General features: G+C 44.5%; 48 protein-coding genes and 1 tRNA gene (2 of these 49 only partly in view). 24 read left to right on the top strand and 25 right to left on the bottom strand.

What is annotated here, in order from left to right:
* The 6 genes from IE103_RS16195 to IE103_RS16170 all read right to left on the bottom strand — a co-directional run.
* On the bottom strand, window positions 1–2,248 hold the 5' portion of the coding sequence (locus IE103_RS16195) for a S9 family peptidase (protein ID WP_189347178.1). 923 nt of this gene lie to the left of the window's left edge; 2,248 of the gene's 3,171 nt are visible here — the first part of the coding sequence; it begins with the start codon at window positions 2,246–2,248; the stop codon falls past the left edge of the window.
* Between the two features lie 183 nt (window positions 2,249–2,431).
* The gene (locus IE103_RS16190; protein WP_229827324.1) at window positions 2,432–3,202 is read right to left on the bottom strand and encodes a hypothetical protein; all 771 of its coding nucleotides are present in this window, start codon (window positions 3,200–3,202) and stop codon (window positions 2,432–2,434) included.
* A gap of 86 nt (window positions 3,203–3,288) precedes the next feature.
* On the bottom strand, window positions 3,289–3,906 hold the full coding sequence (locus tag IE103_RS16185) for a 3'-5' exonuclease (RefSeq protein ID WP_189347177.1): 618 nt from the start codon (window positions 3,904–3,906) through the stop codon (window positions 3,289–3,291).
* A gap of 310 nt (window positions 3,907–4,216) precedes the next feature.
* Entirely contained in the window at window positions 4,217–4,987 is a 771-nt protein-coding gene (locus IE103_RS16180) for a head GIN domain-containing protein (RefSeq protein WP_189347176.1), read from the bottom strand.
* Window positions 4,988–5,097: 110 nt separating this feature from the next.
* On the bottom strand, window positions 5,098–5,451 hold the full coding sequence (locus IE103_RS16175; protein ID WP_189347175.1) for a hypothetical protein: 354 nt from the start codon (window positions 5,449–5,451) through the stop codon (window positions 5,098–5,100).
* Between the two features lie 205 nt (window positions 5,452–5,656).
* Window positions 5,657–6,511, bottom strand: a complete 855-nt coding sequence (locus IE103_RS16170; protein ID WP_189347174.1) for a c-type cytochrome — start codon at window positions 6,509–6,511, stop codon at window positions 5,657–5,659.
* Between the two features lie 276 nt (window positions 6,512–6,787).
* Between IE103_RS16170 and glyQ the strand changes: the two genes are divergently transcribed.
* The 8 genes from glyQ (at window position 6,788) to gloA (ending at window position 14,584) form a co-directional block, all read left to right on the top strand.
* Complete coding sequence (glyQ, locus tag IE103_RS16165) at window positions 6,788–7,777, top strand: glycine--tRNA ligase subunit alpha (protein WP_229827323.1); 990 nt, start codon at window positions 6,788–6,790, stop codon at window positions 7,775–7,777.
* A 43-nt stretch (window positions 7,778–7,820) separates the two neighbouring features.
* The gene (gene glyS / locus IE103_RS16160; protein WP_189347173.1) at window positions 7,821–9,905 is read left to right on the top strand and encodes a glycine--tRNA ligase subunit beta; all 2,085 of its coding nucleotides are present in this window, start codon (window positions 7,821–7,823) and stop codon (window positions 9,903–9,905) included.
* A 224-nt stretch (window positions 9,906–10,129) separates the two neighbouring features.
* Window positions 10,130–10,690, top strand: coding sequence for a D-glycero-beta-D-manno-heptose 1,7-bisphosphate 7-phosphatase (gene gmhB / locus IE103_RS16155; RefSeq protein WP_189347172.1), 561 nt, complete (start codon window positions 10,130–10,132; stop codon window positions 10,688–10,690).
* 35 nt (window positions 10,691–10,725) lie between these two features.
* Window positions 10,726–11,460: a lysophospholipid acyltransferase family protein gene (locus tag IE103_RS16150; RefSeq protein ID WP_189347171.1), complete on the top strand. Its 735-nt coding sequence runs from the start codon at window positions 10,726–10,728 to the stop codon at window positions 11,458–11,460.
* A 129-nt stretch (window positions 11,461–11,589) separates the two neighbouring features.
* Window positions 11,590–12,480 (top strand): M48 family metallopeptidase, encoded by an 891-nt coding sequence (locus IE103_RS16145; RefSeq protein WP_189347170.1) that lies wholly within the window; start codon window positions 11,590–11,592, stop codon window positions 12,478–12,480.
* 11 nt (window positions 12,481–12,491) lie between these two features.
* Window positions 12,492–13,280, top strand: coding sequence for an AraC family transcriptional regulator (locus tag IE103_RS16140; RefSeq protein WP_189347169.1), 789 nt, complete (start codon window positions 12,492–12,494; stop codon window positions 13,278–13,280).
* Between the two features lie 81 nt (window positions 13,281–13,361).
* The gene (locus IE103_RS16135; protein ID WP_189347168.1) at window positions 13,362–14,090 is read left to right on the top strand and encodes a transglutaminase-like domain-containing protein; all 729 of its coding nucleotides are present in this window, start codon (window positions 13,362–13,364) and stop codon (window positions 14,088–14,090) included.
* Between the two features lie 89 nt (window positions 14,091–14,179).
* On the top strand, window positions 14,180–14,584 hold the full coding sequence (gene gloA, locus IE103_RS16130; protein ID WP_189347167.1) for a lactoylglutathione lyase: 405 nt from the start codon (window positions 14,180–14,182) through the stop codon (window positions 14,582–14,584).
* Window positions 14,585–14,687: 103 nt separating this feature from the next.
* Here the strand turns inward: gloA and pgi are convergent, their stop codons facing one another.
* The 5 genes from pgi to IE103_RS16105 all read right to left on the bottom strand — a co-directional run bounded on the left by pgi (window position 14,688) and on the right by IE103_RS16105 (window position 22,089).
* Window positions 14,688–16,334, bottom strand: coding sequence for a glucose-6-phosphate isomerase (gene pgi / locus IE103_RS16125; RefSeq protein WP_189347166.1), 1,647 nt, complete (start codon window positions 16,332–16,334; stop codon window positions 14,688–14,690).
* Between the two features lie 60 nt (window positions 16,335–16,394).
* Window positions 16,395–17,174 (bottom strand): 16S rRNA (adenine(1518)-N(6)/adenine(1519)-N(6))-dimethyltransferase RsmA, encoded by a 780-nt coding sequence (gene rsmA / locus IE103_RS16120; protein ID WP_189347165.1) that lies wholly within the window; start codon window positions 17,172–17,174, stop codon window positions 16,395–16,397.
* A gap of 55 nt (window positions 17,175–17,229) precedes the next feature.
* A complete protein-coding gene (gene pdxA, locus IE103_RS16115; protein WP_189347164.1) occupies window positions 17,230–18,294 on the bottom strand; it encodes a 4-hydroxythreonine-4-phosphate dehydrogenase PdxA in 1,065 nt (354 codons plus the stop codon).
* Between the two features lie 19 nt (window positions 18,295–18,313).
* Window positions 18,314–19,744, bottom strand: a complete 1,431-nt coding sequence (locus IE103_RS16110) for a peptidylprolyl isomerase (RefSeq protein ID WP_189347163.1) — start codon at window positions 19,742–19,744, stop codon at window positions 18,314–18,316.
* Between the two features lie 107 nt (window positions 19,745–19,851).
* Window positions 19,852–22,089: an LPS-assembly protein LptD gene (locus IE103_RS16105; RefSeq protein ID WP_189347162.1), complete on the bottom strand. Its 2,238-nt coding sequence runs from the start codon at window positions 22,087–22,089 to the stop codon at window positions 19,852–19,854.
* A 482-nt stretch (window positions 22,090–22,571) separates the two neighbouring features.
* Between IE103_RS16105 and IE103_RS16100 the strand changes: the two genes are divergently transcribed.
* The 3 genes from IE103_RS16100 to IE103_RS16090 are packed head-to-tail and all read left to right on the top strand — an operon-like array spanning window position 22,572 to window position 25,558.
* Window positions 22,572–23,633: an aminoglycoside phosphotransferase family protein gene (locus tag IE103_RS16100; RefSeq protein ID WP_189347161.1), complete on the top strand. Its 1,062-nt coding sequence runs from the start codon at window positions 22,572–22,574 to the stop codon at window positions 23,631–23,633.
* Window positions 23,634–23,645: 12 nt separating this feature from the next.
* Window positions 23,646–24,392: an N-acetylmuramate alpha-1-phosphate uridylyltransferase MurU gene (murU, locus tag IE103_RS16095; protein ID WP_189347160.1), complete on the top strand. Its 747-nt coding sequence runs from the start codon at window positions 23,646–23,648 to the stop codon at window positions 24,390–24,392.
* 11 nt (window positions 24,393–24,403) lie between these two features.
* Window positions 24,404–25,558 (top strand): FAD-dependent monooxygenase, encoded by a 1,155-nt coding sequence (locus IE103_RS16090; protein ID WP_189347159.1) that lies wholly within the window; start codon window positions 24,404–24,406, stop codon window positions 25,556–25,558.
* A gap of 193 nt (window positions 25,559–25,751) precedes the next feature.
* Here the strand turns inward: IE103_RS16090 and IE103_RS16085 are convergent, their stop codons facing one another.
* From IE103_RS16085 to IE103_RS16065, 5 genes are all read right to left on the bottom strand, one after another.
* Window positions 25,752–27,572: a M61 family metallopeptidase gene (locus tag IE103_RS16085; protein WP_189347158.1), complete on the bottom strand. Its 1,821-nt coding sequence runs from the start codon at window positions 27,570–27,572 to the stop codon at window positions 25,752–25,754.
* Between the two features lie 14 nt (window positions 27,573–27,586).
* Window positions 27,587–28,042: a DUF3429 domain-containing protein gene (locus tag IE103_RS16080; RefSeq protein WP_189347157.1), complete on the bottom strand. Its 456-nt coding sequence runs from the start codon at window positions 28,040–28,042 to the stop codon at window positions 27,587–27,589.
* Window positions 28,043–28,145: 103 nt separating this feature from the next.
* Entirely contained in the window at window positions 28,146–28,757 is a 612-nt protein-coding gene (locus IE103_RS16075) for a nucleotidyltransferase family protein (protein ID WP_189347156.1), read from the bottom strand.
* A gap of 3 nt (window positions 28,758–28,760) precedes the next feature.
* Entirely contained in the window at window positions 28,761–29,510 is a 750-nt protein-coding gene (locus IE103_RS16070; RefSeq protein WP_189347155.1) for a DsbC family protein, read from the bottom strand.
* Window positions 29,511–29,667: 157 nt separating this feature from the next.
* The gene (locus IE103_RS16065) at window positions 29,668–30,867 is read right to left on the bottom strand and encodes an FAD-dependent monooxygenase (protein WP_189347154.1); all 1,200 of its coding nucleotides are present in this window, start codon (window positions 30,865–30,867) and stop codon (window positions 29,668–29,670) included.
* A 160-nt stretch (window positions 30,868–31,027) separates the two neighbouring features.
* Here IE103_RS16065 and IE103_RS16060 point away from each other — a divergent pair.
* Both IE103_RS16060 and IE103_RS16055 read left to right on the top strand, forming a co-directional pair.
* A tRNA-Phe gene (locus tag IE103_RS16060) sits at window positions 31,028–31,103 on the top strand.
* A 326-nt stretch (window positions 31,104–31,429) separates the two neighbouring features.
* On the top strand, window positions 31,430–32,758 hold the full coding sequence (locus IE103_RS16055) for a site-specific integrase (RefSeq protein WP_189347153.1): 1,329 nt from the start codon (window positions 31,430–31,432) through the stop codon (window positions 32,756–32,758).
* A gap of 100 nt (window positions 32,759–32,858) precedes the next feature.
* Here IE103_RS16055 and IE103_RS16050 read toward each other — a convergent pair whose 3' ends face one another.
* The 3 genes from IE103_RS16050 to IE103_RS16040 are packed head-to-tail and all read right to left on the bottom strand — an operon-like array spanning window position 32,859 to window position 34,648.
* Window positions 32,859–33,656 carry an ImmA/IrrE family metallo-endopeptidase gene (locus tag IE103_RS16050; RefSeq protein ID WP_189347152.1) on the bottom strand — a complete coding sequence of 266 codons (798 nt, stop codon included), beginning with the start codon at window positions 33,654–33,656 and terminating at the stop codon, window positions 32,859–32,861.
* Window positions 33,657–33,668: 12 nt separating this feature from the next.
* The gene (locus IE103_RS16045; RefSeq protein ID WP_189347151.1) at window positions 33,669–34,061 is read right to left on the bottom strand and encodes a hypothetical protein; all 393 of its coding nucleotides are present in this window, start codon (window positions 34,059–34,061) and stop codon (window positions 33,669–33,671) included.
* A complete protein-coding gene (locus tag IE103_RS16040) occupies window positions 34,058–34,648 on the bottom strand; it encodes a hypothetical protein (protein ID WP_189347150.1) in 591 nt (196 codons plus the stop codon). The genes IE103_RS16045 and IE103_RS16040 overlap by 4 nt, the downstream gene beginning before the upstream one ends.
* 142 nt (window positions 34,649–34,790) lie before the next feature.
* Between IE103_RS16040 and IE103_RS16035 the strand changes: the two genes are divergently transcribed.
* The 4 genes from IE103_RS16035 (at window position 34,791) to IE103_RS16020 (ending at window position 43,570) form a co-directional block, all read left to right on the top strand.
* The gene (locus IE103_RS16035; protein ID WP_189347149.1) at window positions 34,791–35,729 is read left to right on the top strand and encodes a hypothetical protein; all 939 of its coding nucleotides are present in this window, start codon (window positions 34,791–34,793) and stop codon (window positions 35,727–35,729) included.
* 298 nt (window positions 35,730–36,027) lie between these two features.
* A complete protein-coding gene (locus tag IE103_RS16030) occupies window positions 36,028–36,381 on the top strand; it encodes a hypothetical protein (RefSeq protein ID WP_189347148.1) in 354 nt (117 codons plus the stop codon).
* Window positions 36,382–36,443: 62 nt separating this feature from the next.
* The gene (locus tag IE103_RS16025; protein ID WP_189347147.1) at window positions 36,444–42,287 is read left to right on the top strand and encodes an ATP-binding protein; all 5,844 of its coding nucleotides are present in this window, start codon (window positions 36,444–36,446) and stop codon (window positions 42,285–42,287) included.
* A gap of 248 nt (window positions 42,288–42,535) precedes the next feature.
* On the top strand, window positions 42,536–43,570 hold the full coding sequence (locus IE103_RS16020) for a hypothetical protein (RefSeq protein ID WP_189347146.1): 1,035 nt from the start codon (window positions 42,536–42,538) through the stop codon (window positions 43,568–43,570).
* A 181-nt stretch (window positions 43,571–43,751) separates the two neighbouring features.
* On the opposite strand, the gene IE103_RS16015 is transcribed toward IE103_RS16020, so the two are convergent.
* The 3 genes from IE103_RS16015 to IE103_RS16005 all read right to left on the bottom strand — a co-directional run bounded on the left by IE103_RS16015 (window position 43,752) and on the right by IE103_RS16005 (window position 46,803).
* A complete protein-coding gene (locus IE103_RS16015) occupies window positions 43,752–45,443 on the bottom strand; it encodes a hypothetical protein (RefSeq protein WP_189347145.1) in 1,692 nt (563 codons plus the stop codon).
* 348 nt (window positions 45,444–45,791) lie between these two features.
* A complete protein-coding gene (locus IE103_RS16010) occupies window positions 45,792–46,211 on the bottom strand; it encodes a hypothetical protein (RefSeq protein WP_189347144.1) in 420 nt (139 codons plus the stop codon).
* A gap of 196 nt (window positions 46,212–46,407) precedes the next feature.
* Window positions 46,408–46,803 (bottom strand): hypothetical protein, encoded by a 396-nt coding sequence (locus tag IE103_RS16005; protein ID WP_189347143.1) that lies wholly within the window; start codon window positions 46,801–46,803, stop codon window positions 46,408–46,410.
* 431 nt (window positions 46,804–47,234) lie between these two features.
* Between IE103_RS16005 and IE103_RS16000 the strand changes: the two genes are divergently transcribed.
* Window positions 47,235–47,504 carry a hypothetical protein gene (locus IE103_RS16000; RefSeq protein ID WP_189347142.1) on the top strand — a complete coding sequence of 90 codons (270 nt, stop codon included), beginning with the start codon at window positions 47,235–47,237 and terminating at the stop codon, window positions 47,502–47,504.
* Between the two features lie 132 nt (window positions 47,505–47,636).
* Here the strand turns inward: IE103_RS16000 and IE103_RS15995 are convergent, their stop codons facing one another.
* Window positions 47,637–48,410 carry a tetratricopeptide repeat protein gene (locus IE103_RS15995; protein WP_189347141.1) on the bottom strand — a complete coding sequence of 258 codons (774 nt, stop codon included), beginning with the start codon at window positions 48,408–48,410 and terminating at the stop codon, window positions 47,637–47,639.
* A 354-nt stretch (window positions 48,411–48,764) separates the two neighbouring features.
* Between IE103_RS15995 and IE103_RS15990 the strand changes: the two genes are divergently transcribed.
* From IE103_RS15990 to IE103_RS15965, 6 genes are all read left to right on the top strand, one after another.
* On the top strand, window positions 48,765–49,046 hold the full coding sequence (locus tag IE103_RS15990) for a hypothetical protein (RefSeq protein ID WP_189347140.1): 282 nt from the start codon (window positions 48,765–48,767) through the stop codon (window positions 49,044–49,046).
* A gap of 1,093 nt (window positions 49,047–50,139) precedes the next feature.
* The gene (locus tag IE103_RS15985) at window positions 50,140–50,565 is read left to right on the top strand and encodes a hypothetical protein (RefSeq protein WP_189347139.1); all 426 of its coding nucleotides are present in this window, start codon (window positions 50,140–50,142) and stop codon (window positions 50,563–50,565) included.
* A gap of 421 nt (window positions 50,566–50,986) precedes the next feature.
* Window positions 50,987–51,853 carry a helicase RepA family protein gene (locus IE103_RS15980; RefSeq protein ID WP_189347138.1) on the top strand — a complete coding sequence of 289 codons (867 nt, stop codon included), beginning with the start codon at window positions 50,987–50,989 and terminating at the stop codon, window positions 51,851–51,853.
* Window positions 51,846–52,685 (top strand): replication protein C, IncQ-type, encoded by an 840-nt coding sequence (gene repC / locus IE103_RS15975; RefSeq protein WP_189347137.1) that lies wholly within the window; start codon window positions 51,846–51,848, stop codon window positions 52,683–52,685. The genes IE103_RS15980 and repC overlap by 8 nt, the downstream gene beginning before the upstream one ends.
* Window positions 52,686–54,024: 1,339 nt before the next feature.
* Window positions 54,025–54,801, top strand: a complete 777-nt coding sequence (locus IE103_RS15970; RefSeq protein WP_189347136.1) for a hypothetical protein — start codon at window positions 54,025–54,027, stop codon at window positions 54,799–54,801.
* Window positions 54,802–54,873: 72 nt separating this feature from the next.
* Window positions 54,874–55,890: a hypothetical protein gene (locus IE103_RS15965; protein WP_189347135.1), complete on the top strand. Its 1,017-nt coding sequence runs from the start codon at window positions 54,874–54,876 to the stop codon at window positions 55,888–55,890.
* 137 nt (window positions 55,891–56,027) lie between these two features.
* On the opposite strand, the gene IE103_RS15960 is transcribed toward IE103_RS15965, so the two are convergent.
* Together IE103_RS15960 and IE103_RS15955 are read right to left on the bottom strand one after the other, a co-directional pair.
* A complete protein-coding gene (locus tag IE103_RS15960; RefSeq protein ID WP_189347134.1) occupies window positions 56,028–57,608 on the bottom strand; it encodes a hypothetical protein in 1,581 nt (526 codons plus the stop codon).
* 49 nt (window positions 57,609–57,657) lie between these two features.
* Window positions 57,658–57,671: the final stretch of a hypothetical protein gene (locus IE103_RS15955; RefSeq protein ID WP_189347133.1), read on the bottom strand. Its footprint extends 136 nt past the window's final position; only the last 14 of its 150 coding nucleotides appear in the window; the start codon falls outside the window, past its right edge; it ends in the stop codon at window positions 57,658–57,660.

Genomic DNA, 57,671 nt, shown 5'->3' with positions numbered 1-57,671 from the left:
TAATTTTCTGCGGTTTGGCAAAACTTAAATCCGCACTCCACAAATCAGGAAATTCTGTGAACGTTTGCTGCGTAAATAAAATCGTGTCGCTATCTTTTGCTTTCATTAAACCAGAATACAACTTATCTCCATGAATCAGACGCTTAGGTTCAAGCGGCTGATTCGGGGTAGGCTGAATGGTGTAGTAACCAGTCGACTGATTCACGTCATGCGTCGCCGACAAAATCCACGGTTTGTCCGCAGGTAAAGCTTTGGTTTGCGGACTTTGACGTACATCACCCAAATGTACATAGCGCAGCTCTAATTGATTTTTTCGACCGAAACCAGCAGTCAAATTACGTGCTGCTTTAGACTGCAAATTCACTTCCCATAAATCAAATTGATCATAGAGTACTACGCTGGCATCATCGTTGGTCCAACCTGCTACACCAAAAGCATTTTTGGGTTCTGGCGTGTCACGTTGTTGGTCTTCAAAACGTGTCTTGATATGTCCTGTCAAATTTGTTTTCTTGCCGTCAGTCGTTGCATGAGACCACCACACATTTTTATCGGCATCGAAGTAGACAACATATTTACCAGCTGGGGAAAACTGCGGCATAAAGCGCGATTTTTCTACCAGCATTTTCGCTTGTCCATTTTGCAGATCAACCGCATAAGCGTCGTAATACAAACTGTCCCATGACATCAAATGACGATAGGGCAGCGTGCTAATTCCCATCGCAAATTGGGCATTGTCATTCAACATAATCTGGGGAATCAGCTTATTAGCCAATTGCACAAACTTACCTTCAGCTAAATGTACAACCGCACGATAAGAGCGTTGTTTGTCGCGCTCAGCGTTAGCTTTTTGCATCGACTGTAACTCGGGATCTTTCCAATGCCAAAGATCAACCTTCACTGGTTCAACAGCATTCTTTGGTGGCGTGACGGGCAATTCAGCGGTACTCAAAAACAAGCGTTGACCATCTTTGCTAAAACTGAGATCAGCGTACTCACTTGGCGCCCAACCTTTGGTCATTCCATTCGATTCTGCATTGACGAGCAACTTCGCTTGCGGCGCATCAGCGCGCCAATAAAACAACGAATACACTTGCGTATCCTTTGCTTTCTTAGCCAACTCATCGCGATTACTTAACACCGCAAATTGTTGGCCAGCATCGTCAAATCGTAAGTATTTGTAGCTACCGGCGCCAGTAAGTATTGGCTTAGCTAGCTTGGTATCAGCGGACCACAGATAGACACCTTCTGCTTGAGAAACGGCTTTCACTTTATCTTGTGCCGCGTTGTTGTCAGACTTTGCCGCTTCTACCGATTGATCTTTAGTTGCATCCTTACTTACTTCCTTGCTTGCTTCCTTCGCAGCGTCTTTTGCAGCGTCCTTAGCGACATCTTTCAATGAAACCGAATAGGCCAACAAAGTGCCCGCTTTATTCCAAGTTACATCAGCGACATCTGAGATAGAAGTTTTCTGTTTTTGTACTAAATCCCAAATGATTAATTCTGTACCCGGTTCTTTCTTTTTTGCTGCTGCTCCAGCCGCAGCGATCATTGCTTGCTGATCATATTGCTCTTGTGAATTCCCACTTGCATCTTGCATCGCATTAGCGTCATCACCACTTAAACTGTCTGCTTTTACAGTCTCTTCTTTTTTCAGTTCTTTCTTCAGCTCTTTCGCAGGCTCTAACAAGACTGCCAACAAGCTTGTTCCTTCTTCTGGAAAGCTGAAGCGTTTTACACGTTCAACGTATTCGACTACGCCGGTTGATAAGTCCATAACACCGACACTCGCTTTCGGCGCATCTTCTGGTTTTACTTTCGCTTTCTTTGCTTTTTCAAGGTCAGCACGCGTTGGCAACACTGAGAACGCAACGAATTTGCCGTCGTAACTAAATACTGGATTATTACCGCGCGGTGCACGCCACTCTTTAGCGTCACGTACGTTTTTGATGACGATTTCGCCATCGGATTCTTGCCCAACTAATGCATACGCTGCCCACTGACCATCACGGCTCAAAACCGCATTTTGAATGCTGCGCCAATTGGCGTAAACATCGTGCGTAATGAGTTTTTTTCCTGCCTGCGTCTGATTCGTAGCATTCGCCTCCACATTTGTTGTAGAGGATTGCGCAATCGCCGTTTGTGGAACACTGATCGCTTGCAAACCCAGAACCAAAACGAGGGCACTAACTGGGCGCACGAACGTGTTAAAGATATCATTCGATCGTTTTATTGGATTTTTATGTTGCATCTTCTTTCCTTTATGTTGGCTTAATTATCGAACCAATGATTCATGATTTATTGCTTACTTGTTTCTCGAAATGTTGTACTTGTTTTTTTTGATTATTTGATGATTTTGGCGACGATGTAAGAACTGATTGAATAAGAAATGATTAAGTAGAAATTGAACGAATCAAGAACTTTTTCCTACGATTTACAAAGCTTGTATTTGCAGGGTTTTAATCACTTTTCCTTCCCCTTTTTCCCCCATACCCGCACCACTATTTTTACTCTCTTTTTTTAGAGCAACTAGACGATCTCCAACTGTGCCGTAAAGCCATTCTTCTTCATTTTTCATTTCGAAACTAATCACGACATAAGCGCGGCCAGATACTGCCTGCGTTAGTCGACTCGCCAAGGGCGTACCGTCGGCAGCGATCCAAACGTCAATCTGTCCATCAAACTTTTTCATGTACTTACGATCGCGTTCGTTTAGCTTATCGATCGACATTTCAAAATTTAACAAGCGTGCAGGTTTGCCATTAAAGCTATCCATTTTCTCGCTCTTAAAGTTTGCCTTTTCTAAGCTTCGACTTAAACTACTCGCGGCCGAAATCATTGGGCGCAATGCCGAAGAGTTGACCTCACTCAAAGCAGATAAAGTCGGTGTTTTCGCTTTTTTATCTTTTTCTCGTTGACGTTCTTCAGACTCTAGTTTTAACAACATCTCCTTGCTATACAAAACTTGTAGCCCGCGTGAACTTTCTTCAATGCTGACACTCGCCAAACCCTGTGTTTCTTCTTGATCTTTACCTTCGCCTTGCCGATTCCAAGTTTTCGCTTCGACGAAGGCTTTCACCGGCGTCTGCCCTTGCAATCGCACTAAAGCTGCTTTCAAATCAGATAGACCATCTGCGCTCGCATGGGTGCTTACACCAATTCCAGCAACAAAAATATATGGTAAAAATTTGTAAAAATTAGGCATGAATAAGTCCCAAAACGATGTTGCTAGGTGAGTATGACTAAGAAAAGACCAATGAGTTCAGTCGCGCGAATCCAAATTCAACTGTGCTAGGCTTTAGATGCGGATTGTGCGCTAGCGAGTAAATAGACTAGCAATGCAGACTGCGCATCATCTGCCGCATATTTTAGTTGCTTATCCGTCAATCGCTCGGCCGCCCAATTCGAAGTCGATACGCGTTTTGATTTTTGCAAAACCTGTCCAAAGTATTTTTCGACAGCGCGCTTTGCACCCATTTGCTTTTTACGGCTGTCACTTAAGCTACGGGATAAATCAAGCACATTTGCAATACGAATTCCAAGCTTGCGCGATAACATTTGATTATCATCGGATAAACCAAATCCGACTTTTTTAATCTGATCCGATTCCAATACTTCCCGCAATAATCCACGGCTAAAGTTGATCTGCTCTGACGATACTAAAGGAAAAAGAAAGGCTAGCTTTTCGGTCGCTAGTTGAATCAAATGCGGCCCATCAGATTCTTTTCCGGCAGTGAATACCGGCTTTGATTCCGTGTCATAGCCTAAACATGAATGCGAGAGTAAGTTGGCACGCGCTAAATCTAATTGCGTTTGATTTTGCACCAAAATAATTTGGTTTATGGCTATGCCTGGATAATCTGGCAGAGTGGGAACTGGTTCTGTAGGAAGGGAAACGAATTGATTCATTAATACATTTTCATTTAATTAAGGAAAAATAAAATTAACTCAGATTTACTTTAAAAATTGACAGCAAAATAAAGCAATCGAATCGTGGCGACTCATGATGCCATAAAGATTCACACGACAACTACTTTTTGCTATTAAGCGAACAATCGCAGCAATGCAGGCTAGGAATCGTGTTCCATACAAAATCCTTACTCATGTTGCCTATGTTCGCTCAAATTGGTTTTCTGAATAAATCATAAGTACATAAAAACAAAAAGGCGACCAGTGGTCGCCTTATGTTTTACTTCGATTGAATAAGTTCGATTAATTTTTATGGTTGCGCACCCTTACGATTGACGCTGCCAGAACCACCAATCGATTTACTGACTTGCGGATCACCATAATAATTTACCGTGCCAGAGCCACCAATACGCACATTTAAATTATCACTGACCCAAGTCTGTACTGAGCCAGAACCGCCAATACTAATTCTGACATCTTTGGCAGCCAGCTTAGCCATATTCAGTTCACCTGAGCCGCCTATAGTTCCTGCGATTTGTGGCACAACACCGCGAGCGCTAAAGTTACCACTGCCGCCGATACTGACTTTTAAAGTCTCTGCCTTTAACTCATTCACATCCATCTCGCCAGAACCGCCAATCCGCAGTTTTAAATCGGTGCCGATGATTTTATCGCTCTTCACACTACCAGAACTCTCTAAGGCAAAATCATCCAAATTCTTAAAATGCACGACGATCGACAGGTTACGTGTTTTTGGGTATTGATTCTTCTCTTTTGAGCGTATCTTTAAGGTATTGCCTTCAACGACGACTTCTAGCATGGCTTGAATATTGTCATCGGTTTCAATCGATACCGCCTCATGATTGCCCTGTTTGAGTTCAACCTTGCCAGGTACAGAAATCTGTATTGCACGAAAATCCTGCACATTCCGCTCTTGCTTTACAACTTTACCAGAACCCTCAACCGATTTTCCCCACCAGTTACCCCAACTAGCGGAGGCTGGGGTTGCGGCAAATGCGGTGGCAATAAATGCTGTTGCCAATAAGCGGCGACGCATTGTGAAAGTTTTTAGTGTCGACATGATTTACCTCTTTTACTTCTATGTGGTTAAAACTGAACTCGGTTTTACACTTAATTTTGGTGACCGCTTCTTTAAACAAGATCACTTCTATCGGTGCATATCAAGAAAGCTTAGGCTGCCTTTTTGCGTGAACTACGAGAAATCAGTACAAATAAGCCATACAAAATTAAGAACGGAATCATCAGTGGAAGCAATGCAATCGCGAATGAACCGAGTACGGCACCCAAGCCTACCACCAAGACTAAGGCCACCATCGCCAGCACCAAACCTGTAATACTTAAAGCGAAGAACAAAGCGCCAAAACCAACCACGCAGGCAATTAAGAATCCAGTAAAGCCGCCAATATCGCCGATCTCTTCGCCATCAATAACAATATGTGATGTGCCAATCGATAAATAGGTCAAGAACAGCAAGCCCACAATAATGGCGATAGCGATAAGAATGTTGCGGTGATTCGTTTTCATTTTTATTCCCCTTATGTATTTAAGCAAAAACTGCTTAGTTCTCTCAATCGGTCATCAATGACTAACGCTCTGTGGCTAACTCGTAATTGCTGATCCGATGACTGCATTGTAGGGATCGCCGCTCGGCGCTTCTAGTGAATTGCGACAGAATGCAAAAACCGAGGAACAAAGTGTCATTTGACTCGAATTCATTTCACAAACACGCTCATTTCATGCGACGGAGTGCAGCCATGTGCTTGAAATAGACTAACAAGGCATCTAAATCGGATTCGGATATCGACTGGTGATCAAATCCTGGCATCAGTGCTTGTTTCCAATTACGCACAGCTGCTGGGTTGCGAATCAACTTACGCAAAAACGCTTGGTGAAAATACTCGGTAGGACTAAATGGCTGGTTTAAATCAGGACCTATCGCGGCATCTCCTCCACCATTCATACTATGGCAAACCGCACAATTTTTGATATAAATTTGCATACCCTGCATAGCTTGCTGATAATTTTTCGACAATTTTGGTGAAGGAATTATTTGCTGAAATCTTTGCTGCAAAGGCAGTTCGACACGAATCTTTACCACTTGATAAGGCCATTGCTCATTACTAATCTTGCCTGCTTCTGGATTCAGCCAGACCAAATAAAACGGTCCTGCGCTCGCAGTTTTTGCTGGATTATTTGGGTCGATCGCTGGCCATGGCTGTTGATCTGTCTCAATCGCTAAATATGGCTGTCCTTTGCCAACTAAATCGGCAGCTGCGATATTGGCAACAAATCCATCCAAAGCAACAAACTGCACTGAAGTATTTGCAGCCGTTTTTGTCATCAACATCGGCATCAACTTCGCGAAAGCCACCGCGCGGTAAGTCATGCTGCGCTTATAGGCAGAATCTTTGTCGATTTGAATGGGAACCGATTCCGCCAATAAAGCGCTACGACTCCATTGTTTTGATGAAACACCATCACTCACTTCCAATTGCGGTTCTTGGCCCCAAACAGAAAAACTAATGGCAGCCAATAACACGAGGTAAGCGAACCGCAAACTACGGGGAACAGCGTAAGCGCGCATAACAAACTCCAAGACAAGGGCAAAACTGAGGGAATAAACAATTCACGAAATAGCAAAAGTATAGGCGAATGCAGAAATTTTTCGGCATCCTTAACCTTGATGCGATCTCGATCCACTAAAAGCATGCTTTTAGAGCGAAAAGCTCAGTGATAGCTGACGAATAAGGGCGAAAAAAGGTTAAAATCAAAGGTTTATAAATTCCTTGCTCATGTCGTTCAGCTTGCTTTTCAAGGCACATGATATAGAGCAACAATCCAGCACAAAGGCAGAAGAGCTATGCTCACATTTCAACAAATTATTTTGACCTTACAAGATTATTGGGACAAACAAGGCTGCGCACTGCTGCAACCTATCGATATGGAAGTCGGCGCGGGTACATCGCATACCGGAACCTTCTTACGTGCGATTGGCCCTGAGCCTTGGCGCGCTGCCTATGTGCAACCATCACGCCGTCCAAAAGATGGTCGCTACGGTGAAAACCCAAACCGCCTGCAACATTACTATCAATATCAAGTAGTGTTAAAACCAGCACCAGAAAATATTTTGGACTTGTATTTAGGCTCTTTGAAAGCCCTGGGTCTCGACCTGCAACAGAACGATATTCGTTTCGTCGAAGATGACTGGGAAAACCCAACCTTAGGCGCATGGGGCTTAGGCTGGGAAGTGTGGTTGAACGGTATGGAAGTGACGCAATTTACCTACTTCCAACAAGTGGGCGGCTTAGATTGCAAACCGATTCTCGGTGAAATCACCTACGGTATCGAACGTTTGGCGATGTATTTGCAAGGCGTAGAAAATGTCTATGACTTGGTTTGGACTGAACGCGAAGAGAACGGCAAAACCGTGCGTTTGTCTTACGGTGACGTTTTCCACCAAAACGAAGTAGAGCAATCGACTTTCAATTTTGAATATTCGAACACCGATTTCTTATTCTCTCTGTTCAGCAATTACGAAGCAGAAGCGAAACGTTTGCTCGAAGTCACCGAGAAATCTTTGGCCTTGCCTGCTTACGAAATGATTTTGAAAGCAGCGCACACCTTCAACTTGTTGGACGCACGCGGCGCAATCTCAGTCACCGAACGTGCTGCTTATATTGGCCGTATTCGTAACTTATCACGTGCTGTTGCGGCAGCATATTTGTCTGCACGCTATCAATTGGGCTTCCCTATGTGCGCAGAAGACGACCAACATAAACGTGAGGTTGTAGCCGCGATCGAAGCACAACTCGCGAAAGCTACAGCACAAGCAGCAGCGACAGCAGCTTAAGCACTTCGCTCAGCCATAGACAAGTACAGAATTGAGATTGAACATGAACCAAACACTTTTAGTTGAATTGTTTACCGAAGAATTGCCACCAAAAGCCCTCGCCAAATTAGGCGAAGCATTTGCTGCAGGCATCGTCAATGGTTTGAAATCGCGTGATTTCTTAGAAGCAGATTCCGTTGTTACTAGCTTTGCTTCACCACGCCGTTTGGCTGTGAGTATCAGCAAAGTACGCGGCACTTCTCCAGATAAACAAATGCGTGAAAAAGTATTGCCTGTGTCCGTGGCAATCGATGCGAATGGCTATGCCACAGCGCCCTTAACAAAAAAACTCGCCGCCTTGGGTTTCCCAAATTTGCAAGTATCCGACTTAGAACGCGCTATCGACGGCAAAGCAGAAAGCTTCTTCTACAGTTACACAGCACCAGGTAGCGCATTGGCAGGCAGCTTGCAATTGGCACTAGAGGAATCCATCAGCAAGTTGCCGATTCCTAAGGTCATGAGCTATCAACGTCCTGATGGCGCGACTGTGCATTTCGTGCGCCCAGTGCATAGCATCATCGCCTTGCATGGAAAAGACATCGTCCCACTCAGCGCCCTTGGCTTAACGGCTGGGCGTGTCACTCAAGGTCACCGTTTCTTGTCCGCCGGCCAAGTGAATATCGCTGATGCGGAAGACTACAACCGCGCCTTGAAAGAAGAAGGCAAAGTCACTGCCAACGTCACTGAACGCAAAGAACAAATTCGCCAAGCTTTGCTGGCGAAAGCCAATGGTGATCAGGTCTTAATGCCAGAATCTTTGCTCGACGAAGTCGCAGCTTTAGTTGAATGGCCTGTCGTGTATGAATGCCATTTCGAAGAAGAGTTCTTGGCCGTGCCGCAAGAATGCTTAATTCTGACCATGCAAACCAATCAGAAATATTTCGCTGTGACGGATGCTGCTGGCAAATTGCGTTCACGTTTCTTGATCGTTTCTAACTTAGCGACCGACACACCAGAACACATCATTCAAGGCAATGAACGTGTTGTGCGTCCGCGTTTATCTGATGCGAAATTCTTCTTTGAACAAGATAAGAAAAAATCTTTAGCCGACCGTTTGCCGCAATTAGCCAATGTCGTGTATCACAATAAACTCGGTAGCCAAGCAGAACGTACGCAACGGGTTCAGTCTCTGGCTGGCACGATTGCAAAATTAATCGGTGCAGATGTGGTGCTCGCTGAGCGCGGTGCCTTATTGGCGAAGGCTGACTTGTTGACCGACATGGTCGGTGAATTCCCTGAGTTGCAAGGCATTATGGGCACCTACTATGCCAAGCATGATGGCGAGCACGATGAAGTCGCGGCGGCAGCTTCCGAACACTATCAACCACGTTTCGCGGGTGATGCTTTGCCTGCAACAGCTACGGGTACTGCCGTCGCGCTTGCCGACAAGCTCGAAACTCTGGTCGGTATCTGGGGTATCGGTTTGCAACCAACGGGCGACAAAGATCCATTCGCCTTACGTCGTCACGCGCTCGGCATCTTGCGTATGTTGGTCGAAAAACGTTTGGCGATTTCTCTGCAATCCTTGATCGCTGCTGCCACCACATTATTTGCTGGCAATGCGAATTTCAAAGATCCAAGCGCTGACGTACTGACCTTCTTGTATGACCGCTTACGTGGTCAATTGCGTGAACGCGGTTTCTCACAAAGCGAAGTAGAAGCAGTGGTTGCACAAAACCCAGATAGCTTGGACAACATTGTGGAACGCTTACAAGCCGTACAAAGCTTCGCGGCATTGCCAGAATCTGCTTCATTAGCGGCAGCGAACAAACGTATCACCAACATCTTGAAAAAAGCGGAAGCTACGCCAGGTGAAATTAATGCTAGCCTGTTGCAAGAAGCAGCAGAACAGGCATTGTACAAAGCCATGGTCGATGTCAAACCTAGCGTTGACGCCGCGTATGCAGCGGGCGACTTTACAGGTGCGTTGAAAACTTTAGCAGCCTTGCGTGAAGGTGTCGATGCATTCTTTAATGATGTGATGGTCAATGCGGAAGATTTAGCATTGCGCAATAACCGTTTGGCATTACTCGCATCTCTGCATGGCATGTTGAACCAAGTCGCGGATATTTCGAAGTTGGCGGCGTAAGCAATTCACATAAGTAATTCAAACTCCCCTCTCCCGCCAGCGGGAGAGGGCTAGGGTGAGGGTAATTCAGAAACCGCAAAAGCATTCAAAAGTAAAACCGCGACGCGTTGTGATCAAAAAATGCGAACTTGAAATAGTTTATTGGAATCCGAACCACCCTCATCCCAACCCTTCTGCCGCTTGCGGGACAAGGGCGCTAAAGCAAAGAATGTTAGGGAACAACAATGACACCACCAAAACTCATCATCCTCGACCGCGATGGCGTCATTAATCATGACTCCGACGCTTTCATCAAATCACCTGATGAATGGCAAGTCATACCCGGTTCAGCACAAGCGATTGCGCGTTTGAATCAAGCGGGCTATACCGTGGTGGTGGCGACTAACCAGTCTGGTGTGGCACGTAAGCTGTTTCCAATGACTACACTCAATGCGATTCATCAAAAAATGCATGCAACTGTCGAGCAAGTGGGTGGCTTAATCGACGCGGTGTTTTTTTGCCCGCACAGCGCGGATGATAATTGCGACTGCCGCAAACCCAAACCCGGCATGCTGCAAGAGATCGCAAACCGCTACAATGTCTCGCTCAAAGGTGTGCATTGTGTCGGCGACTCTTTACGTGATTTGCAATCGGGTTTTGTGATGGGCTGCATTCCGAATTTAGTATTGACTGGCAAAGGTCAGGGAACGATGAACAAAGGTGGTTTACCACCAGGAACACAAATCCATTCCGACCTTGCGGCGATGGTGGAAGCACTGCTCCATGCAGAAGCCGCAGCCGACTAATTTTTAATCTTATTTCTTTCGCTTCAGGATTATTCATGTATTCAGCATTATGTTTTATCCGCTCTTTGCTTTTCACGATTGTGATGGTCGTCGCCACCGTGATTTGGGCACCTATTTGTTTTTTGTTCGCGCCGCTTCCTTACAATCAACGCTATTGGGCAACCGCACGCTGGAATGTTTTCATCATCTGGGCAGCGAAAGTAATTTGTGGGATTCGTTATCAAACCCGTGGATATGAGAATTTTCCTGACGGTCCAGTGATCGTTTTATCAAAACATCAATCTGCTTGGGAAACCATTTTCTTATTAATGTCGACCCCGCGTCCATTGGTGTTTGTGTTTAAGAAATCGATTACCTATATTCCCTTTTTTGGTTGGGCAATTTCTTTAATGAAAATGATCCCGATTGATCGTAGTAAAGGCAAAGACGCCTTCGCACAAGTTGTAACGATAGGGCGTAAGCGTTTGGCCGATGGCCAATGGGTCATTATGTTCCCAGAAGGTACTCGTATCCCGGTTGGACAAAAAGGTAACTACAAAGGTGGCGGCACGCGACTGGCGATTGAAACCAATACACCAGTCATTCCGATTGCCTTAAATTCTGGCGAATGCTGGCCTAAAAATTCTTTCATCAAACGTCCCGGCTTGATCACCGTCTCAGTAGGAAAACCGATCGCACCAGGCGACATGAATGCGACAGAATTGATGACCAAAGTTGAAGATTGGATAGAAGCAGAAATGCGCGTCATCTCTCCGCAAGCCTACAAGTAAGCCTACAAGTTAGCTACAAATAAGCCGCTCAATCAAAGCCGTGCTAAACTCGTTAGCGTCAGCTGCTCGCTTGGTTTTAAAAAGCTTATCCAAGCAAGCGCTGCGCTACAGATTAGATTGAGAGAAGTCATGTCCGCTGAGAATTCTAAAAATACTGCACGTTCAGCACAAGCAAGCTTGATCCAAGGATTGCAACGTGCCTTGCAATTAGATTTTTTCAACGATTTATTTGGGGGTAGTGAGCAAGTAATAACACCTCACCGTCCGCCAAACACAATCGACCCCGCCAATGGCGTGCGCAAACGCCAAATTCTGATCCAAGACCAAGTTCTCGACTATGAATTGCGTCGATCAAAGCGCCGTAGCATAGGCTTTTTGATTGGCGCTGAAGGCCTACGTATCACTGCACCTCGTTGGGTAACTGTTGCCGATATCGAACAAGCGATACGCGAAAAGCAGCAATGGATCATTGCGAAACTAAGTGAAAAACGAGAACAGAATCACAGGCGCAAAGAAGCCACAATGCGTTGGGAAGATGGTGCACGTTTGCCCTATCTCGGCAAGCATCTGACGCTGCATATCCGCGAACAAAGCCGAGCATCCATTTACCACGATGCTGAGCAAGATATTCTAACTATTTCCATACCGCCCGATAGTCACGAGCAACAAATAAAAGATCGTGTCAAAGCTTGGTTGCAACAAGAAGCAAAACACTTATTCAATCAACGCATGCCTTTGTTTGCACAACGATTGGGTGTAAGTTATCACTCCATGAGCTTATCATCAGCAAGGACTCGGTGGGGATCTTGTACATCTCAAGGGAAAATACGGCTGAACTGGCGACTCATACACTTTTCAATCGACATAATTGATTATGTGATCGCACATGAACTTTCGCATTTACGTGAAATGAATCACAGCGCAAAATTTTGGGCGACTGTCGAATCAATCTACCCCGAATATGAACACGCAAAACGCAAACTGCGTCAACATGCGAATGCAGAGTTGCCCACTTTTTGAATTTCATTTGCATGCGCAAACAGACTCGTTCCATTTCTAATTTGAACTCACAAGGTTTGAACTCACAAATTTGGGCGGGAGAAGTAGGCATTGAGATAGGCTTCGCGTTTTTTATTGGACAATCTGGAGAGAACCGATCACACGCACATTGGGCGCATCAATGCATCGTGCGGCTAGATCAGCCTTTTACGATCATCAGCGGTGAAACACAGCTCCAAGCAAATGCGATCTTTGTACCAGCAGGTATCGAACATCGTTTAATCGCAACTCGTCACCTCTCTCTATTTTTTGATCCTACCAGTACGCTAGCAAATGCTTTATGCGAACATCTAAAAGATGCACAATCCATACAAGCCCTACCACCAAGAATTGCCGACTTTTTTCAAACGCTGCTTCACTCAGAAAGTTCCATTCAAAACTTGTATCAAAATTGCTTAGGATTTTTTAAGCATCATCGCGTGATCAAGAAACGCGATCCACGACTTCCACTTATTTTGCAAACGATTCGACAAGAAGTGGGCACAAGCTATAGCAAACGTAAGGAACTTGCACAGCAAATTGCCTTGTCAGATTCGCGCTTCTCGCACTGGTTTAGAGAGCAAACAGGTATGCCCTTACGAAGTTATCGTAAGTGGTTACGCCTTATCGTCGCACTTGAAATGATATTGAATGGTAGTAGCGCAATCAATGCGGCGCATGCAGCAGGTTTTTCTGATCAAGCACATTTCTCTCGCAGCTTTCTAGCGATGTTTGGTGTCTCACCACAAAGTTTATTACCACATCTACAGCGTCGAACTTAAATTCAGCAGTTTCGTTCAAGACACCACGTTTCGAGATTGCCATACTAAGGCATCGATCATTCAAACAAAAGGTGAAACTAAATGGAACAATTTCTACGTCCAACAAATTTGCTAGATTTCAATCACGACAAGATCAAGCAACTGATTGCCAGCAGGGCTTGGCGAAGCTTGCCACACACTGAACGTATCGCAAGCATTTACGATTTCGTTCAAAACCAAATCACATTTGGCTACAACGAAGCAGATGACTTACCCGCATCGCGGGTCCTGGCTGACGGCATTGGGCAATGCAATACCAAAACGACTTTACTGATGGCGCTCCTACGCAGTTGTGAAATTCCATGTCGCTTTCATGGATTCACTATCGATAAAGCATTACAAAAAGGCGCGATCAGTGGGCTTGCTTATGCACTTGCACCACGTAGCATCATTCATAGCTGGGTTGAAGTCTGGCATCAAGATCGTTGGATCAATCTAGAAGGTTTTATTTTAGATAAACCCTATTTAAGTAGTGTGCAGAAACAGTTCACAGAAATTAAGGGCGCTTTTTGCGGCTATGGCATCTCGACTAAATCACTATTACAACCTGATATCGAATGGCGCGGTACCGATACCTACATACAAAAAGAAGGGATCAATCATGACTTTGGTGTTTTTGATGCTCCGGATGATTTCTATCTGAAACATGGAAGCAATCTATCGGGTATCAAACGTTTCCTGTTCTTACACTGGATCAGGAAAAGTTTGAACCATCGCGTACAAAATATTCGTCAAGGAAATTGGTCTTCAATCAAATTACCGCACAAATGAATCCACAAATGCCCCCCAAATGGACGCACAAAAGCGCATTGCCAGACTCAGCGTTACAATATGGTTTTCAATAAAACGACAAACTGATTATGCGATTACTTCACACTATGCTGCGCGTAGGCAATTTGCAGCGCTCGATTGATTTCTACACCGAAGTATTAGGTATGAAATTACTCCGCACTTCTGACAATCCAGAATACCAATACACACTCGCCTTCTTAGGTTTTGGCAGCAATCCTGACCACGCCGAATTAGAACTCACCTACAACTATGGCGTTGAGTCTTATGAAATGGGAACAGCCTATGGTCATATTGCCATCTCGGTTCCTGATGCGGCAGCTGCTTGTGCCGCTGTCAAAGCGCGAGGTGGTAACGTAACGCGTGAAGCAGGACCGGTCAAAGGTGGTAAAACCGTGATCGCGTTTGTACAAGATCCTGATGGCTACAAAGTGGAATTGATAGAACGTGAATTCGATACGCCAGTGACCTTGTAATATCAGTGCAACCTGCGCCATGTAAGTGTTGAATGACTTGTGGGCGGCGCGGGTTGCACCCGCCCTACAAAGACTACAAATAAACAATTCCGACAGTCACACTTCAATTATTCCCATAGCGACGGAAATAAGAAATCAAACCGCGCGTAGAATCATCTAGCTGCGCATCGTAGGCTTTATCACCATTTAAGGCAGGTAATAAGCTATTCGCTAATTGTTTGCCCAATTCTACGCCCCACTGGTCGAAGGAATTCAGCCCCCACACTACACCTTGTACGAACACTTTATGTTCATACAGCGCGAGTAACATGCCGAGTTGGAATGGGTCTAAACTCGTCATCAATATCGTGGTGGATGGTTGATTCCCAGCGAACACTTTATGCGGCAATAACTTAGCGATCTCGGCTTCTTGCAAGCCAGCTGCGGCTAACTCTATGCGTGCTTGTTGTTCGGTTTTACCAAATGCCAATGCCGAACTTTGTGCCAAACAATTCGCCAACAAAGGTGCTTGATGACCGGGCAAAGGATAGTCGCTGCTCGCTGCTACTACAAAATCGCAAGGGATCAACCAACCGCCTTGATGCAATAATTGGAAGAACGCGTGTTGACCATTCACGCCAATCTCGCCCCATACGATAGGGTTGGCGCGACAATTTAAGGGCTCGCCATCTCGCCCTACTGTCTTACCATTGGACTCCATTTCCAACTGCTGCAAGAAGCCAGGCAAGTGACGCATCGATTCGTTATAAGGCAACACTGCCGTGGTCTCTGCTCCCAAGAAGTTGGTGTTCCAAATCGACATCAAGGCCAATAGCACCGGCAGATTTTTATCTAATGGGGCGCTACGAAAATGGCTATCCATGGTTTCAGCGCCTTCAAGCAAACGCTCAAATCCACGCATACCAATCGCCAAAGCTACTGACAACCCTACTGCCGACCACAAGGAATAACGCCCGCCGACCCAATCCCAAATTTGTAAAATATTCGCCTCGGGAATACCAAATTCTTGCGCCTTACTTGGGTTCGAAGTGACCGCAATAAAGTGCTTGGCAATCGCCCATTCTTCCATCGCCGCAGCCATCAACCATGTACGTGCGGTGTGCGCATTAATGCTGGTTTCTTGCGTCGTAAAAGTTTTGGATGCGACGATGAACAAGGTTGTGTGTGGATCGAGCTTTTCTAAAAGTGGTGCCAAATGCGCGCTATCTAAATTAGATACGTAATAGAAGTTCAATCCAGGATGCTGTAAGGCAGACAAAGCGCGCGTGGCAAGCTTAGGACCAAGATCCGAGCCACCTATCCCGATGTTGACGATATTCTGGATTGCGTCACCTTTAAATCCACGCCATAGACCACTACGCACACGCTCGACAATATCGCGCATTTGTTTGCGTACTGCGTAGACTTCGGGCATCACATCATTTTCTGCGCTGGGGAATGGCGTAAAGTCGGTATGACGTAAAGCCGTATGTAAGACCGCGCGATTTTCACTGAAATTAATTTTCTCACCAGCGAACATGCGATCACGCCAGCTTTCAACTTCAGAATGTCGCGCTAATTGAATCAAATCATTGAGTGCTGCTGCATCAATTCTTTGTTTCGAATAATCGACCAATAAGCCATCTAACTCCAAAGAAAAATGCTGAAAACGCTGCGGATCATCCGCAAACAAATCGCGTAAATGCTGAGTTTGCAAACGCGCTTTATGTCCCAACAAAGCTTGCCATTCTGGAGTGTTGATGAGATTCATAGCTTTAGCTCGTATTTTGTATTAATGGACTTCAGGATCAACTTCAGATCAATTTAAATGCTATGGATGCTGGTCTAACAAATTCGCCAACGCCACATAGTGTTCTAGGGGAATTGCTTCGGCTCGTAATTGCGGATCGATACCGACATCAATTAATTGCTGCTCGGTGAACAATCCCGCTACACAATTACGGATGGTTTTACGACGTTGTGAAAACGCTTTAGTGACCACTTGTTCCAACAGCGGCAATTTACAAGGCAATTTTTCTTTTTTCGGAATCATGCGCACAATCGCAGAATCGACGCGCGGTGGTGGATCGAACGCAGTAGGTGGAACAATAAATAGCAATTCCATGTGATAACGCCATTGCAGCATCACTGACAAACGCCCATATTCTTTGCCGCCAGGCTCAGCCACCATGCGCTCAACCACTTCTTTTTGCAGCATGAAATGTTGGTCTTCAACTTGCTCTGCGTATTCGGCAAGATGAAATAGTAAGGGACTAGAAATATTGTAAGGAAGATTGCCAACGATGCGCAGTTTCTTACCTTGATTCACTGGGATCGTTGCGAAATCAAATTGCAGCGCATCACCTTCGTGGATAATCAATTTACTTTGATCAAAACTTTTCTTCAAACGCGCGACCAAATCACGATCAAGCTCAACCACATGTAATTGATCCAAGCCTTCTAGCAGCAAACGTGTCATCGCTGCTAATCCAGGTCCGATCTCAACCATGCTCTCGCCCAGCTTAGGATTAATCACCTGAATGATGTCACTCAAGACTTGTTGGTCTGTGAGGAAATTTTGGCCAAAACGTTTTCGCGCTATGTGTTTCATATTATTTGTATTTTTACGTTATAGCGTAGCGAATCATTTCGTACGCGGTGATAACTTAATGATGGCGAGTTGCCGAGTTCGTGGCAGCATGTTGGCGTGCTACCATTTCTGCGGCAATCCGAATCGCCACTTTCATACTTCCCGCATCTGCTAAGCCCGGACCTAATTTTGCCAAATCCAAAGCAGTACCGTGATCGACTGAAGTTCGAATTAGCGGCAAGCCTAGAGTGATGTTCACGCCCAAACCAAAACTCGCATGCTTTAATACCGACAAACCTTGATCGTGATACATCGCCAGCACACAATCGGCGTCTTTCAAATATTTTTGTTGGAACAAAGTGTCAGCTGGAAAAGCACCATGTACATCCATCCCCAAACTACGCGCATGCAAAATTACGGGTTTGATGACATCAATTTCTTCCTGCCCAAGGTAGCCATTTTCCCCTGCATGCGGATTTAAGCCCGCCACATAAATCTTTGGTTTGGCGATACCAAATTTGACTTGCAAATCATCATGGATAATCTGCAAGCTAGTCAGCAAATGATCAAATTGAATTGCGTCTGGAACCGCACGTAGAGGCAAGTGTGTCGTTGCTAAGGCCACCCGCAATGCTTGCGGCAAATGCGCCGATGCTTCACATGCCAGCATCATCACCACTTGTGGTGTCTTCGTTTGTTGCGCTAAATATTCCGTGTGTCCGGTGAAGGCAACGCCTGCATCATTGATCGTACTTTTTTGCAGCGGTGCAGTGACCATCGCGTCACACCAGCCTTGTTGTATGCACTCTATCGCTAAATCTAGGGTGGCTAATACCGCGCGACCATTACGTGGATCGAGCTGCCCTGCCACCACATGCGCAGCAAGCGGACAATCGATCACGGTGATTTGATCTTTACCACAACCGGGCAAGCCATTATTTCTTAGCGCTTGCTGCGAGATTCCCATGAGTCGAATGTTTCTATCCAAATCATGGGCGAGCATGGCTAAATAAGCGGCGTCACCAAGCAACACAGGACGCACTTGTGTTCGCAATTCCCAAGCCGCCAGCAAAGATATCTCTGGACCTATGCCGGCTGGCTCACCAACAGTAATTGCAATGACAGGTAAAGGTGATCCCATTATGTGTGGTGCTTAGTGATTATTTCTGCTCGTTACGGAATTCAACATAAGCCCGGTCGCGCAATTGGCGCAGCCAGTCTTGCAAGGCTTCTTCAGATTTGCGCGCGCGTACTGATTGACGCGCAGCGACACGCTTACGCTCTTTAGAGTCATCACTAACTTTACGCTCTACCACTTGCAAAATGTGGAAGCCCATTTGCGTTTCGATAGGATCACTGACTTCATTGATCGCCAATTTATTCATAGCAGCTTCAAACTCTGGGAAAGTATCGCCAGGATTGACCCAGCCCAGATCACCACCTTTAGAGGCTGAAGTATCAACCGAATTCGCTTTAGCTAATTCTTCAAATGTCGCTGTTTTATTAACGATTTTTTGTTTGAGTTCTGCCAAAGTGCTCTTCACTTGCGCCGCTGTTAATAACTGCGTAGGACGCATCAAAATATGGCGCACGTTTGTTTCTTGCACGGTGTTGCTTGCCGCCACCGGTGCCACATCACGTTTGCCTAACAACTTGAAAATGTGGAAGCCATTTGGACTACGCACGATTTCAGAAAAACCACCGACAAAACTAATTTTATTGACCGCTTCGACAAAAATCGTTGGGATTTTGTCTTGATCACGCCAACCGACTTCGCCACCTTTGAGTGCTTCACTAGAATCAGAGTAGGTCGCCGCCAATTTCGCGAAATCATCACCGATACGCAATTTTTTGTACGCCTCTTGCGCACGTGCGCTACGTTGAGCGATCACTTCTGGTGTTGCGTTCTCTGGAATACGCACCATGATGTGACCTAGATTGATTTCTTGATTTTTACTTGGCGCCGCTTCTTGTGCCGCGATGAAGTTATCAACTTCTAATTCAGACACTTGTAATTTGCTTTCAACTTCACGTTCACGCACACGCTGCATCATGATGTCGTCACGAATCTCTTCGCGGAACGCAGAGAAAGAAGTACCGTCACGTTCAATTTGATTGCGCAGTTCTTGCAACGTGGTTTTATTTTGCTCTGCCATTCTTTGCAAGGCACGGTCGAGCATAATGTCATCGACACGCATACCTTGTTCTTTGGCCAGTTGAACTTGCAAACGATCAATGATCATGCGTTCCAAAATTTGTTTTTCGAGATCAGCACGCGCTGGCAGTGGCGTTCCCTGTGCTTTCAAACTACGCTCGATGGAATTGATACGCTCTTGCACTTCCATGTTGGTAATCACTTCATCATTTACCACCACGGCGATACCGTTAATAATTTGCGCCTTAGAAACCTTTTTGACTGGCGCTTTAGTCGCACTAGCTAACGGGTCTTCAATTGGGGCGACTGGTGAAGCCGATTGTGCTTTACTTGCTGGTGCGGCTTGTGACCACGCATTCGCGGAAATAGAGAGTCCAAATAAAGCGGTCAGGCATACAGATAAACAGATTGCTGCAGGGCGTTTCAATTGATTCATGTGCAAATTGTGTCGCATAGTGATCCAAATTCATAATAAAAATGAGGTGCTAGCTAATCTACCTCGACTTTTATCGCCATTTTCTGGCGAAAGCTGCAATATACACGCTAATTCGTAGCCTGATAACCGGAAATATTCTTTTTCAAAGTTTCGACTGGATTCGAGCCAAATCCTATGCGGGCTAGGCCGTTTAACTCTAGCTGAATCGAAAAACCCGAGTTGTTCGATAAATTGGTGGTCGCAAAACGATGCGCCACAAAGCGTAAAGCCCAGCAATCCGCGCGATACTCAAATCCTGCTAAACCTTCCACCATTTTACTATTTTGCAAAGAATAGTTGCTCTTACCGACGACATACCAGCGTTGTGCGACTGGCCATTGTCCTGACAACTCTAACTGTTTCAACACTTCGCGCTGGAATTGGTATTGCAAGTTCAATATTTTCTTCGGTGCAGGCTGCCAACGCACTGCATAATTCGATCGAACGGATTGTCGATCACTTTGACTCACTTGCAAAGCAGCTTCAACGTTTAAAGTATCAGAAACCTGCCCAGTTCCAGCCAATAGCAAGTCCGAGCGGCTAGGGCTTGAAATACCATCCAAACTAACTTTTTGCGTGTTGAAATAAAAACGCTGACCAAGCGCAAACTTAAATCGCTCGACACCATTGTCTTCAATAAAGCGAGAAACCACTGCTGCCGTCACTTGATTCGAATCGCCAATACGGTCGTGTCCTGTGAAGCGATTTTCACTAAAAATCTGTGCGAAATTAAAATCTGCTAAGGCAGTATCAAAGAGAGGATAATTTTTTTGATCGCGGAACGGGGTGTTCACATAAAACAAACGCGGTTCTAGCGTTTGCGTCATTTTATTTCCCAGTAACTTGGCACTTCGCTCAAAGATCAAGCCACTGTCCACCGAAAAACTCGGCACAGTTCTCTGTAATCGATCCGGCTGCCCAGCCATAGGATTATCGATCTGGTAGCTAGTGGCATGGAACGACACTTTCGGCACTACAAAATACGCAGGCTGAATAAATGGCAATGACAGTTGTGGATTGATCACAGCGCGCTGACCACGCGTTAATGTTGGGTGCCAGAAGCGTGTCATCGATGCATCCACTGACCAATCCAATCCAAACACATCACTCTGCCCAGCGCGGAAACTCAATTGCGGTAATCGTTCATAAGGCAAAGTAATCGGTGCCGTCACGTCTTGTAATACTTGATAGCTAGTCGAACGCAAAGAAGCATTCCAGAACGAACCGTAGTAATCTAATCCAATATCGCGCACCAATAAACGCTGCGCAGTCTTAGTCGTGGAGTTAGAAAAATCGGCTGGATAATCATTATCCGATGCCTTATTCATATTCCAAGAAAAGACCAAAGCCGGCGTCAAATTCTGTTTATGTACAGAAGCGCCCGCATAACGTGTGGTCTCGGTTAATTTGTCGCGTATCACTTCCACCGCGGTTTCGCCTGCATAGGTTTCACCGAGGTAACGCCCTTCCATGCCTAACTGCAAACCACGTCGAGCGATCAATTTAGGATGTAAAGTGAAATCCCGATTCGGTGCAATATTGAAGTAATAAGGCATACCAAATTCGACGCCACCTTTATTCGAATGCCCAACGGTAGGTGGTAATAAGCCCGAATGGCGTGCGCCAGACAATGGGAAACTAAAGTTTAACCAAGATGGTGTACCCATAATTGGCACGCCTTTAAAATACAGGACAGATTTACCCGCGATGCCTGTATCCAATCCAGTATCCAAGCTCATGGTATCTGCTCGCAAGTACCAATCGGGATCTAAACCTTCACACGTGCTGTAAGTGCCGTTGGTAATTTTGGCCTTTTCTTCACTCTCAAATTCAATTTTATCAGCGCGCCCTTGCCCATTATTCTTCGCGAAAAAATAGCTAGGATTTTGCACATAGCCAGCACCAGTTTCTAATATGAAGCGCATCAAATCGCCGCTGTAACAGTCGCCATTGCGCTGCAATTTGACCTTACCTGTTGCATCTAATTGGTCTTCAACTTGCAGGTATGTCGCTTTATCGGCACTGAAATTTAAGTTGCCGCGTGTGACTTCAACTTGATGATCCAAATTAATCACGCGATCTGGTTGACCACTGACATGCTCCGCCTTAATGACGGTTGTGTTGATTGGCTGAGAAGATGAATTTTTTACCTCGAGCTTTGGCTCTACTTTTAACGCCAATTTGTCTACGGTCTTGTCACTTACCACTTCTTGTGACGCAGCTTCTTGCGCCTGAGCTGAAGAAAATGCAGACAACAAGCAAACTGCGATAACTGTCTTCGCAAATGCTGGGCTTGCAGGAAACATAGCTGTGGATTGCGATGAATGCGATAATAACGCTTTTGTAGAATGACTTTTCCGAGGCATGGAATAATTATTGAATGACATTAAGTTAAATGTTTCTCTAGCGCTAAAGATTGCTTCACACATTGCTTGCGTAAAATAACGGAACGCTGATGTGCTGACGCAGACAAGAGCAGGCGATGAAAAATGCAAGGAAGCTCATTGCAAAATTCTAAGCCAATAAAAGCGCTCTATTATAGGCGCAAACGCTAGGCTAAATTGCTTCCCTGCATAGAGTTACATTATTTGGGAGTCTTATTTAATATCTCATTTGAATTCTTAAGTAGTTGAAATCAAGTCTGTCTTATGTTGAATGCTCGTTTCACTGCATTAATCCACATAACTGAGCTAAATAACTGAGTCAAATAATTTATCTTAAAGTCTTAATTAATTATTCACTACGCAAACGCCATTCTTAACGATCACTTTTGTTACACGAGCCAACCATGTCCGCTAATTCGCCTAACTCTTCAGCCAGTCAATCCGCGCAAGACGCACAGCGCCTGCAAGATTTACATCTTTGGCTAAGCAAATTAACAAATCCAAAATTAGATTTAAGCAGCATACGACCTGCGTCCGCGGATGCCAGCTTCCGCCGTTATTTCCGTATCGATGGGGAAGCCGAAGGCACTAAGTATAGCTTCATCGTGATGGACGCACCGCAACCGCAAGAGGATGTCAAACCTTTCATCCAAATCGCGCAATTGTTTAAACAGATCAACTTAACAGTGCCAGAAGTGTTAGCGCAAGATACCGAACAAGGCTTTTTGCTACTCACTGATTTGGGTACGACTATGTACTCGCATGTACTCAATAGCGATACGGCGCACAAACTGTACATGGACGCGATCGATTCTCTGATTTTATTGCAAACCCAAAGTCAGCCAGATGTGTTGCCTGAGTACGATAGAGAATTTCTCAAGCGCGAATTGATGATTTTCCCTGAGTGGTATATCAACAAGCACTTAGGCATCACACTCACCGACGAACAAAATGCAAGTTTGCATAAAGTGTTCGATGCTCTGCTCGCGAATATCATGGCGCAGCCTCAAGTCTTTGTGCATCGTGATTATCACTCGCGCAATTTGATGTTAATGGACAAAGGCAATCCCGGCATCTTGGATTTTCAAGGTGCTTTGTACGGCCCACTGACTTATGACTTGGTGTCTTTGTTACGTGATGCGTATGTACAATGGGATGAAGAAATGGTTTTAGATTGGGCGATTCGCTACTGGGAAAAAGCCAAAAAAGCGGGCTTACCAGTCGCTCCTGATATCGATACCTTCTATCGTGATTTTGAATTCATGGGCTTACAGCGTCATTTAAAGATACTTGGCATTTTCGCCCGCCTCGCCCATCGCGATGGCAAACAACATTATCTCGACGACATGCCAACCGTGATGGAGTACGTGCGTAAAACTTCTCATCGCTACAAAGAATTGATTCCGCTATTACGTTTATTAGACGTGTTAGAAGAAACCGCACCGCAATTTGGATACACTTTTTAAGAGGATCGCCGCATGAAAGCAATGATCCTTGCCGCTGGCCGTGGCGAACGCATGCGTCCGCTAACAGATACTTGTCCAAAACCGCTATTAAAAGTACGCGGTCGCCCACTGATCGTCTGGCATATTTTAAATTTAGTCAAAGCTGGTATCACCGAGATTGTCATCAATCACGCGCATTTAGGACAAATGATCGTTGATGCAATTGGTGATGGCAGCAAATTTGGCGCGACTATTTCTTACTCGGCGGAAGAAACTGCATTAGAAACTGCCGGTGGTATCGCCAAAGCCTTGCCGTTACTTACCGACGGCGAAGAACCTTTCATCGTGGTTTCTGGAGACATCTACATTCCGCACTTTAATTTTGCCGAATGCTTAAACACTTTAGAAGCAGAAGATATGTGGGGGAATCCCCATCCATTAGATAAGCGCGATGTCGCTTGGTTGTACATGGTGAAGAATCCTTCGTTCCATCCCAAGGGCGACTTTTCATTAAGTTTGATGGGATTATCCAATGATGACAATGCTGGTGCAGAGCGCGTCACGTTTGGCAATATCGGCGTCTATCGTCCCGAAATGTTTGCTGGCATCCAAGCTGGCGAACACGCTAAACTTGCACCTATCCTGCGCAAATATGCTGATCAAGGTCAACTCGGTGGCGAGCTATATCGTGGAGAATGGCATAACCTCGGAACGCCTGAGCAACTGGCCGCATTAAACGCACCACCGATCAACTTTGCCTCACAAGATAAACCGCATTAATTTTGATTCGCATGTCCAATACAAGCCATAAAAACCAACACAGCAAAATAGCGATTTGTGGCGCTGGTCCGGTTGGTCAAGCCTTAGCATTAATGTTGCATCAACAAGGTATGGCGGCTGCGGACATCGTTTTATTCGATGCGAAGAGTAGTGAGCAAGCCAACCAAGATGCACGCAGTATCGCGCTCTCTTATGGTAGCGATCAACTGCTCAGCAAGTTACATGCGCGTCCGCAGAGAACGACAGCAATTACGGAAATCCACGTCTCACGCCGCCGTCATTTCGGGCGTAGTTTTTTGACGGCAACCGATTATCAATTACCAGCACTTGGTTATGTGGTGCGTTATGGCGATATCGTCAGTCCTTTAGAGCAAGCATTATCTGTCGCTGGCATTACCACACATCGCCCGGTTCAAGTCGTCAACATCGAAGATGGTGATCAGTTTGCCAGTGTTCATTTACAAGATGGTAGTGTGCATACGGCTGAATTTGTGATTCAAGCTGAAGGCGGCACCTTTGCGGATCAAGAGCAAAGGCAACGACATCATGACTATCAGCAAACCGCATTGATTGCGCATGTCATCGCAGATCGACCAATTGCACATCGCGCCTTCGAACGCTTTACTGATCAAGGGCCGATCGCGCTGTTACCGCAAGATGATGGCTATTCTTTAGTCTGGTGCATGCGACCAGAAACTGTTACCACCATATTAGCGTTAGACGATGCAGCATTCTTACAAGCACTTCAGCAAGCCTTTGGTGAACGCTTAGGACAATTTACTTCGGTGAGCAAACGGGTATCGTATCCTCTTGGTCTTAACGCCCAAGCACAAGCCGGTCTGCGTAGTGTACGCATAGGCAATGCCGCACAAACCTTGCACCCTGTGGCGGGACAAGGTCTCAACTTAGGATTACGAGACGCTCATTGTTTAGCGCAGTGCCTGAGTCGTGATTTTTCGTCACAAGCACTACAAACATTTTTACAGCAACGCAAAGCAGACCGACAAACCACAATCAAACTCACCGATACCATGGCAAAAATGTTTGCGAGTAGTGCGGATGGTAGTTTGATGCAGGGTTTATTTGGCTTGGGTTTAAGTGCGGTTGATTTGCTGCCTGTCGCAAAGAAGGCGCTGGCTGAACAAATGATGTTTGGTTGGCGCTGAATTTAAAAAATACCTTTATCCGCGATTGGATGAAGGGAAATTCGTCATTCCCGCGAAAGCGGGAATCCAGTGGCACCAAGAACTAAAGACACTGGATCCCTGCCTACGCAGGGATGACATCGAAATGTTTTGCGCTTATTGTGTTGCGATTATTATGTCTCGCTTACTTTTTAGCTTAGCTGAACAGCATCAACTACAAAGACGGTCGTTTTTGAGCCCCAGCCAATTTCTGATTCTTTGCCAAACTAATCGCCAACATGGGCGCATCGTCTGCCTGCAATTTCAGATCCACGGTCAACAACTCATCGCGTCTAAAAGCATGTATCTGTACCGTCTCACCAATACGATAAGCAGTCAGCAAATTAGCTAAGCTGTTACCCACATCAGCAGCGGTAACACGCAAGCCATTAATCGCCACCAACACATCACCCGCAGAGAGTCCGGCACGATGTGCGGCACCATTTTCATAGACATGCGCCAACTTACAATCAGCACCACTCTTACTTAGACGTACATTCAGAGAGGCTTTCTTGCTCGCAGATTGTTCAATAACGTCGACCGCAAAATCAGCATACAACTTTGCCAAAGGCACATCCTCAACACCTTTGATGTATTTGTCGATAAAACGCTGAATCTTCACACCAGTTGCTTGCTCAACTAAGTTCTCAAACTCCGTCTCGCCTAATCCTTGTTGCTTACCAGACTGTGCTTTCTCGTAGAAATCTTTACCGTATTTTTTCCATAGCGCGCGCATCACATCATCGAGTGATTTCTTGCCTGCAGTTTCGTGGCGGATAGTCAAATCCAAACCTAGTGCAACTAAAGAACCTTTGGCGTAGTAACTAACAATCGCGTTTGGTGAGTTTTCATCTTGACGATAATATTTGGTCCACGCATCAAAACTAGAATCGGCAACACTTTGCTTTTTACGTCCAGAACCACGTTGCACTGTATTGACGGTTTTTGCGATCAAATTTAAATACGTTGCTTCGTCAATTAAACCGCTACGACGCAAGAACAAATCGTCGTAATAACTCGTGAAACCTTCAAATAACCAAAGCAAACTCGTGTAATTTTCTTGACTCAAATCATATTGTGCAAATGCCGCTGGTTTGATACGTTTGACATTCCAAGTATGGAAATACTCGTGACTGCACAAAGCTAGAAAGCCGCGATAGCCTTCACTCAGGCTCGTATCATTCTTGGTCGGCAAATCAGCACGATTACAAATCAATGCCGTTGACGCGCGGTGTTCCAAACCACCATAACCCTCACCCACTGCCATCGTCATAAACACATAACGCGGCATCGGTGCTTGCTTGGTTCGCGGCTCGAAGAAAGCAATTTCGGTTTCACAAATTTTCTGTAAGTCTTTCGCAATGCGAGCCAAATCGATATTAGGAACCTTGCCCGTCACCACGAAATCATGTGGGACACCATGCGCTTTAAAACTGACCAAAGCAAAATCACCCATTTCAACTGGATGATCAATTAAGTCATCATAATCGCGGGCGATATAACTTCCAAAACCATAACGCTTAGCCTTTAGTTCTGGCAAAGACGTCGCGACACGCCAAGCCTTGCTTGCGCTATCGACGGGTTTTTGAATATCTACAACATGCGCAAGTTGCTCTTGTCCATGTGCTTGTAAGAATACGCTGGTGCCATTAAAGAAACCATGCGATTGATCCAAATGCGCAGCACGCACAGATAAATCCCACGCATAGACTTCGTAACTGATCTGTAAGCTCGCATTCGCATCGCAAGGCGCAGCTTGCCAACTAGTCTTATTCAATTTTTTTAACGCGACTTTTTTGCCATTGGCGTGCGCTTGAATCCGAATAATATTGCGAGCAAATTCGCGCACCATGTAACTACCTGGTATCCAAACTGGCAGTGACACTACTTGTCCGTTGGGATCAGGATTCGAAATCGTTAACGTCACATGAAATAAATGCGCAGCTAAATCATGCGAGGTAATGCTGTAATGCACAGCGCTTTGTTGCTTAGTCATATTGCGCTCCTTGATTACAAACGAATATTCGCGGCGAGAAAAGTGAACACTTGCGTTGTGACCACCACAGCCGTTAAACGGAATCGCAATTCCACAAACCAAGCTGGCATCGCAAAGCGTTGGTACATACGTTTATCGTATTGATAGGAATAAATGAACGCGCCCATCTGAATCAAAAATCCAATCACCGTGATTTGCGACAATGCAAACCAAGCGATAATCACAGGCAGCACACCAGAAAGCAAATCACGCTTGGCTTCTTGCGCACTACGCTCTTTACCAATCAAAGCCAAACCCCAATGCAAGCCACCTAAAAACCCCAAAATCGCAATACCATAAACTAGCTGGGCTTCGACGAAGAATTGCATCCATTCAGGATGAACAATCCAGCATAACAAAGTGAGTAAAACAAAAGGAACGAGGCCAACTAAGCCAAGGCGGGTAGCGAACTGTTTATCGAGAGTTTCCATATCAAGCAATTTGAATCGTGCGGTGCGATCTTTGAAATAAAGGCGCTATTTTAGGCGAAATATGCACGGACTGCGATCAATGATAGAGAACCAAAGACAAGTTCTAAAGATAAACTGATAAATCTTCTGGGCGATCAATATCATGAAGAATGCCAACATCATCGACTTCGATCTCAGTGACATGCTCAGTTTGCAATAATTGGCGAGCGCCGCGATCACCGCGCAAATTCATCAAATGCGGTAGATATTTTCTTGAAAATCCAACCGGATTACCGCGCTGCCCACGACAAACTGGCACCACAAGATCTGCGCCCAATGCGAGTACATCACGAATCGCGCTTAAAGTCTGGATTGCTACAAATGGCATATCGGCCAAGGCAATCACAAAGGCATCAGCATCAGCTGGAAGTTGTTCGACACCAGTACGAAGCGAATGTGCCATCCCTAAGACGGCATCCTGACAAATATAGGTTGGAAAGTTAATGGCATGCAGAGATGCCTGAATTTGTGACGCCAAGTTTGAAGTAGCTGGATTAGCTAACACCGCCCAACTTTCTGGCAAAACTTGTTGCAAATTCTGCGCACTCGCACTTACAACATTGACTCCAGACGGCAGCACTTGCAATAACTTGTGCTGCGCTCCGCTTGGATCAAAACGTTTCCCCTGCCCTGCCGATAACAAGATGCCACAGCAGAGAAAACGCTGATCCTTCATAGTTTATTTTGCCGCAAGTGACGGTGTTTTTAAACTAGCAAACTTTTCTTCCAATGCTTTCACGTCAACCATGCCCGGCAAACGCGAGCCGTCGGTAAAAATTACCGTTGGTGTGCCAGTGACACGATACTTTTTACCAAGCGCTAACACTTGATCATGCGGTGTTTTGCAACTAGCAGCAGCGGTCGGTGCCACTTTGCCGTTCATCATCCATTCATCCCAAGCTTTACTACGATCCGCAGAACACCAGATATCGCGTGATTTGGTCACAGAATCGTCGGACAAAATGTTGTACATAAAAGTGTAGATCGTAATATTGTCGACACCTTGCAAAGTCTTTCTAAACTTTTTGCAGTAACCGCAATTAGGATCTTCAAAAATTGCAATCACACGTTTGCCATCACCTTTCACATACTTAACGGCAGCATCCAAAGGTAACTCAGAAAAATTCACGCGATTCAACTCATCGGTACGTTGCTTGGTGAAATTAGTCGTCCCTTTAACGTCGATGATGCTACCAACAAAAATATATTTTGCTTTGTCATCGGTGTAGATAATTTCATTTCCCATCCGTACTTCATATAGACCACCGTAAGGCGTCTTGGTCACAGAATCAATTTTGACACCACTACCGATATTCGACGAAATCACCTTCTTAATATTGGCTTCAATTTGCGCTGGCGTCTGTGCCCAAACGCTGCTACCGACCATCGTGATAGCGGCAACTGCAAAGCTGATTAGTTTCTTTTTCATATTGGTCTTTCTTAAAATATCTCTCTTAAAATAGCTTACTCGTTTTCAATTCCGATCGTCGCTTTACGGTGCTGTACTTTACAGTACGATGCCGTATTCAGCCGCTTGCAAGAAATCTCCAGTTAGAGCAGCGCAAATCCCACGCTCAACTTTATTCTTACTTCCCCATCGCATGGGAAATGAGTTTTCGTTTTAGGACTGGTAATTGATTCAGTAAGTTCATTCCCAAGTTACGCATCAGACGAACGGCAGGAAATTCACTACCAAAGAGATGTGCCAAACCATCTGTTGTGAATTGCATCAACGCTACTTCCTCGCGACGGGCTCGACGATATCTCGCCAGAATTCGCGCATCACCACAATCACGATGCGCTTCGCGTTCACGCAAAATACGCAGTAAGGCTTGTACATCGCCAAAGCCCAGATTCATACCATGTCCAGCTAAAGGATGTACCGCATGCGCCGCATCGCCAATTAAGGCAATACGTTGTGCGACCATGCTATGTGGACGAATCAAACGTAGTGGAAAAGCCTTCACTACTTCGGGTTGCAACGGAGTTAAGTTACCCAACTCTGGCGCCGCATACACCGCCAAGCGATCCGCCAATGCAGACAATGGCTCACGCATTAAGTCTGCCGCCAATAAATCAGGAGCCGACCACACCAAAGATACTTGATTGCCGGGCAAAGGCAGTAAAGCAATAATCCCCTGCCCTTCCACAAACCATTGACGCGCGACACCATGGTGCGGCTTTTCACAAGCAAAGTTTGTTACCACGCCTTGCTGCCCATAAGAACGATAATCCAAACCAATATCAGCTTGCCCACGAACCCAAGATTGGGCGCCATCCGCACCAATAATCAATTGCGATTCAATTACACGTGCATCGGTCAAACGAATACTCGCCGAGTCACTGCCAACATGCAACGCCTCTGCACGCCCGTCCACAAATTGAATGTTCGGTGCAAAACGTAAGGCGCTATCTAAGGCTTGATTCAGATTTTTATCTTCAACTATCCATGCCAGTTCATTGATATAAGCGCCGTACGCATCAAAATCGAGCTTGCCGCTACCAGACTCAGCCGCATCATGCACCTGCATCGCACTCACCGGTGCCAGCCGAGACGCATCAAGCGCCCCCCATACCTTCAAAGAATCCAGTAAATCGTGTGCCACATGGTTCAAGGCAAACACCCGCACATCCCACTCAGGTGTCGTGTCTACCAACTTGTTGGTCGCGCCGCTACGCAATAAAACCACCGACAAACCAGCCTGCGCCAATCCCAAAGCAGCCGCTTTACCAACCGCACCATCACCAACGATACATATTTCCGAACGAATCAATTGCTGGTTCATACCTCACCTTTACGGACAAGAAGACACCCAAAACCGCATTATACGTGAGCCAAAATAATCCATACGCCAGCCGCAATCCCATCTGAGAAGAATCAAATTTCAAGGATAAAACAGAAATTATTTGCTTTTTCCGGAATAGGTGTCTATAATTCTTGGTCTTGGCCTGGTAGCTCAGTCGGTAGAGCAGAGGATTGAAAATCCTTGTGTCGGTGGTTCGATTCCGCCCCGGGCCACCAAGAAAATTTTCAATCAAATCAATAAGATACGATTGAAAAAGTAAAAAATGGCTTCCCTCGGGAAGCTTTTTTTTCGTCTTACTGACACTAATACTGACAGTAAATCGATACTAAAGACGTACCTCAAATGCGCTTCACTGCGTATTTAGGATTTTAGATTCGATTTTAGATTTTAGGCTCGGCATCGGTCACTAAACGTAACTCCTCATTAACTTAAAGGAGTTCAACGATGTTTTACCAAAGCTTACCATTTCAACGATTCACTCGCGTTTGCGACAATCTCCCTGTGTCTATTGCACCAACCCAACAATTTGCGGTGGTGTAATATGGCGACCGTATACAAAGAAGGTTCGGCATGGATTGCCCGCATTCGCAAAACACATTTCAAAACAACCAAAGGTGGCTTCGCAACACGCAAAGAAGCTGAAACCTGGGCTCGCAATCAAGAGCATGCATTTGAAAATCAAGGTTCCGCCTGTGGATTCGGTCCAGACCGTACTTCGCTTGGTCAAGCCCTTTACGACTATGCAGAGAAAAAAATGCCATTTCTCAAAGGCGCTGTTCAAGACTTAAGCAGGGTCAACAAATATCTACGCGCCGTGAACTTACCGACCTTCAAGGCAAACAAAATAGCATCCACTAACGCTGACTCGTCCAGTGAGCAGACCTATTTTCAACTCGAAACCATTCCCGTCGAAGTTACACGCAATTATGCAAAAGGAGTTAAGGCGCACCGCGAAAAACAGGCTCAACGCAGCACAGCATCAGACAAAATTCGCGATAACCTAGCTCGTATGACCGTGGCGAGTATTCAACCGTTCCACTTACAAGAACTGGTCGACCAAATGCAAAAGGAAGGTTATAAAGCAGCCACAATCGGATTAGAGCGTTCACTCCTACGTGAGTTTTTCAATTACGCACGACGGACTTGGAGATGGGCACAACCTGCACTAAATCCAGCCTCCGATTTACGAATGCCGAGAATATCTAACCAGCGCAGTCGCATCTTATCTCATGAGGAACAGTTTAGACTCGCGGATGTATTGCGGAGCTGCGACAATCCATTTGTGGCTCCATGTATTGCACTGCTCATTGAAACATCCATGCGAAAATCTGAACTATTAATGATGTCCAGATGGCAGGATTTTGACCCTGTCAAAAGTATTTTAACTTTACGTGATGCCAAAGCAGGGGGAAGAGAAGTTCCTCTCACTAAAGAAGCCGTGGAATTAATTCAAAAGCTACCACGTGGCGCAGACACTGACCTAATTATTCCAATATCGATGGATGCAGTTAAATCAGCTTGGGAGCGTGCAAGAATTCGGGCGAACATTCTAGATATTACTTTGCACGATTTACGCCATACCGGTGCCACGCGCATGGCTATAAGATTAAATGGCAATATTTTTCTTTTACAACTCGTAACCGGGCATAAAACTCTGTCGCAACTGCAGCGATATATAAATCTCAAGGCGTCAGATGCTGTTGCAGCGTTTAATAAAACCGCAACAACAATAGATATACCAACCTCATCAATAGTAAGCGCGCCTCAAAATGAGGTCACAGAAAAACGAAGGAAGAACCGTCTCGATGTGCTTTTGAGCAAGAGAGTAAATCAACTTTCACACCGACCATCACACGAAACTTTGCACTAGAAAAAACGCCGCCAGCACATGAAATTCTGGCGGCGTTTTCTGAGAAATTAGTGACTCAATTGAACATCTTAGACGCGGGAGTATTAGGCTTCGAAAAGCACTACCAGCGACTATTTCGCCCCTGATATTCAAATCTGTCATCGAACATTTCAGCATCCGTCAAATAGAGCAAAACGATGACATCATTTCCGCACATCACGCTATGTTCTAAAATTTCAAATTCATCTTCATCATCATTTTCAAACCAAGTTTCGGCTGATTGTTTACCAGGCTTTGGCCGGATAGCTCCAGATTTCCATAAGTCGTAAGCAAAGCTATCTTCATCAAGAACACTTCGCAAACGCCAATGCTGAGGAATATCCTTCGCTGGTAAGCACCAGCGCCTTCTACCATCAGTAAAACATGCAACTATCACCGGCAGCTTATTCACATTTACAAGCCGAACTGATGTCGCAAGCAAACTCGTATCGAATTGTGCGGCAACCTCACCGAGCTCACCAAAACCAGGATTTTTATAAGTGCCAATAATTGGATTAAATAGAGAGGTCGGCATCAAGAGATGCGCTGCATAACTATCAGCTTGCCTTTCTTTCGAATGATTCTTTCCAAGATTTTCATTTATGTCAAATACTCGACATTGGAATGATTGACCACGATGCAAATCCCAGTGACCAATCTCATGTGCGATAGAGAATCGCTCCCTTCCTCTAACCTCACATGGCTTAATGGTCGCTATCGCTCTATTTCCGAAACCAACTAAAGTTGCGGCACAACCATCGAGGTGACGGTATTCAATTGAAATTCCAGCATCAAAGGCAATCGCCTCGATATCCAATTCATCTGGACTCGTAATTCCTAGAGAAGCAATTCTTGATTCTGCAGCGATATCGGGACTCATGGGTAACCCAATCTATTTACCGACGTCATCTTGCAAACCTTTAACCTGCCAATACAAGTTCAAAAGGTCTTGGTCGGTAAGTTCAGACAGTTCTCTAGCGGCTATTGTGAATCTTGCGTCATTCGCAGCTACCTGTAAGAATTTACGCGCGTCCGCGACGGAGATTGCTTCGCTAGGTCGACTAGAATCTGCCGCATTAGCTTTCATTGCCTCACGGGCAGCCTGCAGCCTCATTTTGCCGGCCGCTTTTTTTGCCACTTCTAGCATGGCTAAACCACGCGCTTTTGCGGCTCCTGGCTTTAGCCCATCAAGAACCTCAGCGTCAGACATGTCCATCAATTCATGTAAATATGCGTCAGCGACGTTATCAAACGATGTTTGACCAGGCTTAATTGACGAATTCATTGTTCACTCCATAATTCTTTTAGTGGCGCCAGTTTCCGGTCTAACCGCTTCCTTGCTGCGTCATATTTTTTTGTATCTAGGCCAGATGCTTCTGCGGCTTCAGTCCCCCTCAATCCATCAGCCCAAGCCATTAAGACTAATTCCACTTCATCGTCACCTTGAACTTGTCTTTCGATGGCCCGAATCATATTTTCTGCATCTAGTCGGTTGGACATTGAGGTTTCATAACTAGGCTCTACAATTTCCCTTGAATCTTCATCATCCCCAGACTCGATTTGTACATTAGGATTAATTACCCTAGCTTCCTTCTTTCTGATGTTGTAAGCGATGCTGTGCAACGCGTTACTCAACACAACCAATGGATGAGTGTTTGTGGGCCAACATCGAGCCTGACTCAAAAATTTCTCAATTGCAATCTGTAAAAGGTCTTGTCCAGTAACTCCGGGAACATTATTCGAATGGAATTCCGCCATTTTTGATGCTCGTGCCCAATCAGCATCTGAGAATTCTTTCAATATCAACTCTATTTCTTGGCTAGTCAGGCGGTGCTGCTCAAACTGGTCTGAATCAAGGTTTGCTTGTATCAATATAGGCTCCTAACTCAATGATGATGGACGTCAAAAAAATATTTATTTTTGCGCGTCCACGGCGTCTTTTCCGAGAGTCTTATGTAGTGCAAGGAAAAATATATCCGATTGCGCAACTTTTATCAAAGAAAGGCAACAAATCATGAAAATTGTTAAAAAAACTCGTGGAATTGCGAAATATCTAAACCACGTAAAAGATGGCCAAGTTTTCTATCTTGGTATTGTCGTACAGGACAAGCACTTAGCCCCTCTTGAAAAATTAGGTTTTTCTAACCCACCCAAGCCAGGTGAGCAATTATTACCTGACGCTACTTGGGGTACTGCTTCAGACAAGAACGCTAATGGCTATATTGTCAAACACACGGACTTACCTAAAGAGACTGCATACCGCCAAGGAGAATGGCGATGGAAACAATTTAAAGGACGCTATGAATGTGAGGAAAAATCAAAGATTGTTGATATTCCATATCAACGCTATCCTAGAACAATTGTGCCAGCCTACGCTATCAACTTGGAGATACTACAGAATGGCCTTGGCGAAATCATAGTTGTGGCAGGTCCTTTTACGAAAGAGTCAAATCCAATGGAAGTAGCAACAAACACGTCAAACATGTTAGTTGACATTTTTAAGGAGTGTCTAATTTTCAACAAAGACCTATTTAGCTGGAAAAAATCACCACTACGCCAGCTCAATTGGGAATTACTACCTCCCGGAAAGAATCCATGGCAATCAGGCAAATCTGCCTTACAAGGTATCGTGTCACGTAGCCCGACAGGTAATCAACCCGTTATTCAAGCGAGATTTGATGCAGTTGGAAGTTACGAACCAGAATTTATTGCAGTTGGAAAAGCTGGTTTTGACGGATATGTCATTTTTGGATTCCCCACTTTGGGTTTTTGTATCCTGGAATCCCGAGCGATAAACAATGCAACCTATGTTCTAAATGACGATTCTTGGGAAAATATCTCAGCGTTATCCAAAGCTGAAATTCTGCAGAACAATGCCCATAAAGCGAGATTTGTCCATCGAGAAACTTGGTTCAGCGCTCTACATAATTTATTTAGGAAGAAGGCTGCATAAATTGGAATGTAGAACTAACAAAAGGGCAGATACCACTGCCCTTTTAAAGGCGATTTCAAATCGTAATATGATTTTTTGTGCCTGTATAACGTCTTTCGAAATTAAGCGCAGATTTTCATTTAAGACTTGTATTGACACGTCCCAGGCTTCAAAGACATCTCAATGAGCATCGGAAGTCTTACATCAAAACCAATCAAAGACATCATATGTTCCCGATAGCTAAAGAAAAATTTGCCCTTGACTTCGAAATTAATAAATCCCATAATAGAATCTCCATAATCCCAATTAAGGATTTAATATGTACCCATCTTCAAAGCAAGTTGCTCTAATAATTGCAGTCTTATTTAAACGTTCGGAAAAAACTCGAGCACGAGTGAGCGAAAAAACAATTAAGAGTTTAGCTCGCCGAACAACCCTACGAAGTGCATTTACATCTGATTTGCGGTGTTGGCTTGAAGACTTTGGGATATTACTTGTCCAACTTGACCGAGGTGGATTCGCACTAGTCACTATCGCAGCGCTAGAAGGTGCCCCAACAATTCTCGCGAAAAATTATGTAAAGGAAGAACGAAAAGCACTGGCGTCTGGAACACTAAATGAAGACACATTATTTGAGGAACTTGGAATTACTAGTGAAGAAGATGAAGATTAGCGTAATTTTACTCTTTAAAATTTCCACTTCTCAAATTTGACGAACAACACAATGGATGCCTCGTGAGCTCAGAAATTAAATCTTCAGCAACTACTGCGGCAGGTTATGTTTATCAAACCATGCAAGGCGTGAACCTACTTTGTGATTGGCTAGAGGCTCCAACAAGGTATAAGCGTATTAGGTTCGAATGTGATGCAGAAACAATTGCGCCAAAAGGATTAGATGACTTGGTTGCTGTTAGAGCGGATGACAAAGTAGACCTTTGGCAAGTCAAGTTCTCACCATCTCCTGATAAATATCTACTTGAGTGGAAATGGTTGTTAGAAAAAAAAGGGAAGGCTGGAGGTACGGCACGAACAAATATTCGCAAATGGTTTGATGCTCTAGATGCAATCCCTCCATCAAAGGTAGGAAGCATTCGATTACTAACAAACCGAATTCCAGACCTCAATATCGAAAAATGCCTGAGAGGTGGAAAGTTTATTGACTACAAGCTTGCGCCTATGGATATTCAAGCAAGAGTCGAACAAGACCTTGGAAGCGAAGTTAACGCGTTACGTTTCTTTAAAATGCTGGAAATTATGCACAGCGACAAAGGATTTTCCAGCATTGAATCGCATGTCACTCAGAGACTGCGAAGGCACTCCACACCAGAAGGTATCGAGACACTCAAAAATAGAGCGATAAATTGGTCCATTCAAAAGAGCCAACCTGCACCAGACGGTTGGATTACCTTTGAAGTACTAAAGTCTACATTACGCATCACAGTCCCAGAACCACTGCCCGAAGATTTCACCATTCCCCTTGGTTATCGCGTACCAGACAATGAATTTCATGCGAAATTTATGTCTAGCCTCAAGGCCAGACCGTTACAACCACTCGTACTAACTGGACCACCTGGGCGAGGAAAAAGCACATATTTAAGCAAAGTATGTGAACTATTAGAATCAGAAAAAATACCTTTTGTTCGCCATCACTACTATTTATCGGCAGCAGACCGTACGTATGACCGTCACACTAGTTTTGCTGTCCAAGAATCTATCCTGGCACAGGTCAAGGAGTTCCATGGAGACGTCGTAACACCCCATCACGAATTAACTTCAAGCTTGTTAGCGTGCTCAGCACACTATAAAACATTAGGAAAACCATTCGTGGTAATAATTGATGGACTCGACCATGTTTGGCGAAACCAAGGTAGGGATAAACGAGCACTCGACGAAATATTTAATCAATTATTACCTATTTGCGAGAACCTTGTGCTCGTTGTTGGAACACAGCCAGTGGAAGACTCACAGCTGCCAAACCGCCTCATTGTTGAGGCGCCTCGCAATTCATGGCTAGAACTTCCTTCGATGTCTGCCAATGCAGTACTTCAGTACCTTCGCAAAGAAGTCCAGCAGGGGCGTCTTCACCTTAATGCAAATAGGTCTATCATTGAAACCGAGTTACAAGAAGCGGCTGCAAAATTACGTGAACGTACCGCCGGGCATCCACTTCACGTAATCTATGCGACTGAGGAACTCATTCGAACAGGAAGGGAATTATCCTCATGGAACGTCGAAAGACTTTCAGGAGATTTAGGTCACGATGCAAAAACGTACTACGAATCACTTTGGCAATTACTTAATGCTAGCCAAAAAGATGTTCTGCGACTTGTTTGCGAGTTTCGATTTTTCTGGCCAAGTCGTGCCTTTGCAGAGATTTCCACACTTTCTTTGTCTCCACTACCAGATGTAACGGCAGTGGAACATTTGCTACATGCTTCGCCAGCAGGTTTACGGCCTTTTCATGAAAGTCTGATTGTATTTATCAAGCAAACAGATGGATTCGAACAGCGAATTAATGAATTAGAAAATTTTGTAGAAATATGGCTAGACGGTGACGCCCCTACAGCATTGAAGGTGAATTGGCTTTGGCTAATAAAAGCAAGACGAGGCAACTCCGATGAGCTTATTAGAGGGCTACAGCGTAATTGGGTACTTGAAAGATTACAAGAAGGCTATGCACCCAGTCTTATCGAAAACCTTCTCGATAGTGCTGAAGAATATGCGGTGCAAACGACAAGATATGCCGAGGCATATCGCCTCCGTCACCTCAAGTACAGATTACTCAACAGCCTGTCGTATCGACTAATGGGGGAAGATGCCGCTAGACTTAAAGCATGCACGTGGACACTCGCGGCCGATGACAATGTAATTGACGAAGCCTACGCCTCTAGACACGAGTCCTCGATAGTCGATGTTGTAGCACTTGGCTTGGCTCTAAACGCAAGAGGAAATATCGTGGCAGCCACAGAATGCGCTCAGGAGGCATTACGTCGCCACCGAGGTGAAAGTCGCTTTACCAAAACGAATCAAAGCTCCGACGCATTAAGCAAAGCACTGTATTTAGCGCAAGCTTTTGCCAAATTAGGAGTGCTAGACTCTACTCCAAAAAATGAGGCCAAGTGGATTGCGGAACGGTGGCCTCAAATTGCTAACAAGTTCTTGGCTGCTCGCGTCGATAATGAGAAATTACGCAGCCTAATTGACGTACTACCGCACCTACCAGACACAGAGTCAAAACTCATGGTTTGTGACGCGACTTTCCGAGCTGCAGCACTCGCAGAAGCGAACCTCTCAGCTTGGGCTGAATTTAATATAATATTAAGTGGTAATCTTGCAGGATGCATTCATGCACTCGCCGGAAGTGAAGCAAGCATTTCGTTAAGGCCATTGAACTTTGACTGGCGCGAAGGTAGCTATGAAGAGACTCGTGCTGCTCTAACTACATTGGCACATGACTGGTTCTTTGGCGCGGTTCGCGTTAAGTTAATTGCCAAGAAGAATGTATCTTTACTTGACTCTCCCAAATTTAACAATCGCGAAATAACATCAGATTACTTTAATCATCTAAGCAACCTTGCCAAAAAATTCGCAATAATATGGGCTGCTGGTCGACCAATAAAATTCTCACAACTCTATGAAGAGCTCCCGCCATTGAACATCGCGGGCTATGACCTTAACCATGATTTAGGTCAAGGAACCTCAGAATTTAAAAGTGCTCTACACTGCATCGCTGTCGACATACAGTTAATGAGTGCCCAATTCGGTATTGCTACGTTGGTTGAGAAAGATGATTTGCTGCGAGCAATGGTGCAAACTTGGTTTGATGCTGACCAGTTTAGAACCCAATATGTCACAAGCTTAACTAAAATCCTATCAGACGACGCAGCGGAAGAATTTATTCGCCAACAACTAACTTTACTTAATACACAAGTTAAGGAAGAAACTGGTGTTAGATTAATGGCTATGCTTGAGCTTTGCGAAATGGCGTTAAGACATGACCTTAAGTGTCTTGCTACGGACTTATGCAGCAAAACATGGGAGCTCGCCCTCGGATATGCTCAACGCAAAGACCCCGCTATGTCAGATGTAATGGATGCCATCGAATATCTCATTCCTAGCTCCCCCAAGGATGCACTACGTTTATTGATGGAGGTTGCTCCCCAAATACACAATATTCTAGACTTTACCGATGGGAAGGGAACCCGACACATTTCCGCAAGAGCAGATGAACTACTAGCTAAATTGGATAGACAGGCACTTGTAGAAAAATATCGCTCACATACCGATTGCAGTGACTGGTCTCAAGCGGAAGATAGCCTAAAAGCATTTATTAGCACCGCGACATCCGAATGTGAATTTACAGGAGCGGTGTTACGAACCGGAATACATCTTGATGCTATAAAGTCACTTCAAATCGCAGCTAGCAACGGTGACGCTAATTCAACCAAGTTGCTATCAGAGATTGAACAGCACCGAAGCGGTCACTTTGGGGGCATTTTTGAGACGACATCAACAAGTTCAGGGCCGGATTCGAGACCTTTTCTGAGTGATGTAAAGATGTACCAAATAAACGAACTAGAACGCCTACAAGACGACCTCAAAGAACACTACGGTGTTCGCGCTGAAGTCTTGTGTGAATGGTACTGCTACTGGGAGACGCAAGGTCACGGGTCCCAACTAATTGGCATACTCGAACCAACTCTACTTTCAGATGCATGTCGGGATAACGATTTAAGTGAACTCCTCGACTTAGCTTTCGCCACCAAGCTTAGGCTGGAAGGAGCTAGAAAGGCATTCCCATACATAGTACAAGCACAACTCTTCAGAGGAGGATGGCTAGGCAATATGGAAAGGTCAGAAAAAACCGTGAGCAGGTTAAAACAAGTTGTTGGAAGATATAAGAGCCGATGTGACGAATTCTTTCTGAAGTCCACTTATAGCTGGCTCGACAGACCCAAAAAAAACCGAATTATCCCAAGCGAAATGATGGTGCTTTTCCTCAGCTTGCAAGGAAGAACAGCCGAAGCAATTCAATTTGTAGAGGCGATGGTTCAAAGTATAAAAGAAGATACTCGGACGCTAAATCTCAAAGCACCCACATGGTCTAACAAACTTCTTGGTCGTAATACCGAACTTGAACTATTAATGGCTCGTTTGCGATGGCCAGTAGCATCCACTCGCTGGTGGACAATGCAGGAACTTGCCTCACTTCTACTCTCGGAAAGCGTACAAGAAGAAGTATTTGAACGATTGCTAAACGAACTTAGAGGCTGTCAACTCGAATCAGAAACCGTTGAAATAGTAAGTATTTTTTGGATGGCATTCAATCGTGGTTACCCCATCACTAATGACCTCACAACGTCTATAAGGCACCCTTCAATGCTAGTAGAGCACTTACTAGCCGACATGGGAATAAAGTTTAAGGCTATCATTACTCCCCCTCTAGAGCTTGCTCCGGTTGACTTTAAAGTTCCATCAAATTTCAAACAAGTTCAAGGAAGAGATGTTCCACGAATTTACATGTCGCTCATAAAGCACTTGGAGCAACAAATGAATCGACCACTTGCACAACAGTTCGCGTTCGAATGGTCACTTACTGAGGCGGCCTACCCAGATGCACCACTCCAGGGAGACTTAGCCTATTTCATTCGACCAGTGGGTGATAATGCGACCGCAGGATTCGCATCAAGAACTCTTTTGCGAATGCTAGCAGCCTTTCAACGGACAATAGAGGTTGCAAGAAAATCATGGGGACTACCGGACAAGGTAGCGCTCGACTTTTTGCAGCATGTGCTTCCTTTTGAGCCGTCGTTAGCCTTTCTAAGTCCATCCTATCCATCCTGGATGCCACAACTAGACTCGCCGACTACCGCTAATGAAACTTCGATTACGGAATTCATTATCAAAATACAAAACAATCTTAAGGCGACGAAACCTACAACAGCATTGCTGTCCTTGATTACCCCTATCAAAGTGAGTCCTTACGAGATTATTGAGTTATCCCTTGTTCGATGCAGAAAATGGGGAAATCTACCTATCGATGCAGAATCATTGGCAAATAGAATTGATTACGACCAGCAACATCGCGGTCATATTGCACTAGATTCAGATACGTGGGGCATCAGTCAAATGCAGTGTATGGGACTTGATGATGTACTTGACGAGGAAACTCAATCAGCTCCCATGGCGGCATTTCCGACGTTCAGTCGAGTCGGCTACCTCCAAAAAGAACTTTATCCAAAACGATTACGCTTACCTTTGATAACTGGTCTAAACGAAAAAATCACAATAAGTCCATCTGGTGACAAGCTAACGATGTCAGCGAACGGAAAACTCATAGCTACCTGCTTATATTGGAACGCTGGATGGTCTCCTGGCCACCCAATATCTATCAGCGGTCTCAATGGAACAGCACTTTTAGGAGAAATGGTCGAACCTTCAGGAGAGAAAGAGGCACCACCAGACAGCCATTTTTATCTATGGACCGTCACTAGATTGTCGCGAAAATATGGTTATGGAACTTTCGAAGAGTCAGTACCTATTTACGGGATTTTCACGCAACAAATCAAAAAAGCCTGAACCATATTTTGGTTACTTCACAAAACAATTGCAAAGCGGCTAAATTTTTTATTGCGAATCTATTCAATACTCTTCAATACCAGATAAGACATAGCAATCGGAATTATGCAATTCCAAACCACTCTAATATCTTGCATAGGCTACTAATAGTCACCTTCTTTCAGTTAAACTAAGTATCCAATTTGTGCAATGCACGTACTAGCCTCATTACTCGAACCTGACAGTAGCCAGATTCTGGCGTAGGTTCAGTGCGAGAAAATTTAAATGAAAAGAAAGCATCTGAATTCAACTTATATTTCAACAATGTTCTATACAAAGACCAACTCATGCAAGGCTGGTTGTCCGTGAATAGCGTTGCGGATACTGTACATGCGCAGATTCTTTTGAACGAGGAATGCGCATCTCTTGGTACAGCGTGCGCAGCCGCAAAAATGCGGCTCGACAAAAAAACACCTGAATCATTTCGAAACTCTTTTCAGGCATATCGCGGCCCAAAGAGCTTTCCTGATTATTTTGAACGAAAGTGGCTTAGCTTGCGGCTCAATGCCGTCAAGCGTGGCCTCGTGCTTAATGGGGACGTTACACCAGAAACCATTCAACAAATAACAGGCGAGTACTGCCCTGTCTCACTGACTAGGTTTACGTTATCTGGTCAACATCCATCGAATCCGTCCATAGACCGCTTATACAATGACGGCACATATGCTGTCGCAAATCTGGTGGTAGTAACCCAACGTGTCAATCGTGCGAAGGCGGACAAATCATTCGAGGAAATTTTTGAATTAGCGCTTTCCGAACAAGATAGCGATGGTCTGACAGCGATTGAATGGGCGAGACTCACTTGTTTAATGTACGGCGCGTGGAATGCCTATAACGGCGATAGGGACCCCTATTTGATTCCCCTTTCCACTTATCCAAGTCATAGAATATTTACGTCAGAATCACAAGTAGTCCAACTACTGCTATTAAAATTATGCACTGACAGAAATATAGGAACGGGTAGCGCAAGATGGTTAGATGCGACGAGAAAATCCGGTCAAGCGGAAAAACTCTTTCAGGACTTTATGGTCCAGCTGAATAAAGCTGTTGAGGAAGAGGAATTTGCTCCGTCGGCGTGGCTTCGTACCGACTTGTTTAGAAGCTTCGCTGAGTGGTATATGCTAAGCAAACCAGCCATAACCGCAATGCTACAACAATTACATCTCAAATTTCAGAGAGAGGTGAGCCATCAGCAGTTGATAAACACTTGGGCGGTGGGCGAACGCAACAAAGCAAATAAATAACCATTTTTCATGTATTAAATCTTCCCTAGTGTAGGGAAGATTTCAAGCATCGAACAGTAACAAAAAGCTTGTATGTATTATGCAGAAGGGGTAACAGAGGTAACAGAGGTAACAACCTGGTAGTTTATTGATAATAGAAATAAAAAAATGGCGCGAGTCCAATTGAACCCGCGCCACCTCCTTACGCTGCTAGTAGTGCACTTCCATCATTTGCCGGTAATAAGTCTGCCGGCATATTGAAAATCGTCACTTTTGCGGCCCCAAAGCCAGCCCCAATACGTTGAGTACCCTCTGTACCGCCTGGTAGACGGCGCAGAACAGTAGACCAGCCGCCAGATGCCCACTTAGTCCCCCCAAATACCTTACGCAACTCTTGGTGTTCTGGGGAGTTGGCAACGAACATACGCCATGTACCTTGAACACATCCGACGCGCATACCCAACTGAGCTAGGCGCATTGTGATTTCGAGATTGCCAGTAGGGTCGTCACAGATGCGCTGAATTGCCTCTGCAATCGACAAATTACGTGTGACGAGAGCAATGCCATCCATAAATTTAAATGGCAGCACCTTCGACATCATCGCCTCTAGGCAGCGTTGCTCATCCGTAATCGCATGTAATGCTATGCGGTCTTGGATATCAAGCAACTCAACCAGCTTTGCCGCTTCACTATCTGTTGCTGGTAATGCTGAAACAAATGTCCAATACGAAGCTAGTAATACGCCCACCGTATCGGCCATTCGACCATCACCACCTGCATCGATAATATGCTTCCGAACAATCGCTTCGTTTTTTTGAAAATTTGCCCAGCGATTGATGAAGCGACGAGCAAGACGAGGACCAATAACACGCGCTTCCGCTTCTTTTAGAGCCACCGCATCAGGTTTGCGCGAAATAGCCTCAAGGACTACCCAGCGTGTCACATCAGCTGGTTCAAACTTAGCTGGGTTGATGCAAGCGGCTAAAAACGGTGAGTAGAACGTATAACTGCGCGCCGTTCCACCTGGCGTTCCTCTAACAATCCCTTCATCCCCTTCCTGCAGGCTGTATGACATACGCGCGATTTCCAGCGTATCTCTCGAATGACGTCGCGATGGGTCAGCCTCAAATTCATCAAGGATAACCGCACGGCTTGTACCAGCCAAAGCTTGATAAAACGCTGCCATGGTTTGCGGACCGGTACTTGCGTAGGCCAACTTCCCTGACAGCCATTTCATCATTTCCAAGGCTGTCGATTTACCAACACCCGCAGCACCAGTCAATAGCATGTGCGGGCGACGACGCATCGCCACCGATGCAATCGCCACGCCAAACCAACCCAGTAGCATTTCAGCACCCAAATTATTGCGCCAGTTAATACCGCCAAATGCATTGAGGACGCACTGAACTTCGTCATCATTTGCAGCTGGAGTATCGAGGTCAAACCCAATATCTCCGCTCGCCGAATAAATTCGCTCCGCGTGGATACCATGCTCAAGCACCGTGCCATCAGGACGCCACAACTTACGGCTATTCACCGCTAAACCTCCATCCGGCATCAACCAGACGCCTGATTTACGTTCGTACGACTCAACGTAAACCCCTTTGACCTGACATTCGCGAATGATGTCTGTTGCAAGACGACGCAGGTCAAAGACCATAACCTCCTGCTTTGGGTGGAAGTATGTGTAATTATCATCGCACCAATCCGCACCGCAAACAGTCTTCAAATCCATCTCTTTCATGTCTGATGGAGATAGCTTGACGACGTTTTTGGAGAGATTACTGAGAACTACACATTTGCCGCCTAGTGTCCCTAATGCCACATAGCCTCCGTTTCGAGACGCTGCACTAATAGGGTTGAATTCCAAAGTATCGACGTTTTCTGTTGTCATTTTTATTGTCCTTACAAATGAGGGATAACTTTGTTATCGCCTCTGTTAATGGGCTTGGACTCTTCCGTTGTCGGAAAAGAACCCTACCGGGTCGGCCGCGATGCGGCACGAATCACTAACAAGACAAATCTGGATTTTGACAGTCACCTGTCCACTGATTGGCAAACTTACTACCACGAAGGGGATTCGATTTTCGAATTTTAAAAGAGCAGAAACTTCTATTAGTTGCGCCAAGGAATTATTGCCTAATATCAACAAATAATCAAGCATGGTCATTTATGACCAAATAATGAAAAATACGCCCCTCGGGAAAGGGGCGTATTTGAATCAAATGGACAAAGTGAGATTTCAAATTTGTCCAGTGTCTTCTGCCGCAGTACGCAGTGAATCAGCAATTTCTTGGCAAGTGACAAATCCTTCTTCGTCACCAACTTGGGCTATCGAAAATAGGGCCGTATACCATCGGTCGTTGATTCTGTAATAATCAAACTCTTCTAGCTGGGCTAAAAAGGTTTCAAAAACCTCGACTGAATCAAATATCTGCGCAACCCAATTATCTGTATCAATAATGCCAGACTCAACCGCTGCGGCAATTGAATCAAGAACTACATACTCGCCGCAATTGGATATATCCCTAAACGGTGTAAAAATATTGGTGTGGGGATTAAAACCGCCATTTGCACATCGCTTTTTCCATTTTGCTGCTGATTCATGGTTGTCTTGTTCAATTGCCTGACGAATAAATGTGTACGCCTGAATGATTGTCATATGAGCCTCTAATCTGCGGTTAAAAAATCAAAATAAAAGAATCCTACAAACGTATAGCGACTTCAAAAAAAATCTAACTCCTACTCCTCCATTTGACACCTCTCACCTTCGCAAAGGCCACCTGCCAATGCGAGAGTAAGAGCTACACATCAACCAACTTGGCAATCAAGGTTCGGAAATGAATTGGAAGTAACGCTCATTTAGATTTTCGATTACGCCTGCGGCCAACGCCAGCTTTCACCATCGCAGCCAAAAGCGCTGTAAATTCGGACCTACTGTCCTCAGCCAACTGATTTAAATCAATGGATGCTTTATCAGATTCAAGGTACCACTTAGTAACAAGTCTCAAAGTTGCCGGTAATTCACGAGCCGCATACTCCTGGCGAAATGCATCAAGCTCAGACGCGGTTTTATCCAAGAAGGTTTGCAACTGCGTTCGTTCAAGCGCAGTTAGTTTTTCATTTAAATCATTTGAAACAGCTCTGACATAACTTGGAATTGTTCCAATAAGCACGCTTTTCCCTCGTTTGATGGACGGGTCGTAGACGGTTCGAATAAGCTGAAGTTTTCCATTGCGATTACGAATTTGCATTCTTAAATCCTTTATTTAATTGGTGAAATTCGTATAGGCTGTAGATTTATATGTATGCGGAACCGATAGAGGTTGTATGCCTTGAAATAGTATGTGTATGCAGCACACTGCCATTCTCTGCAGAAAAGATATCTTCAGAAATCAATATGTGATTTTCGGTGACAGGTATGCGTTACAAAAGAAGTGCCGTATGCAGAAATATTAATGTTGTATGCGGCGTAAAACGTAACCCATACATAAAGTCAATAAACCGCATGCGGACATTTATTTGACGACATACGCACAAATGGAATTCATCAAGCTGAATGCTCGGCATGAAATTAATCTTCGGAAAATTAAGCTCCGAGATTGAGAGATGACAAGATTACCAAGAAGGTCGTTTAATCACAGTCGCTATACGAATTGCAGTGATTTAACCGCGGAGAACTTATATGAAGAAGAGGAAATTAGCACAAGAAAAACGGCCAAGATTCGAAATTTCAGTAGCAGATAATGATATTCCAATTGCGATTCTTGAAGCCACTGATGAACACGATGCATATATCAGAATAGAACATGTAGCCGGAGCATTGCAGCATCCAATGTGTGATGCTTTGTTTTGGCGAATAGAGCCAAGGAACTCAAAATTAGCCCTCTGTGCTCCATTTTTTAGCGAGGAATTTTTTATGTTGCGCGAAGCAAGTGAGGCGACAAAACATTAGACCCTGATTTGAACAACAACGCCTCCTACCGAGGCGTTGTTGTGACCAAAAAAGTCGATAATGAAATTGATGCATTAGTTCAAAAATTTGAGTTACAGAAAACGATTACTATTTGTCCGCCATCGACCTAAGTCAATTCATCATTTCGTATTTCCGAACCAATTCTACATCGGGCTCGCCATCAAATTCTGTACTATTAGTACTCACCATTTTCCCCAGCATATTAAGCTGCGCAGGAATATACCCTCCAAGAGCCGCTTTCTTAATCCAATAAAAAGACGCCTTCCGGTCAATTGCAACCCCCATTCCATACTCATACATCATGCTCAACTGAAACTGTGCGAAAAGATTTCCTTTGAGCGCGGCACTTTTGAACAAATTAGCTGCCTTAAAATAATCTCTCTCAATCTCATTGTCTTCCAGGTAAAGAATTCCCAAATTATTTTGGCCCTCAGCGCATCCCTGGTTCGCTGAAAGCGTGAACCACTTCCGTGCTTGAATTACAGATTTAGTCTTACCGAACAACCCATGAAGATGAAGTCTACCAACATCGGACTGTGCAGGAGCATATCCTCGATTAGCAGCACATTGAATCAAACGTATTCCCTCCTTTTGACTTTCATCACTTTTTACACGCATAAATACGGTTCCTAAAAAGTACTCAGCTGGAGCATATTTTTCCCTTCCGAGAAAACATAACTTCTCCATAGCAGCTCTGACTTCTTCAGCATCCGAACTATCTGATTGAATTATATTTCGCGACTTTTCAAACTCAATACTATATGAGTGTTCGAGTGCTTTTTCTCCGCCCTTTGACTGCGTGTGCGCAGCCCCTGGAATGTTTAATGGAGTAAACGATGCCGTCGGTTTGTAATGCTGATTTTGATTAATATTCGAGATGCTCATGTTTTACCTCTTCTCTAAAGTTAAGTGAACTACGATTTAGCAACAAGATTCTTGTGCTTACTTCTTTAGACAATCGAGCGCGAAAAAAATATCACTTTTTTTCAATTATTTTGAATTTATTTTAAAAATAAATGAATCAATGCGAATCAAAAATTTTGACCAACTCTATTAGACAATTCTCGCGCCGAAAAATATCACTTTTTTACAAAATAATTTTTATTCGACTCTGGCGACCTCATTTAGGCAACTGTTAATCAACAGATTCAACATCACTCTGTTCAAAATTCAGTTGACTTTCAAAACGTAAAAATCTAAATTGGTCTACCCAAAAACAAAAATAAAAAAGGTTCAAAAATGAATTTATTCACTTGGCTTTCAAATCATTTTTTTTCAGACACAAAAGAGATTGGTAATCTCAATCAGCATCAAGTATCGCCTAACGTCGACATCAATCCTGCGTCTGGATTGCCGATGGTAGATGGGATTGGCGGTATCGACATCGCCGGCAATAGTTATGGATTTAACGATTCACACAACGAAAATGTCACGCACGAATTCAATTCATTGGCTTATGACGATTCGAGCTTCGACAATGATTTCTCTAGCTGTGACATTTCTGGCTCTTCGTTCGACTAACTATCGTTAAGCAGTTCTCTATACCCTGAAGGACTCCAATGAAATTTGTTTATTTGGAGATGTTGAGGATTTAAGGAGAGCTTGCATGAACATCGACAATATGAGGTTAAGTCACACACAAATGACAATCGAAGCGTCTCGACTAAAGTGTGTATTGGTCGAAATTAAGATTGAAATTGATATTCGCTTACTGACTCTTGCTGACGAAGAGAATGAGATAACGGACGCAGAGATTACGGAAATACTGGCGGAGGATAGGAGTCACAACCAATAGAAATAATTAAGAATTGGCTGCACAGATTTTTTCCGTGCAGCCAATTTTTCGCGTTAACAGCTTTCACAACCTCACTACAATTTTAAATCTGAGTCGCTCAAGCTCTATTGACTCGAACGCGGCAGAGCCAAATTTTCCTCTAGTATCCTGCTTAAAAAGCAGATTCAATGCCAGTCATGGCACGCCAACTATTTATCTCGTTCAATTGGTAAGCCTCACGATGGAGTTTGCGTGCCCAATCGAATTGTGAGCTCGCAGTTGAATACTCTTATTCTAAAAATCGCCCGTTAGTAGTTTGTCGCACCCAAATACTCAAGTAAAAAAAAGGGACTCCAACATACAGAGTCCCAAAATATGAAAATAATTATTTCTTGCTCTTAATAAAGTCGAGCAATGATTTTATAAAAATCAAAACGCTTTCAATACAGTAGTCAATCACGAGAACTGCAACTAGTACCGAGCTCAAACACCAAATAATCTCAAACGCATAGGCCATATAAACCTTTCAAAGTTGACCTACTTTGTATAGCGAGTGATTTTTATATTTCCTTTTCTTATTCAAGAAAATACGTAAATTAATGTCGGTGCATCTTCGAAAAAAACAGCAATAGAGCTTTAAGAATAAATATCTCGTTCGCAAGGCAGGAGCTCTTTCATTTATTTGATAAAAACTGTGCTGCGCGACACAGTTTTATGAACTTTCCGATTTCGTCAATTCTGAAAAACGAATAATCTGTTCTCGTCATGACAGTGCATCAAATTCGAATTTAAAGAAAACTCATTTTTACGAAATCTACTTACAAAGGAAAGATACTAACAATGCAAAATAATACGATTATCATCGTCAATAATGGCGTACTGATTAGCGGAACGAACTATTTTGAAACCGAACTTGCTCAGGCGGGAATATTCTTCTTTTCTTGGAACGCATCAGCTTTGCGTATCCTTGTACCAGACAATCAATTGGAAGAACTATTAGATATGGCAACTGGGCAAGAATGCATAATCACTCGTGGCAGATATTACGGGAATGATTGTTTCGAATTAATGTTCGATGATGACAGTGACGACCCGTACGTTATTTTCACCGGCATGGAGGCAGTTAACGGCCGAGTAGAAGAAAATCGTTCGTTCGAGGTTACTGCTTGGTCATCAAAAGGCATCGAAGCAGAGTGGATTGGAAGATATCGAAAAGTGGAACATTTACCTTGTCTAGAACCGTGGCGCGCTAGCCAATCAACATAGAAAATTTAGCTTTCCGGCTAAGTTCTATCGTCAATCACAGACTGAGTTTTATTTCAAACAAAACTCAGTTCTATCATTCGGCGATGTCTAAAATTAGCATTTATTTTTCACATTGGCAGGCGCTTATCAATAGACGACTTACTTCAAGAACTGTTTTTATAGAGAATATAAATAGCGTTGCTGTACCAATGTATCTCCATAATCTATCTGATTGATTACTTATGTACATTGACACTCAGCAGCCCAGTTCTGCTTCTTCACTACGCATCGAAATTATCCATCAAAATGTTTGGCGGAATACGGACTCGACTCCATCAGGCGCCTATCTTTCAAATATACATTTGCAAAACGCACCGGATACTGTCATTTCTTCTGTAACTTGCACTAACTGTTTTAGAGGTGCCAAATGACTTGGGCATCTATGAACATTTCTGATGCACTGACATCGCCACGGCCAATCTTAGATTTAGTTCTGCCAGGCTTGCCAATAGCCACAGTCGGCAATTTAGTCGCCCCTGGCGCGACAGGTAAAACGCAGTTCTTGCTTCAACTCGCCGTCTGTCGATGCCTAGGCCTACCTTCGTTTGGTGGACTTTTCCCAGAAGCAGCGCCGGAAGAAGTCCTCTTTCTCGCCGCAGAAGAGCAAGAAGTCATCTTACGCCAACGACTGCACGATATTGTGCATTGGATTATTGGAGATGAATTATTTCCTGCTAAAACGCGAGCATCAGTAATAAATGAGCTGCAACACCGATTGAAATTATTTCCACTTAGCGGTAAAGACGTACGCCTAATAGACGATGGCTACGACACTAAAGTCATGAAGGAAATTTCCAGACTTGGTGAAGGTTGCCGGCTGATTATTGCAGACCCACTCCGCAGATTGCATGACGGTGATGAAAACGATAGCGGCGCAATGACGCAACTTGTCCAATCCTTGGAGCGTATCGCCACGCACACGAATGCGGCTGTTTTGGTCGCGCATCACACAAGCAAGGCTGCAGCGTTCAATGGTCAGAGCGAGTCTCAACAAGCAGCCCGCGGTTCAAGCGCGCTAACTGATGGCGTCCGCTGGCAAGCAAACCTTTCCACAATGACACCCAAATTTGCAGAAGCACAAAATATTCCAATTGATGATGCCCGTTTCTATGTGACTTTTGCGATATCTAAAACAAATTACGGTGCGCCTCAAGCCCCGGTTTGGTTACGACGATTGCCTGGCGGAGTACTAACAAAGACGCAGTTACCGAAAAGTTCAAGCTCAAGAAAAGGCGTGCAATATGACTGATAGGATTGTTAGGTATGAGCCTGCTATCGCGTTGTCAGGCCTTTTTCGACCATTGCAAGCTCGTCAGGAACGTCCACGCTTAAGCGTAACGCAACAATTTAAAGGTGTAACCTTTGAGTGGGTTGCGCCTGTTGCCCCAGGTGTGCCCGAACAGACCCTTTTGCTTGCCTTGATGTCTTTAGCAGGCCCTGGCATGCAAAGATTATCGCAACAAGCAACGAGCCCCATCGGTAAGCAACTACGTCAAGCGTTAATGAGTGAAGGCGAGATGTTTGCTGGTGAGACGGCTAGCATTCGCACTAGCTTGTCTGAACTTGCCAGACTTTGCGGATACGTTGATTGCGGAGGTGCTAATCTTGAACAGGTAAAGCAGATGTTGCGTCGTCTTGCGGAAATCACCGTCTGGATACGCACGCGTGATTATGAGGCTTCCTCAAGGCTGCTATCGGTTGTTTTGAGCCGCTCAGGAAATACTCGTGTTGCGTTGAATACCTGCTTAGCCAGTGCTGCCTGGGGTGAGACACAATATGTGAAAATTTGTATGAGCGAGCGACTTGCGCTAACAAGCCATCCAGGAATGGCTCTGCACGCTTTTCTCTCCGGTGTTATAAGGCCCGGGAAAGAGCACAGCTTTAATTGGACCAGTTTAGAACGTGCTGTATGGGGTGGAAATGCCATCGGTAGTACTTTTCGTAGCCGCAAGGCGAAATTGGCTTGCGCACTAGCTGAAATGACACAAAAAGACTGGTCCATCAAAGCTGAGAAAAAAATCGTTTCTGTGTCACGGCATAGCGACAACAAATCCCCGGCAAAGCGACGACACCCACAATGAAATAAGGTTTTTAAAATCAATACGTTACATGAATAATTTTACTCTTACTATTCTTAACAAAAAGCATCCTCGTAATGTTGGGATGGCTTGAGGCCCTCCCAACATCTTAAGCCCTTACCAAGAGAGATAATCACAGCAAAATACTTATTTCCAAAAAAAGCGAAATGAGTTCCGAGAACATATAACTGTCATGGAAAAACAATCAAAAAGAAAGGCCCCAAAAAAATTTGGGGCCTCGCTAATGAATCACGAATAAATTAATCATCCAATTTTTTACTCTTGACTCAGTTCTGCTCTTGCCACTCCACCCGGTTTCATCCAGGTTTTTCATCTTCGCGCCAACAAAGATGTGAGTGTTGTCCAGAATCTGTCCGAACATTTGCTTTGTCGCCTGCCAAGGCTATATCGCTTGATTCAACAGCTTTCGTCTTTCGATACTCACTTCCACATCCATCGAATCTGCAGTCGCTTTCAACTCTACTCAACGAATCTCCCCCACTTCCTGTTATGCGCAGTGCCAGCTGCACCAGGGTGAGTGGTTCCCACGTTATTCAATGATGCTAATTGCTTAGCGTGCTCGCTCTATTTTTAAGATTTTCTGATTCTAAGAATCTCACCCGATTACAGCCAGGTTTTCAACGGCCCAGGATTCCAAAACGGCTCGTCTACTCCCTAAAAATTTCATCACGATTCGACTAGCGAGAGTTCCTCTCGCCACACGCATCACAATCTGCAATACGCCTCTGCGGCGCACTTTCCGGTTTGAGCTATACAGTGCTGGTCAAAGGTTGCCCCTTGCCCTAGCAGTCGCGCCAGTCTCCCTTGCGACCCTATGCTATTTCTAACATCTCAACAGCCATCCGTGCAGCACTCGTTGAACCATCTCCAGCCCCCCGAGGGTATGATTTTACATACTCAATCATTGACAGGAATTAGAGGTCATTTCCTACCTCCATCCGTGTCCGTGTCGCCCAATCCAACACATTCTTTAAATGGGGTCGAAGGAGGGATTCTCACCCTCCAGCGCCCCGTTGTAGCCGCGCCAGCACAATTACGTGCACGCGGCTTCCGCTGTCTAGCATCAGTTGGCAACTGACGCTTTAAAACCTTCCGGTTTTAGCGAGAACAAAGCTGGGGTTGGCGCCCCGCTTCAAAATTTGGCAGGTTCGCATACCCCGGTGCAAATGCACACGAGCTTAATGGTATAGAAACCTCATTCATTCATGTATTCGGTTGTAACTGGAATCCTTATTAATGTGCACTCCAAGGGTTGGTTTCTACACTCTATAACCAGTACAGGCAAACAGCTTTCATCTGGTTTAACTCATGGAGAAAAGAGATGCCCGATTCAGAAATTTTTAAAAGTAAAACCGCACTCATGCAGCGGGCCGCTGATTGGGTGCGCGTCGGCTACCAACATTACGCTATGGGAACGGTTCAACGAAAAAAAGCACATGACCTTGTTCGAAAATTCCAGCGAAATTATTTTGTTGCACAAAATAAAAACGAGCGATTCCAAGCAAAAAAGCTCGGAGATGGATGTGCGAGTTTGCTTCTGTGGGAATCAGCTCCTGGGATACTCACTTGGGTCCTATTGGTGTCGAATGGCGAGCACCCGGCTCATCATATGGAAAAACTTCGCAATGCGCATGAGCCGAACGGACGGCTTGTCCTGACTGGCTATGAGCTGGTGCGTCACACGCGAAGAGGCTCATCCAAACCTTCTTGGACATGGCGAATGCAGATTTCCAACTACGAAGCGTGGCGAATACGCGTCATTCAAACATGCCGAAATGGGAACGACCAAAAAATTCGACAAACAATCCATAGCCTCTATCACACGCCAGGATTTTCACAATGTCGTAGTCAAGTAGGAAAACTCATGGCGTTATTCAAAGCGGAATGGGCACGTTCCCGACCGTCCGCTGCATTTCCTGACGTCCCAACGATTTTGCCTTACGTGCGCCGATTTAAGGCCTCCACGGTCAATCTATCGGAATGGATTGAGAAAACTGAAATAGAGGCCAAACCGAGACTAATTGATGTGACAAAAATTCGAGAAGTAGCCGATACCGACACAATAAATTTTGATTCAATTGAAGCTTCTAAAATTTAGAACGATGCATCGATTTTAGATGTTTTTAGATGCTTATACATAACTCCTTAGTTAAACGTATTGGAGTTAAAAATGAATAAAGTGTCAAATTCAGTTGCAATCGCAGTCTTAGAATCAACGGGTAAAAGAGCAAAAGCATTATCGAAGAATGAAGCTTCTGCGAGAGGGTTAGCATTCATAAAATGCGCGCTGACTGGAAAAAATAAGCTAAACAAAACTTTAAGAGAGATATTGAAAGCGAATGGTTTAACTGCATCAACAGTAAATCTCAAGAATGTAAAGAATATCAAAGAGGAAATTTATGCGTTACGCCGTGCTCGCAGCCAGCTACGTTCGTTAAGCCCGAAAACTACACTAACATCGCGACTAGAAAACCTCCGAAAAGATGTGTTTAAAGAATACGCATTTAAGTTAGTTCGCCGGGGAGCTCCTGCAGGAACCTACATCACAACAAAGTTCGCGATGTCAAATTGCGAAGTCGATTACAAAATCGTGTTAGATAAAGTTTTCAATTTTTTTCGCGGGCAATCTAAAAAATGGCCGGCCAACTCAGACCACCACTGTATTTGTTTCCCTGCAGACTGGCGAACGCGCGTTCTGAAGAAAGGACTTGCTGAGCTTGGAGGGATGCTAACACTTGATGCTGCTCGTTTAGAATCAAATGGAAATATGGAAATATATGCAGCTACATGGGTTGTTCAGCAGCGCGGATATTCTGTCAAAGTCGAACGAGGTTTTATTGCAATCTCTAACAATGCTCACTTTCATGCGCCAACAATCGAAGCTGCAATCGCAGGATTACGAAAGAAAGAAAATGTAATACCGACCGACAAAGACCTGAAACTTTCTATCGAAAAATTTATCGAAAAGTATTCAAGCATTAAAACAAATGTGAGTTTAGATGATGCACGGCAGTCTGGTAGCTGCGAATACGGAATTCGCTCTTGGTGTGAGTCCGTAGGAATAGATATCAATCGAGGTGAGGTCGAAATAATTGACATCCTCGCTGCTTTTCGTAGATTACCTTTATCTGAAGTAAAACGAGCGGTCATTTATGCAGTACGAAAGAATCGACATCATCCAAATTGAAATCTAAAAAATCGCTCCAACTAAGACGCTCTACAAGACGTCTTAGTTGGAAAGATAAAAAAAAATGCAGACTAACCATTCTCAGAAAAATTTCTCAACCAAATTAACGTCTTGGCCATATGTTCAGCCCGCCAATGTCAAAGTGTTGCATAAACAGCCTTTTTCATAATTTCAAATACAGAGTTCAAATTTACCTCGGTCATTTCGTTCGACCTCAAATGTCGAATCTCAACTCCAACATAACGTGCCCAGCTAATTCCTCTTTCGAAGTCACTTTTTTTGTCATTCTTAGCAGCTAGTTCCACGAATTGATTTACCAATTTGTACTGTTGGCCACCAGCGCAGTACTTCGCGCTATCAAATGCGTCCGTCAAAAAAGGGAATGCCAAATCATATTCCTGCCTGCGATAATGAAATGTGCCCTTAATCCATGGCAAAATCCAAGGAAGCAAAGGTTCTATTCCGCTATTGGACAACGCATTTTCAAAAGATTCAATTTCCTCAACAGATGTATTTGGACGGTTTTTCAAGTCTAAGCCTTCAGACAAAATCTCAGGAAAGTTTACAGGCAGGTCATGTAACTCTGGCCGTTGGACTCGCATGGCGAATGATAAAGGGAAGAACTTCCCAAATTGCCCACAGAATTTATTGACCTCAAATGGGTTTTGAAAGATTTCAATTCGCCCTTCTTCACCCATCATTTTCAAAGTGCCTTCAAATTCGCTCTGGACATGGTCATAGAAATCACAAAAATTGAGAGTTTGTTCTTCCCAGACCTTATTGGCATAAGATTTCCGAAAGGGTATAGTCTTTAATCGATTTCTCAAGTCGGTTTCGAAACCAGAAAAATCACTTGAAACAAAACCATATTGGAGAACAAATTGCTCGCACACATCCAGCAGAAATGGTTGTCCAAAATTTTCCAAAATCTTCTTACTGACAAAGGTACTTATCCTTGCAATAAAGAGAATAACTAGGAAATTGTCAATTTGGTGACTATTGATAGTCCGCTTAATGTTCAAGTTGCTCGTCTTATTGATAGACTCTAATGACCTCCTGAAATTCCAGAAAAGCACTGGAACCGAGGGAACTACGCTTTCTTTTATCCAGTATTTAGCGCTCTCTAAATTTTGTTGTTGAGCGAAAGTCATGCTGTCAGTCTTATCTGGGCAATGGAACTCTCTTTGAGAGAGGCGACATTCTGCGTAAATCCATGACATCGCCTTTTCAAGTGGAAATACAAGTCTATTCTCTTCAACACTTGGCAGAAACCAGCAACCCTCGGGAGTTTTGTAGTTTTCAGCCTCTATATTGAATCTCAATATTTTTCTTTTCACAGAAAGTGAGAGTTGTCCAACGAGACAATCAACAATAAACCATTTGATGGTGCCCTTTTTATCCAGATAAGTGCCATTGCCCCTCAGAGCCATTTGATACATCTCCAAAAGGTCCATTAACACATCACCGACTGGGATAGCGACTCTTGGATTTGTTAGGTAACCTCCAACCAAATATCCAAGCTTTTTGATGAGTTGCTGGATACTCTCGCCAAGGTCACCTTCTTCTTTTGCCAGCCTTGAAAGTGCTTTCTGAAGAGTCTTTTTTGCTGTCTCATCAAAATCTTTTTCCAATGCGTGCTTACGAGGCAGCACACCTGCCGCATCATATGCAAATTGGATTATTTCACCCACCTTTGGGAAACCTACATTCATGTTCATATACTAAATTTAAGGAAAATGCCCTAGCCGTTAGGCTAGAGCGATGTAGTTAATTTTTTTGGT

The organism is Affinundibacterium macrobrachii (assembly GCF_014652415.1).
GTDB classification, from domain to species: Bacteria; Pseudomonadota; Gammaproteobacteria; order Burkholderiales; family Burkholderiaceae_D; genus Undibacterium; species Undibacterium macrobrachii.
The sequence above is the reverse complement of the archived record's forward strand: the minus strand, read 5'-3'. Positions and strand labels throughout refer to the sequence as shown.

Excerpts from the sequence above, each read along its gene's own strand:
- IE103_RS16190 (WP_229827324.1), bottom strand. The coding sequence starts at position 3,202 with ATGCCTAATTTTTACAAATTTTTACCATATATTTTTGTTGCTGGAATT.
- IE103_RS16185 (WP_189347177.1), bottom strand. The coding sequence starts at position 3,906 with ATGAATCAATTCGTTTCCCTTCCTACAGAACCAGTTCCCACTCTGCCA.
- IE103_RS16180 (WP_189347176.1), bottom strand. The coding sequence starts at position 4,987 with ATGTCGACACTAAAAACTTTCACAATGCGTCGCCGCTTATTGGCAACA.
- IE103_RS16175 (WP_189347175.1), bottom strand. The coding sequence starts at position 5,451 with ATGAAAACGAATCACCGCAACATTCTTATCGCTATCGCCATTATTGTG.
- IE103_RS16170 (WP_189347174.1), bottom strand. The coding sequence starts at position 6,511 with ATGCGCGCTTACGCTGTTCCCCGTAGTTTGCGGTTCGCTTACCTCGTG.
- glyQ (WP_229827323.1), top strand. The coding sequence starts at position 6,788 with ATGCTCACATTTCAACAAATTATTTTGACCTTACAAGATTATTGGGAC.
- glyS (WP_189347173.1), top strand. The coding sequence starts at position 7,821 with ATGAACCAAACACTTTTAGTTGAATTGTTTACCGAAGAATTGCCACCA.
- gmhB (WP_189347172.1), top strand. The coding sequence starts at position 10,130 with ATGACACCACCAAAACTCATCATCCTCGACCGCGATGGCGTCATTAAT.
- IE103_RS16150 (WP_189347171.1), top strand. The coding sequence starts at position 10,726 with ATGTATTCAGCATTATGTTTTATCCGCTCTTTGCTTTTCACGATTGTG.
- IE103_RS16145 (WP_189347170.1), top strand. The coding sequence starts at position 11,590 with ATGTCCGCTGAGAATTCTAAAAATACTGCACGTTCAGCACAAGCAAGC.
- IE103_RS16140 (WP_189347169.1), top strand. The coding sequence starts at position 12,492 with ATGCGCAAACAGACTCGTTCCATTTCTAATTTGAACTCACAAGGTTTG.
- IE103_RS16135 (WP_189347168.1), top strand. The coding sequence starts at position 13,362 with ATGGAACAATTTCTACGTCCAACAAATTTGCTAGATTTCAATCACGAC.
- gloA (WP_189347167.1), top strand. The coding sequence starts at position 14,180 with ATGCGATTACTTCACACTATGCTGCGCGTAGGCAATTTGCAGCGCTCG.
- pgi (WP_189347166.1), bottom strand. The coding sequence starts at position 16,334 with ATGAATCTCATCAACACTCCAGAATGGCAAGCTTTGTTGGGACATAAA.
- rsmA (WP_189347165.1), bottom strand. The coding sequence starts at position 17,174 with ATGAAACACATAGCGCGAAAACGTTTTGGCCAAAATTTCCTCACAGAC.
- pdxA (WP_189347164.1), bottom strand. The coding sequence starts at position 18,294 with ATGGGATCACCTTTACCTGTCATTGCAATTACTGTTGGTGAGCCAGCC.
- IE103_RS16110 (WP_189347163.1), bottom strand. The coding sequence starts at position 19,744 with ATGAATCAATTGAAACGCCCTGCAGCAATCTGTTTATCTGTATGCCTG.
- IE103_RS16105 (WP_189347162.1), bottom strand. The coding sequence starts at position 22,089 with ATGTTTCCTGCAAGCCCAGCATTTGCGAAGACAGTTATCGCAGTTTGC.
- IE103_RS16100 (WP_189347161.1), top strand. The coding sequence starts at position 22,572 with ATGTCCGCTAATTCGCCTAACTCTTCAGCCAGTCAATCCGCGCAAGAC.
- murU (WP_189347160.1), top strand. The coding sequence starts at position 23,646 with ATGAAAGCAATGATCCTTGCCGCTGGCCGTGGCGAACGCATGCGTCCG.
- IE103_RS16090 (WP_189347159.1), top strand. The coding sequence starts at position 24,404 with ATGTCCAATACAAGCCATAAAAACCAACACAGCAAAATAGCGATTTGT.
- IE103_RS16085 (WP_189347158.1), bottom strand. The coding sequence starts at position 27,572 with ATGACTAAGCAACAAAGCGCTGTGCATTACAGCATTACCTCGCATGAT.
- IE103_RS16080 (WP_189347157.1), bottom strand. The coding sequence starts at position 28,042 with ATGGAAACTCTCGATAAACAGTTCGCTACCCGCCTTGGCTTAGTTGGC.
- IE103_RS16075 (WP_189347156.1), bottom strand. The coding sequence starts at position 28,757 with ATGAAGGATCAGCGTTTTCTCTGCTGTGGCATCTTGTTATCGGCAGGG.
- IE103_RS16070 (WP_189347155.1), bottom strand. The coding sequence starts at position 29,510 with ATGAAAAAGAAACTAATCAGCTTTGCAGTTGCCGCTATCACGATGGTC.
- IE103_RS16065 (WP_189347154.1), bottom strand. The coding sequence starts at position 30,867 with ATGAACCAGCAATTGATTCGTTCGGAAATATGTATCGTTGGTGATGGT.
- IE103_RS16055 (WP_189347153.1), top strand. The coding sequence starts at position 31,430 with ATGGCGACCGTATACAAAGAAGGTTCGGCATGGATTGCCCGCATTCGC.
- IE103_RS16050 (WP_189347152.1), bottom strand. The coding sequence starts at position 33,656 with ATGAGTCCCGATATCGCTGCAGAATCAAGAATTGCTTCTCTAGGAATT.
- IE103_RS16045 (WP_189347151.1), bottom strand. The coding sequence starts at position 34,061 with ATGAATTCGTCAATTAAGCCTGGTCAAACATCGTTTGATAACGTCGCT.
- IE103_RS16035 (WP_189347149.1), top strand. The coding sequence starts at position 34,791 with ATGAAAATTGTTAAAAAAACTCGTGGAATTGCGAAATATCTAAACCAC.
- IE103_RS16030 (WP_189347148.1), top strand. The coding sequence starts at position 36,028 with ATGTACCCATCTTCAAAGCAAGTTGCTCTAATAATTGCAGTCTTATTT.
- IE103_RS16015 (WP_189347145.1), bottom strand. The coding sequence starts at position 45,443 with ATGACAACAGAAAACGTCGATACTTTGGAATTCAACCCTATTAGTGCA.
- IE103_RS16010 (WP_189347144.1), bottom strand. The coding sequence starts at position 46,211 with ATGACAATCATTCAGGCGTACACATTTATTCGTCAGGCAATTGAACAA.
- IE103_RS16005 (WP_189347143.1), bottom strand. The coding sequence starts at position 46,803 with ATGCAAATTCGTAATCGCAATGGAAAACTTCAGCTTATTCGAACCGTC.
- IE103_RS16000 (WP_189347142.1), top strand. The coding sequence starts at position 47,235 with ATGAAGAAGAGGAAATTAGCACAAGAAAAACGGCCAAGATTCGAAATT.
- IE103_RS15995 (WP_189347141.1), bottom strand. The coding sequence starts at position 48,410 with ATGAGCATCTCGAATATTAATCAAAATCAGCATTACAAACCGACGGCA.
- IE103_RS15990 (WP_189347140.1), top strand. The coding sequence starts at position 48,765 with ATGAATTTATTCACTTGGCTTTCAAATCATTTTTTTTCAGACACAAAA.
- IE103_RS15985 (WP_189347139.1), top strand. The coding sequence starts at position 50,140 with ATGCAAAATAATACGATTATCATCGTCAATAATGGCGTACTGATTAGC.
- IE103_RS15980 (WP_189347138.1), top strand. The coding sequence starts at position 50,987 with ATGAACATTTCTGATGCACTGACATCGCCACGGCCAATCTTAGATTTA.
- repC (WP_189347137.1), top strand. The coding sequence starts at position 51,846 with ATGACTGATAGGATTGTTAGGTATGAGCCTGCTATCGCGTTGTCAGGC.
- IE103_RS15970 (WP_189347136.1), top strand. The coding sequence starts at position 54,025 with ATGCCCGATTCAGAAATTTTTAAAAGTAAAACCGCACTCATGCAGCGG.
- IE103_RS15965 (WP_189347135.1), top strand. The coding sequence starts at position 54,874 with ATGAATAAAGTGTCAAATTCAGTTGCAATCGCAGTCTTAGAATCAACG.
- IE103_RS15960 (WP_189347134.1), bottom strand. The coding sequence starts at position 57,608 with ATGAACATGAATGTAGGTTTCCCAAAGGTGGGTGAAATAATCCAATTT.